Annotated in this window: 47 protein-coding genes and 1 pseudogene (1 of these 48 running past the window's edge); 26 read left to right on the plus strand and 22 right to left on the minus strand. The window is 69.8% G+C overall.

The window, feature by feature from the left end:
- Together V8Z80_RS14670 and V8Z80_RS14675 are read left to right on the plus strand one after the other, a co-directional pair.
- Positions 1 to 4,560, plus strand: a pseudogene (locus V8Z80_RS14670) (hypothetical protein); the annotation flags it as partial.
- A gap of 125 nt (positions 4,561 to 4,685) precedes the next feature.
- Complete coding sequence (locus V8Z80_RS14675; RefSeq protein ID WP_336062515.1) at positions 4,686 to 5,390, plus strand: nitroreductase; 705 nt, start codon at positions 4,686 to 4,688, stop codon at positions 5,388 to 5,390.
- A gap of 27 nt (positions 5,391 to 5,417) precedes the next feature.
- Here V8Z80_RS14675 and V8Z80_RS14680 read toward each other — a convergent pair whose 3' ends face one another.
- The 5 genes from V8Z80_RS14680 to V8Z80_RS14700 form a co-directional block, all read right to left on the minus strand.
- Entirely contained in the window at positions 5,418 to 6,317 is a 900-nt protein-coding gene (locus V8Z80_RS14680; RefSeq protein WP_336062516.1) for an Rpn family recombination-promoting nuclease/putative transposase, read from the minus strand.
- 168 nt (positions 6,318 to 6,485) lie between these two features.
- A complete protein-coding gene (locus V8Z80_RS14685) occupies positions 6,486 to 6,917 on the minus strand; it encodes a thioesterase family protein (RefSeq protein WP_155192856.1) in 432 nt (143 codons plus the stop codon).
- A 177-nt stretch (positions 6,918 to 7,094) separates the two neighbouring features.
- Positions 7,095 to 8,069 (minus strand): Bug family tripartite tricarboxylate transporter substrate binding protein, encoded by a 975-nt coding sequence (locus V8Z80_RS14690; protein ID WP_155192855.1) that lies wholly within the window; start codon positions 8,067 to 8,069, stop codon positions 7,095 to 7,097.
- 70 nt (positions 8,070 to 8,139) lie between these two features.
- Complete coding sequence (locus V8Z80_RS14695) at positions 8,140 to 9,318, minus strand: CaiB/BaiF CoA transferase family protein (RefSeq protein WP_336062517.1); 1,179 nt, start codon at positions 9,316 to 9,318, stop codon at positions 8,140 to 8,142.
- Between the two features lie 74 nt (positions 9,319 to 9,392).
- Positions 9,393 to 10,331, minus strand: coding sequence for a hydroxymethylglutaryl-CoA lyase (locus V8Z80_RS14700; RefSeq protein WP_336062518.1), 939 nt, complete (start codon positions 10,329 to 10,331; stop codon positions 9,393 to 9,395).
- A 169-nt stretch (positions 10,332 to 10,500) separates the two neighbouring features.
- Here V8Z80_RS14700 and V8Z80_RS14705 point away from each other — a divergent pair, with 169 nt between their 5' ends.
- The 3 genes from V8Z80_RS14705 (at position 10,501) to V8Z80_RS14715 (ending at position 13,381) form a co-directional block, all read left to right on the plus strand.
- Positions 10,501 to 11,259 (plus strand): IclR family transcriptional regulator, encoded by a 759-nt coding sequence (locus V8Z80_RS14705; RefSeq protein ID WP_155192849.1) that lies wholly within the window; start codon positions 10,501 to 10,503, stop codon positions 11,257 to 11,259.
- 162 nt (positions 11,260 to 11,421) lie between these two features.
- The gene (locus V8Z80_RS14710; protein WP_336062519.1) at positions 11,422 to 12,315 is read left to right on the plus strand and encodes a TauD/TfdA dioxygenase family protein; all 894 of its coding nucleotides are present in this window, start codon (positions 11,422 to 11,424) and stop codon (positions 12,313 to 12,315) included.
- Positions 12,316 to 12,400: 85 nt separating this feature from the next.
- Positions 12,401 to 13,381 (plus strand): Bug family tripartite tricarboxylate transporter substrate binding protein, encoded by a 981-nt coding sequence (locus V8Z80_RS14715; RefSeq protein ID WP_336062520.1) that lies wholly within the window; start codon positions 12,401 to 12,403, stop codon positions 13,379 to 13,381.
- Positions 13,382 to 13,403: 22 nt separating this feature from the next.
- Here the strand turns inward: V8Z80_RS14715 and V8Z80_RS14720 are convergent, their stop codons facing one another.
- From V8Z80_RS14720 to V8Z80_RS14730, 3 genes are read right to left on the minus strand one after another with little or no spacing between them, the layout of a single operon-like run.
- Positions 13,404 to 14,315, minus strand: a complete 912-nt coding sequence (locus V8Z80_RS14720) for a LysR family transcriptional regulator (protein WP_155192844.1) — start codon at positions 14,313 to 14,315, stop codon at positions 13,404 to 13,406.
- Between the two features lie 23 nt (positions 14,316 to 14,338).
- Positions 14,339 to 15,526 (minus strand): acyl-CoA dehydrogenase, encoded by a 1,188-nt coding sequence (locus V8Z80_RS14725; protein ID WP_155192842.1) that lies wholly within the window; start codon positions 15,524 to 15,526, stop codon positions 14,339 to 14,341.
- A gap of 34 nt (positions 15,527 to 15,560) precedes the next feature.
- Complete coding sequence (locus tag V8Z80_RS14730; protein WP_336062521.1) at positions 15,561 to 17,249, minus strand: thiamine pyrophosphate-binding protein; 1,689 nt, start codon at positions 17,247 to 17,249, stop codon at positions 15,561 to 15,563.
- A gap of 142 nt (positions 17,250 to 17,391) precedes the next feature.
- On the opposite strand from V8Z80_RS14730, the gene V8Z80_RS14735 reads away from it, so the two are divergent.
- Complete coding sequence (locus V8Z80_RS14735) at positions 17,392 to 18,294, plus strand: LysR substrate-binding domain-containing protein (protein WP_155192838.1); 903 nt, start codon at positions 17,392 to 17,394, stop codon at positions 18,292 to 18,294.
- 4 nt (positions 18,295 to 18,298) lie between these two features.
- Here V8Z80_RS14735 and purU read toward each other — a convergent pair whose 3' ends face one another.
- The 5 genes from purU to V8Z80_RS14760 all read right to left on the minus strand — a co-directional run bounded on the left by purU (position 18,299) and on the right by V8Z80_RS14760 (position 22,226).
- Positions 18,299 to 19,156 carry a formyltetrahydrofolate deformylase gene (gene purU, locus V8Z80_RS14740; RefSeq protein ID WP_336062522.1) on the minus strand — a complete coding sequence of 286 codons (858 nt, stop codon included), beginning with the start codon at positions 19,154 to 19,156 and terminating at the stop codon, positions 18,299 to 18,301.
- A 14-nt stretch (positions 19,157 to 19,170) separates the two neighbouring features.
- Positions 19,171 to 19,677, minus strand: a complete 507-nt coding sequence (locus V8Z80_RS14745) for a flavin reductase family protein (RefSeq protein ID WP_155192835.1) — start codon at positions 19,675 to 19,677, stop codon at positions 19,171 to 19,173.
- A gap of 42 nt (positions 19,678 to 19,719) precedes the next feature.
- Positions 19,720 to 20,352, minus strand: a complete 633-nt coding sequence (gene pdxH, locus V8Z80_RS14750; RefSeq protein WP_336062523.1) for a pyridoxamine 5'-phosphate oxidase — start codon at positions 20,350 to 20,352, stop codon at positions 19,720 to 19,722.
- A gap of 103 nt (positions 20,353 to 20,455) precedes the next feature.
- Positions 20,456 to 21,100 carry a gamma-glutamylcyclotransferase gene (locus tag V8Z80_RS14755; protein ID WP_336062524.1) on the minus strand — a complete coding sequence of 215 codons (645 nt, stop codon included), beginning with the start codon at positions 21,098 to 21,100 and terminating at the stop codon, positions 20,456 to 20,458.
- The gene (locus tag V8Z80_RS14760) at positions 21,093 to 22,226 is read right to left on the minus strand and encodes an MFS transporter (protein WP_155193004.1); all 1,134 of its coding nucleotides are present in this window, start codon (positions 22,224 to 22,226) and stop codon (positions 21,093 to 21,095) included. The genes V8Z80_RS14755 and V8Z80_RS14760 overlap by 8 nt, the downstream gene beginning before the upstream one ends.
- Before the next feature lie 219 nt (positions 22,227 to 22,445).
- Here V8Z80_RS14760 and V8Z80_RS14765 point away from each other — a divergent pair, with 219 nt between their 5' ends.
- On the plus strand, positions 22,446 to 24,101 hold the full coding sequence (locus tag V8Z80_RS14765) for a DUF342 domain-containing protein (RefSeq protein WP_336062526.1): 1,656 nt from the start codon (positions 22,446 to 22,448) through the stop codon (positions 24,099 to 24,101).
- A gap of 74 nt (positions 24,102 to 24,175) precedes the next feature.
- On the opposite strand, the gene V8Z80_RS14770 is transcribed toward V8Z80_RS14765, so the two are convergent.
- Positions 24,176 to 25,378, minus strand: coding sequence for an MFS transporter (locus V8Z80_RS14770; protein ID WP_442951984.1), 1,203 nt, complete (start codon positions 25,376 to 25,378; stop codon positions 24,176 to 24,178).
- 326 nt (positions 25,379 to 25,704) lie between these two features.
- Between V8Z80_RS14770 and V8Z80_RS14775 the strand changes: the two genes are divergently transcribed.
- Entirely contained in the window at positions 25,705 to 26,487 is a 783-nt protein-coding gene (locus V8Z80_RS14775) for a peptidoglycan DD-metalloendopeptidase family protein (RefSeq protein WP_442951985.1), read from the plus strand.
- Positions 26,488 to 26,518: 31 nt separating this feature from the next.
- Positions 26,519 to 27,451, plus strand: a complete 933-nt coding sequence (locus V8Z80_RS14780) for a tRNA threonylcarbamoyladenosine dehydratase (RefSeq protein WP_336062528.1) — start codon at positions 26,519 to 26,521, stop codon at positions 27,449 to 27,451.
- Between the two features lie 51 nt (positions 27,452 to 27,502).
- Here V8Z80_RS14780 and copM read toward each other — a convergent pair whose 3' ends face one another.
- The 4 genes from copM to uvrA form a co-directional block, all read right to left on the minus strand.
- Positions 27,503 to 27,910, minus strand: a complete 408-nt coding sequence (copM, locus tag V8Z80_RS14785) for a CopM family metallochaperone (RefSeq protein WP_336062529.1) — start codon at positions 27,908 to 27,910, stop codon at positions 27,503 to 27,505.
- Between the two features lie 89 nt (positions 27,911 to 27,999).
- On the minus strand, positions 28,000 to 28,689 hold the full coding sequence (locus V8Z80_RS14790; RefSeq protein ID WP_336062530.1) for an aminotransferase class IV: 690 nt from the start codon (positions 28,687 to 28,689) through the stop codon (positions 28,000 to 28,002).
- Entirely contained in the window at positions 28,662 to 29,810 is a 1,149-nt protein-coding gene (locus V8Z80_RS14795) for an aminodeoxychorismate synthase component I (RefSeq protein WP_336062531.1), read from the minus strand. Before V8Z80_RS14795 ends, V8Z80_RS14790 begins: the two co-directional genes overlap by 28 nt.
- 16 nt (positions 29,811 to 29,826) lie before the next feature.
- A complete protein-coding gene (gene uvrA, locus V8Z80_RS14800; protein WP_336062532.1) occupies positions 29,827 to 35,550 on the minus strand; it encodes an excinuclease ABC subunit UvrA in 5,724 nt (1,907 codons plus the stop codon).
- A 256-nt stretch (positions 35,551 to 35,806) separates the two neighbouring features.
- On the opposite strand from uvrA, the gene V8Z80_RS14805 reads away from it, so the two are divergent.
- The gene (locus V8Z80_RS14805; protein WP_336062533.1) at positions 35,807 to 35,935 is read left to right on the plus strand and encodes a hypothetical protein; all 129 of its coding nucleotides are present in this window, start codon (positions 35,807 to 35,809) and stop codon (positions 35,933 to 35,935) included.
- A 155-nt stretch (positions 35,936 to 36,090) separates the two neighbouring features.
- On the opposite strand, the gene V8Z80_RS14810 is transcribed toward V8Z80_RS14805, so the two are convergent.
- Entirely contained in the window at positions 36,091 to 36,957 is an 867-nt protein-coding gene (locus tag V8Z80_RS14810) for an aldo/keto reductase family oxidoreductase (RefSeq protein WP_336062534.1), read from the minus strand.
- A gap of 71 nt (positions 36,958 to 37,028) precedes the next feature.
- Between V8Z80_RS14810 and V8Z80_RS14815 the strand changes: the two genes are divergently transcribed.
- Entirely contained in the window at positions 37,029 to 37,715 is a 687-nt protein-coding gene (locus V8Z80_RS14815) for a TetR/AcrR family transcriptional regulator (protein ID WP_336062535.1), read from the plus strand.
- Positions 37,716 to 37,970: 255 nt separating this feature from the next.
- Complete coding sequence (locus V8Z80_RS14820) at positions 37,971 to 38,873, plus strand: alpha/beta fold hydrolase (RefSeq protein WP_336062536.1); 903 nt, start codon at positions 37,971 to 37,973, stop codon at positions 38,871 to 38,873.
- A 60-nt stretch (positions 38,874 to 38,933) separates the two neighbouring features.
- Here V8Z80_RS14820 and V8Z80_RS14825 read toward each other — a convergent pair whose 3' ends face one another.
- Together V8Z80_RS14825 and V8Z80_RS14830 are read right to left on the minus strand one after the other, a co-directional pair.
- A complete protein-coding gene (locus tag V8Z80_RS14825; protein ID WP_336062537.1) occupies positions 38,934 to 40,355 on the minus strand; it encodes an amidase in 1,422 nt (473 codons plus the stop codon).
- 34 nt (positions 40,356 to 40,389) lie between these two features.
- The gene (locus V8Z80_RS14830) at positions 40,390 to 41,616 is read right to left on the minus strand and encodes an amino acid ABC transporter substrate-binding protein (protein WP_336062571.1); all 1,227 of its coding nucleotides are present in this window, start codon (positions 41,614 to 41,616) and stop codon (positions 40,390 to 40,392) included.
- A 135-nt stretch (positions 41,617 to 41,751) separates the two neighbouring features.
- Between V8Z80_RS14830 and V8Z80_RS14835 the strand changes: the two genes are divergently transcribed.
- The 11 genes from V8Z80_RS14835 to V8Z80_RS14885 all read left to right on the plus strand — a co-directional run bounded on the left by V8Z80_RS14835 (position 41,752) and on the right by V8Z80_RS14885 (position 52,963).
- Positions 41,752 to 42,654, plus strand: a complete 903-nt coding sequence (locus V8Z80_RS14835; protein WP_155196542.1) for a LysR substrate-binding domain-containing protein — start codon at positions 41,752 to 41,754, stop codon at positions 42,652 to 42,654.
- A gap of 122 nt (positions 42,655 to 42,776) precedes the next feature.
- Entirely contained in the window at positions 42,777 to 43,766 is a 990-nt protein-coding gene (locus V8Z80_RS14840) for a branched-chain amino acid ABC transporter permease (RefSeq protein ID WP_155196541.1), read from the plus strand.
- Between the two features lie 10 nt (positions 43,767 to 43,776).
- Positions 43,777 to 44,658 carry a branched-chain amino acid ABC transporter permease gene (locus V8Z80_RS14845; RefSeq protein WP_336062538.1) on the plus strand — a complete coding sequence of 294 codons (882 nt, stop codon included), beginning with the start codon at positions 43,777 to 43,779 and terminating at the stop codon, positions 44,656 to 44,658.
- A 13-nt stretch (positions 44,659 to 44,671) separates the two neighbouring features.
- Complete coding sequence (locus V8Z80_RS14850) at positions 44,672 to 45,379, plus strand: ABC transporter ATP-binding protein (RefSeq protein WP_336062539.1); 708 nt, start codon at positions 44,672 to 44,674, stop codon at positions 45,377 to 45,379.
- Positions 45,380 to 45,383: 4 nt separating this feature from the next.
- Positions 45,384 to 46,121 carry a branched-chain amino acid ABC transporter ATP-binding protein gene (locus V8Z80_RS14855; RefSeq protein WP_336062540.1) on the plus strand — a complete coding sequence of 246 codons (738 nt, stop codon included), beginning with the start codon at positions 45,384 to 45,386 and terminating at the stop codon, positions 46,119 to 46,121.
- A gap of 103 nt (positions 46,122 to 46,224) precedes the next feature.
- Complete coding sequence (locus V8Z80_RS14860) at positions 46,225 to 47,148, plus strand: glycosyltransferase family 2 protein (RefSeq protein WP_336062541.1); 924 nt, start codon at positions 46,225 to 46,227, stop codon at positions 47,146 to 47,148.
- A gap of 119 nt (positions 47,149 to 47,267) precedes the next feature.
- Positions 47,268 to 48,839, plus strand: coding sequence for an ABC transporter substrate-binding protein (locus tag V8Z80_RS14865; protein ID WP_155196536.1), 1,572 nt, complete (start codon positions 47,268 to 47,270; stop codon positions 48,837 to 48,839).
- A gap of 147 nt (positions 48,840 to 48,986) precedes the next feature.
- A complete protein-coding gene (locus V8Z80_RS14870; RefSeq protein ID WP_155196535.1) occupies positions 48,987 to 49,967 on the plus strand; it encodes an ABC transporter permease in 981 nt (326 codons plus the stop codon).
- Entirely contained in the window at positions 49,967 to 50,881 is a 915-nt protein-coding gene (locus tag V8Z80_RS14875; protein ID WP_155196534.1) for an ABC transporter permease, read from the plus strand. Before V8Z80_RS14870 ends, V8Z80_RS14875 begins: the two co-directional genes overlap by 1 nt.
- Before the next feature lie 19 nt (positions 50,882 to 50,900).
- Complete coding sequence (locus V8Z80_RS14880; protein ID WP_155196533.1) at positions 50,901 to 51,878, plus strand: ABC transporter ATP-binding protein; 978 nt, start codon at positions 50,901 to 50,903, stop codon at positions 51,876 to 51,878.
- A complete protein-coding gene (locus V8Z80_RS14885) occupies positions 51,875 to 52,963 on the plus strand; it encodes an ABC transporter ATP-binding protein (protein WP_336062542.1) in 1,089 nt (362 codons plus the stop codon). The genes V8Z80_RS14880 and V8Z80_RS14885 overlap by 4 nt, the downstream gene beginning before the upstream one ends.
- A 58-nt stretch (positions 52,964 to 53,021) precedes the next feature.
- Here V8Z80_RS14885 and V8Z80_RS14890 read toward each other — a convergent pair whose 3' ends face one another.
- On the minus strand, positions 53,022 to 53,477 hold the full coding sequence (locus tag V8Z80_RS14890; RefSeq protein WP_336062543.1) for a hypothetical protein: 456 nt from the start codon (positions 53,475 to 53,477) through the stop codon (positions 53,022 to 53,024).
- A gap of 282 nt (positions 53,478 to 53,759) precedes the next feature.
- On the opposite strand from V8Z80_RS14890, the gene V8Z80_RS14895 reads away from it, so the two are divergent.
- From V8Z80_RS14895 to V8Z80_RS14905, 3 genes are all read left to right on the plus strand, one after another.
- Positions 53,760 to 54,671 carry a DMT family transporter gene (locus V8Z80_RS14895; protein ID WP_155196530.1) on the plus strand — a complete coding sequence of 304 codons (912 nt, stop codon included), beginning with the start codon at positions 53,760 to 53,762 and terminating at the stop codon, positions 54,669 to 54,671.
- A gap of 70 nt (positions 54,672 to 54,741) precedes the next feature.
- The gene (ettA, locus tag V8Z80_RS14900) at positions 54,742 to 56,412 is read left to right on the plus strand and encodes an energy-dependent translational throttle protein EttA (protein ID WP_155196529.1); all 1,671 of its coding nucleotides are present in this window, start codon (positions 54,742 to 54,744) and stop codon (positions 56,410 to 56,412) included.
- Positions 56,413 to 56,684: 272 nt separating this feature from the next.
- A protein-coding gene (locus tag V8Z80_RS14905) for a glycine zipper 2TM domain-containing protein (protein WP_155196528.1) crosses the window boundary here: on the plus strand, positions 56,685 to 56,759 show its 5' end (the start). The gene runs 153 nt beyond the window's last position; the window shows 75 of its 228 coding nt (coding positions 1–75); its start codon is at positions 56,685 to 56,687; its stop codon lies beyond the right edge, outside the window.

Genomic DNA, 56,759 nt, shown 5'->3' on the forward strand with positions numbered 1-56,759 from the left:
GAAGGCGGCGGGCTGTACGGCCCGCAAAGCGGCAACACCTATACGCCGACCTTCACCGAGGCGCTGGGCCAGGTGTCGGTCGAGCGCGGCGCGCGCATCGCCACGCATGCGCCCGGCTCGGTCACCGAGGGCGGGGGCTACGTGCTGCTGCTGGGCCAAGAGGCCCGCAACGCCGGCACGATCCACACCCCGCGCGGGCAGACGCTGCTGGCCGCGGGCGATGCCTTCGTGATCCGTAAGGGGCTGGTCACCGACGCCTCGCAAGGCGGCACCACGTACTCGACCACGCGCGGCAACGAAGTGGCCCCGCGCGCCGATGCGGCGCTGGACGTCTCGCGCATCGATGCGGCGATCTCGCGCGGACAGGCGTCCAACAGCGGCCTGATCCTGGCTGCCGAGGGCGACATCACGCTGACCGGGCGCGACGTGCGGCTGGGCGGGACCGATGCCTTGGCGCCGCAGTCCGACGGGCAGGCCTGGCCGGGCAGCGTGACGCTGGCCAGCACCAGCGTGAACGCGCGCGGGGCCATCCACCTGCTCAACAGCGTCAGCGACAGCCAGGGGCGCATCACGCTGGCGCCGGGCGCGGTCGCGGCCGTGGTGGCCGGGGAGTTGTCGCTGGACGAGGCCGGGCGGGTGAGTATCGGCCAGGACGGGGCCACGGCGCTGGACAGCCAGCGCCTGGCGCTGATCGAGGAGTCGGCGCGCCAGGACGTGCTGCGCGGGCAGGCGCCGGAGCTGGCGCCCGGGCAGGCTTTCGACAACCTGTGGCAGGGCCAGGACCGGCGCGACCAGTCGCGCATCGAGATCGTGACCGGCGGGGTGGTGGATTTCCAGGGCCATGCGGGAGACATCCCCGGCTCGCTGGCGCTGGCCACGGGCGGGCAGATCGCGGTGGCGGCCGGCCGCGACCCGGGCGCGGGCGTGGATCCGGCCAGCGGCGCGGGCCGGGTGCAGGTGCGCGAGGGCGCGCAGCTGGACGTCTCGGGCAGCGTGGGGGTGCGCCTTGCGATGGCCGAGAACGCCATCCGGGTGGACATCCAGGGCAACGAACTGCGCGATGCGCCGCGCAATCGCGACAGCGATCCGGAGAACGACCGCAGCCTGCTCAGCAGCCTGGGGGTGTGGGTGGACCGGCGCCTGCTGGTGGCCACCGAGGACGGGCTGCTGTATACGGCCAACGGCCTGCTGGAGGTCAGCGGCTGGCTGGCCAATACGCCCAGCGGCATCGGCCATTGGACGGCGCAAGGCGGCACGGTGAGCTTGCGCGGGGGCCAGGTGCTCACGCAGGAGGGTTCGGAGATCAACCTGGCCGGGGGCACGGTGGATGTGCTGGAAGGCTACATCAACCAGAGCTGGCTGCGCGGGGCCGACGGACGGCTGTACGAGGTGTCGCAGGCGCCGGCGGACGTGGTGTACACGGGGCTGTACCAGGGTTACGAGTCGGTGCATGCGCGCTGGGGCGAGAACGCCACGCGGCGCTTCTACAACCCGCTGGTGGCGCCGGCGCGGCGCTGGGAGACGGGCTATACGGTCGGGCGCGACGCGGGGCGGCTGGTGATCGATGCGCCCACGGCGGTGCTGCAGGGCGAGGTCGATGCGCAGGCGTACCAGGGTGCGCGCCAGTGGCAGCGTCCGGATGCGGCGCTGCGCGATGCGTATCTGCAAAGCCATTACGCGGTGGCGCGGCCCGGGGCGCTGGTGCTGGGGCGCCACGGCTACCAGACCAACGGGCGCATGGCCGGGCGCATCGGGGTGTACGAGACGGACCTGCACATCGGCCAGGTGGCGCCCATCGGCTTGGACCTGGACGCGCCCGATGCGCTGCACGCGGCGCCCGAGCGGGCCAATACGGTGTGGCTGGACACGGACTGGGTCAATGCGCAGGGCTTCGGCGTGCTGGACCTGGCGGTCGGCGGGACGGTGACGGTGGGCGGGGCGCCGGGGGCTGCGGTGCCGAGCGAGGCGCCGGGGGCCGAGGGCAGCGCCCCTGCCGCCCAGGGTCCGTCGGGTCCGGCCCTGCAGGTAGCTGATGGTGGCCAAATCCGGCTGACCGGCTCGGTGGTGGACATCCGCGGCGAGATCGTGGCGCGCGGCGGGCGCATTGCGGCGGGCAACCTGTTTACGCCCAGCGGCTCGCGGGACGAGACGGTGGCCGCGCCCGGGCAGGTGGTGCTCTCGCCATCCGAGGGCGAAGCGGCGGTGACGCTGCACGAAGGCGCAAGGCTGGACGTGCGCGGGCTGTGGGTGAACCTGCTGCAGGATCCGCAGGCCGCGGCCAGCCTGGCCTGGACCGATGGCGGCACGGTGGAGCTGGCCAGCTCGCAGCACGTGGCGATGGCCCCGGGCAGCGTGATCGATGCCTCGGGCGGCGCGGCGGTGCTGCGCGATGAAACGATCCGCGGCGGGGCGGGCGGCTCGGTGGCGTTGCTGGCCGTGGCGGCCCCCGGGTTTGTTACCGGCGCCGGCGTCCTGACGCTCGATGGCGAGGTGCGCGCCTATGGCGTACAAGGGTCGGGCAGCGGCACGCTGCGGCTGCAGACCGGCGAAGGCTGGTCCATCGGCGGCGAACTGATCGGCCCCGACGGCGAGCTGCCCGCGGGCGAGACGGCCCGCATCGACCTGGTGCTGACCGAGCCGCTGACGGTGGCCGCCGGCCAGCGGCTGCCTATGCCGACGGCCTATACCGAAATCCGGGCCGGCCAGGTGCTGGACACCACGATCCACTTCACCAACACGGGCGCCACGCTGTCGGTACCCGTCGGACCCGGCGGCTGGGACCTGAACGGCACCAACATGGATGTGTACGTGGGCAGCACGCGCTACCAGGGCAGCACGGGCAATAACCGCGTGGTGCCGGAAGGCGCGGTCATCACCCGCATCAACGCGGGCGCACTGCCCGCCGGCTACGAGGTGCCGGCCTCGCTGGCCTTCCTGCCCACGCCCGCCTATACGGTGGCCGCGGGCACCCCGGCGCTGACCGACACGGTGTACGAGGCCGGCACGGTCCTGCCGGCCGGTTCGGTGCATCACGCCGGATCCCTGGCGGTGTCGCCGGTGGCGCAGTTCGATGCGGACAAGTGGCTGCACGCGGGTTTCTCGCACTACGAGATCGCGGCGCGGCGCGGAGTGGCCGTGCTCGATGGCGCGCGGCTGCAGCCCGGCGTGCCGGTATACCGGCCGACGGCGCAGGCGCTGCAGACGGGCGGGCGCGAGGCGGGCCCAGCGCTGGAGCTGGTGCGCGAGCTGCCCTTGTTCATGGAGGATCCGGCCCGTGGCGTGCTGAGCCAACGCGCCGGCGCCAGCCTGACGCTGCTGGGCGGCTCGGCCGGCACGCAGGCCGGTGTGCGCAGCGATGGCGGCGTCCATCTGGGCCGCGATGCCGAAATCGTGGTCGATCCGGGCCAGCGCGTGACCTTGGGCGCGGGTGGGCAGGTCACCATCGAAGGCCGCATCGAGGCGCCGGGCGGACTTATCGAAGTGCTCAATCTGAAAGACAAGGCACGCGAGCTGGCCGACCGGCCGAACGGCCGGTCGGTGTGGATCGGCGGGCACGCCGAACTGGACGCGGCCGGGCGCGCCTACACCGCAATCGACGCGCAGGGCCTGCGCTACGGTACGGTGTTGGCCGGCGGGCAGATCGTGCTGGGCAGTCGCGACGGTCACTACGTGGCGAACTACAGCGGCGGCGACGAAGGCCTGGAGCGCGCCGCCGACGCCTACGTGGTGGTGCGCGACGGCGCGCTGCTTGACGTCTCGGGCGCGCAGGCGGTGCTGGACGCGCCGGCCTCGCGCCAGCAAGGCGCCGCCGTGCTGTGGGGCGCGGCGCGGCCGGCCGTCTCGGCGGTGCCGCACACGGTGGCCACCGACGGCGGCCGGATCGCCATGCGCTCGTACTACGGCATCTACAACGAAGGTACGATGCGCGCGCACGGGGGCGGGGCGAACGCTTCGGGCGGCGAGCTGTCCTTGAGCCTGGAAGGGCTGGTCCACGGCCTGCCCAACGGCAGCACGCCGCTTCCGGTGGAACTGGACATCGGCCGCGTGCTGTTCATCGGCCAGGACGAACTGGCCTGGCGCCTGGCCGGCGAGGCCGTGGCAGGCCAGGCGCACGACAGCCTGGCGCTGGGCCGCGCCAGCCTGAGCGCCGCGCAGCTGGCCGCGGGCGGCTTCGACAGCCTGTCGCTGATGGGCCGCAGCGCCATCGCCTTCGACGGCGACGTGGACCTGGCGCTGGGCCGCAGCCTGACGCTGCGCCGCGGCGTGCTGATGGCCGTCACGCCCGGCGCGCAGGTGCGCCTGTCCGCGCCCTACGTGCTGCTGGACGGGCAGGCTCCCGTGACCCTGCCGCTGAACCACCGCGCGGCCCAGCTGGGTTTGCCGGAACACTTCACCGACGGCGCGGTGACGGTCGAGGGCGGCCTGATCGACGTGCGCAACCGCATGCAGTTGTTGTTCGATCAGGCGACGCTGGACAGCCGCGGCGATCTGCGTTTTCTGGCGCCCACGGCCTTCGACGCGGCGCAGGCCACGCAGGTGCCTCGCGCCTTGGGCTTGTAAGCCCCTTTGGCGGGGCGGCGGGATGCCTGGCAAAGCCGCCAGGCGTGGGGCATGAGTGATGACGCGGGGCTGTGGGCCATGCCGGGCCGGTGCACAATAAGGCATCGACCCAGCAAGGAGCCTGCATGCCCCCGTCCTGCGATACCGCCGCCGCGCTTTCCCTGGAAGAGGCGTTGTCCACCCGCCGCTCGGTGCGCGCTTATCGCCCCGATCCGGTGCCGCGCGAGTTGATTGAACGTGTGTTCACAATGGCCGGGCGCGCGCCTTCGGGCAACAACGCCCAGCCCTGGCGCGGCGTCTACGTGCTGACCGGCCAGGCTCGCCAGTCGCTGTGCCGGGCGCTGACCCAGGCCTACGACGAGCCGGACCAGTCGCCGTACCAGGGCGAGTATGCCTACTATCCCAAGCAGTGGATCTCGCCGTACCTGGACCGGCGCCGCAAGGTGGGCTGGGATCTGTACACCTTGCTGGGCATCGCCCGCGGCGACAAGGCGGCCATGCACGCGCAGCACCGCCGCAACTACGAGTTCTTCGGCGCGCCGGTGGGATTGATCTTCACCATCGACCGCATCATGTCGCAGGGCAGCTGGCTGGACTACGGCATGTTCCTGCAATCGGTGATGCTGGCCGCTCGCGCGCTGGGGCTGGACACTTGTCCGCAGGCCGCTTTCGTGCCGTACCACGCGGTGATCGCGCGCGAGCTGAAGTTCGCGCCGGACGAAATGCTGGTCTGCGGCATGGCGCTGGGTTGGATGGATAACGAGGCCATCGAGAACACGCTGGTCAGCGAGCGCGAGCCGCTGGAGACCTACCTGCGCTTTTTGTCGTGACCGGCCTGGCCAGGCCCGCTCGTGGGCTCAGCCCAAGACTTCGTCCAGCGTGCGGGCCTGCAGCGATTTGAGCGCCCAGGCTTGCAACTGCGTGCTGCCGGCGGACCGAAGCGTGGTCTGCAAGGACGGGGGCAGGGGACCGAAGCGATGCGCCAGGAGCGCATGCAGCAAGGCGGCCTGGCCTTCTGCCTGGCCTTCCAGGCGAGCCAGGTCCAACGCATCCTGTTCGTCTATGAGCGCCTGCTGCCGGCGCTCGGCTGCCATGCGCAATTGTTCGTCCGAGCAAAGCGCGTCCAGATGCCTGAGCGCTTCCCGCACCGGCGGATGATGGATTCGGCTCATGGCGTCCTTGTCCAGGTTGTGAAGCAGGCACGCGACCCAGGCCGATAGGGCAGGCGGCAAGCCTTGCAGCCTTTCGGCCTTGCGTAGCTCGATTATATGGAGTTGCAGGCTTTGCGTGGCTTCCACCTCAGGATTCCTTGCGTCGCGCAAGGAGAAGAACCAATCGGCCTGTTCCGGACGCAGGCGGAACAGGTCCTGGCCCAGCAGGCTGATGCCGATGACTGGCTTTAGCAGCCGATAGTCTTCTCCCTTGCGCAATTGCCCGGCCAGGCTGCGGGATAGATAGAACACGTTTCTTTCGGGCCAGTGCAGGTATCGGCGCCACTGCATTTCCACAGCGTAGCGCCAGCCGTTCGCATCTTGTGCCAGGACGTCGAGTACGACCTGCTTGCCTTGCAGTTCGGATGGCAGGATGGTCGGATTGAGCACGCGCACCAGTTCGATCGGTGCGGCGTGATGCCTGACGGCATTGACGAGGTCCGACAGCAGATGGGGCGCGCGGCCGAACAGGGTCTTGAAGACCAAGTCGTTGGACAGCGCCAGCCCACGGTTGTGGTCCGGCCAATGTGGCAGGTTTCTCGGCATCGGGAGTCCGCGTAAGTTTCGCCGGGACCCACTTTATCGGTGCGACCGCGGCGCCGATCACGTGGCGCCACCGTTTGGCCATGGGGAAACCTACCGACGGCAGGCCCATCGCGCTCGGCCGGCAAGGCCGGCTCGTGCGGCCTGGTCTGCCTGCCGCCGCCTGCCGGCCTACTCCAGCGCCAGCCCCTGCCGTTGCGCCTTGGCCGCCACTTTCTCGCGAAAGCGCGCCGCGTCGATCAGCACGCGTTCGTGGCGGCCTTCGGCGATTTTCTCGGCGCCATCGTGGGCTTCAACCTCGAAGACGAGCTTGCGGCCTTCGACACCCACCAGCGTGCCGCGCACCGTCACGGTATCGCCCGCCACCGTGGCGGCCAGGTGGCTGAACGACACCAGCGTGCCCACGCTTTGCTGCGCCGGCCAGTCGGTATGCGGCCGGATGGCGTCCAGGCAGGCGCATTCCATGATGCCGGCCATGTAGCCGGTGGCCAGCACCGGCGGCAACGCGCGCGCTGCCTCGATGTCGTCGAACAGCACCGGCACCAGGGCCTTGCGAGGCACCTCGTAGCGGAACTCGAATTGCAATCCTGGCTGCAATGCCATGACTTCTCCTGTTTATGGATCTTTTGCCGCCGGGCCGTCCCAAGGCAAAAGCGGCCCCCTCGGGGGGCAGCAAGCCGCAGGCGCAGCGTGGGGGCTTCTTTTGCCGCCGGGCCGTCCCAAGGCAAAAGCGGCCCCCTCGGGGGGCAGCAAGCCGCAGGCGCAGCGTGGGGGCCCTTCCTATTCTGCCTTGGCGCCGGATGCCTTGACCACCGGCTTCCACTTCACGATGTCGTCCTGGATGGTCTGGCGAAACTGCGCCTGCGTCACCGGCTTGGCCTGGGCGCCCTGGGCCGCGATGGCGTCCTGGATCTCCTTCTGGCCCAGGATCCTGTTCAGTTCCGTGTTCAGGCGCTCCTGCACCGCCTGCGGCGTCTTGGCCGGGGCCACCAGTCCATACCAGACCCGCACGTCGAAGTCCTTGTAGCCGGATTCGGCCACGGTGGGCACGTCGGGCATGGCCGGGCTGCGCTCGGGCGAGGTGACCGCCAGCGGTCGCACCTTGCCGGCCTGGATCTGCGGGTTGGCCGAGGGAATCGAGGTGACCATCAGCGGCACCTGTCCGCCCAGCAGGTCGGCCATGGCCGGGCCCGAGCCGCGATAGGGCACGTGTTCGAGCTTGATGCCGGCCACCTGCTGGAACAGCTCGCCGGCCAGGTGGGTGATGGTGCCCGCGCCCGGCGAGGCGTAGTTCAGCGCGCCGGGCTGGCGCTTGGCCTCGTCGACCACGTCCTTGAGGGTCTTGAAGCGCGAGTCGGCGCGGGTGACGATCACCAGCGGCGTTTCGGCCACGATGCCGATGGGCGCGAAGTCGCGGGTGGCGTCGTAGGCGATCTCCTTGTAGACCTCGGGCGCGATGACCATGTTGTCGATCTGGCCCAGGGCGATCTCGTAGCCGTCCGGCGCGGCGCGCATCACCGAGCCCAGGCCCACCGTGCCGCCCGCGCCGGCGCGGTTCTCGGGCACCACGTTCCAGCCGGTGGACTCGCCCAGCCCTTTGGCCACGACCCGGCCCAGGAAGTCGGTGCCGCCGCCGGGCGGGAAGGGGATGACCAGGCGCAGCGGCTTGACCGGGTATTCCTGCGCCGCGGCGGGCGCGGCCAGGACGAGCGCGGCAGGCGCGAGCAGGCCAGCCAGCAGGTAACGCATTTTCATGAAGACTCCTCCGTTGTTGTTTTGGCTCCGCCGCCCGCCAGGCGGATCGGCGAAAGATTGGCCGGAACGCTTATATAACGCCTTCCTGGCGCAATTGTGCAAGCCTTGCCGCGCCGATGCCGATTTCCGAGAGCACGGCGTCGGTGTCGGCCCCCAGTTCGGGCGCCGGATGCCGCACGCGGCACGGCGCCTGCTCGAACTTGATCGGAAAGCCCAGCATGCGGACTTCGCCATGGCCCGGGTGGGGCACGTCGATGGCCATCTGCTGGTCGCGCACCTGCGGATCGTCGAACACCTGGCGCACGTCCAGCACCGGTCCGCAAGGCACGCCGTGGCGGTTGCAGCGCTCGATCCAGTAGTCGGTGCTTTGCGTTCGGGTGCGTGCCTGCACCACCTCGCGCAGCGCCAGCCGGTTGCGCATGCGCAGGGCGTTGGTGCGGTAGTCGGGGTGATCGGCCAGCTCGGGCATGTCCAGCGCCTGCAGCAGGCGCGCATACATCATGTCGTTGCTGGGCGCGATGGCCACCTGGCCGTCGGCCGTCTCGAACAGGCCGTAGGGGGCCACGATGCCGTGATCGTTGCCATGGCGCGGCGGCAGCTCGCCGCTGGCGAAATAGTTGGAAGCCTGGAAGCTGAGCAGGTTGATCATGCTCGAGAGCAGGCTGACGTTCAGCGACTCGCCCTGCCCGGTGCGCTCGCGCCGCAGCAGGGCGGCCACGATGCCCAGGGCGCCGTGCAGCCCGGCCACCAGGTCGCTGACCGGCGGGCCGGCGCGCAGCGGCGGGCCGTCGGCCTCGCCGTTCAGGCTCATGAAGCCGCTCATGGCCTGCGCCACGAAATCGAAGGCGGGGCGGTCGCGATAAGGCCCGGTGGCCCCGAAGCCGTTGATGGCGCAATGCACGATATCGGGCCGCAGCGCCCGCAGCGGCTCGGGACCCAGGCCCAGTTTTTCCATGATGCCGGGACGGAAGTTCTCGACCACCACGTCGCAGCTGCGCACCAGTTCCGCCAGGACCTGCTTGCCCTGGGGGCTGTACAGGTCCAGCGTGACCGAACGCTTGTTGCGGTTGTAGTTGGCGAAATACCAGCTCAAGCCGTCGCGCACCACGCCCTGGCGGCGCACCGGGTCGCCTTCGCCGGGCGATTCGATCTTGATGACCTCGGCGCCCATGTCGGCCAGCAGCACCGAGCAGAAGGGTCCCGAGATGATGCGGGTCAGGTCCAGGACGCGGATGCCCGATAGCGGCATGGCGCCGGACCGGCTCGCCGGACCGCCCTCGTGCCGCGCATTCGGGTATTCCCCCTGGGGGCTGCCTGGCGGGCTCATCCTTGCGCCGCGCAGACGCTGTCGAGCCGGTGCAGCGCGCTGCGCGGGCCGGCCTTCATCACCTGGCCGGGCAGGGGCCGGCCCATGATGTCTTCGAGCAAGCGGGCGGCCTGCACCAGCCGGTCCAGGTCGATGCCGGTCTGGATGCCCATCTCGTGCAGCAGGTTGAGCAGGTCCTCGGTGCAGATGTTGCCGGTCGCGCCCGGCGCGAAGGGGCAGCCGCCGATGCCGCCCAGCGAGGCTTCGTAGGTGGAGATGCCCAGCCGCAGTCCGGCCATCACGTTGACCAGACCGATGCCGCGCGTGTTGTGAAAGTGCAGCGAGATGGGCAGGTTGCCAAAGCGCTGCTGCAGCCGCGCCACGGTGCGTTCGACCAGCGGCGGCGTGGCCATGCCGGTGGTGTCGCCCAGCGTAATGCCGTCAAAGCCGTGCTCGGCATAGCGCGCCACGATGCGCTCGAGCAGGTCCGGGTCCACGTCGCCCTCGAAGGGGCAGCCGAAGGCCACGGCCACCGCGCCCTTGCGCTTGACCTGCTGCCCGCGCGTGAGCGCCGCGATCTCGTCGATGTCCTGCAGCGAGCGCTCGACCGGGCGGTTCAGGTTCTTGCCGTTGTGGCTTTCGGAGGCCGACACGAACACCACGATCTCGTCGGCGCCGGCCTGCAGGGCCCGCTCCACGCCCTTGGCGTTGGGCGCAAGTACCGACAGCACCAGGCCCGGCACGCGGCGCGCGCCGGCCAGGACCTGGGCCGCGTCGGCCATCTGCGGCACCGCGCGCGGCGATACGAAGGACGTGGCCTCGATGTGGCGCACGCCCGCGTCGATCAGCCGGTTGAGCAGCGCGATCTTGGCGTCGGTGGGCACGAAGGCCGCTTCGCTTTGCAAGCCATCGCGCAATCCGACGTCGATCACGTCCACCCGGGTGGGCCATTGCATGGGTTGTCTCCTCCTGGTCTCTCACCTCGCCCGCAATCATGACCCCGCCGGGACGGGGGGACAATTCGCCATTTTTCGGCCAGCCATCGCCAAATGCGATGGCTGGCGCCGGCCGGTTGCCGTTTGGTTTATCGTAGGACGCTGGGCATGCCGATTCGACCAAGAAAAAATGCCGGAACAGCCGATCAAGACGTCCAAGCGGGTCTTCGAAATCCTGGAAGCCTTCGAGGAGGTCCGTCGGCCCATGGCGCTCAAGGAGTTCACCCAGCGCTTCGGCTATCCCGCCTCCAGCGCCTCGGCGCTGCTCAAGAGCCTGGTGGCCCTGGGCTATCTCGAATACGACCGTTTCTCGCGCACCTACCTGCCCACCATGCGCATGGCCACGCTGGGCAACTGGGTGCAGCAGGCGCTGTTCGGCGAAGGCGAGGTGCTGCGGCTGATGAAGCAGCTGTCCGACGAGTTCGGCGAAACCGTGACCGTGGGCGCGCAAAGCGACCTGTTCGTGCAGTACATGTACCTGATCCCGTCGGTGCTGCCGATCTGGTACGCCGTGCCCATCGGCATGACGCGTCCCATCGCGCGTTCGGCCAGCGGCTGGATGATGCTGGGCGCGCGCAGCGACGCCGAGATCGAGGCCCTGGTGCGGCGCATCAACTTCCACGAACGCGACCCCGGCAGGAAGATCGTGCTGGCCGAATTGATGGCCCATATCGAACAGGGGCGCCGGCAGGGCTACCTGTTCTCCAGGCACACGCTGGAGCCGGGCGCGGGCAACATCGCGGTGCTGCTGCCGGACCGGCGTTTCGGCCGGGCTTTTTCCCTGGGCATCCACGGGCCGGTCGAGCGGCTCGAACGCAAGGCCGAGCGGATCATCGCCGCCCTGCGCACGGGCATCGCGCAACTGGCGCACGCGCGCGCGTCAGTCTAGCGCCGGGCGTGCCGGCCTGCCTTGGCGCGGGCTTTTTTTCATCCATGTGTAAATGCATGGCCCGCCGCGCCTGCATGCCTTGCGTGCGCAGCCCCGGTGATAGACTCGATTCCGACAAGAAGACACGGGTCCGCGCAGGCCCGATAGCCACCAGGAGACACCATGCAGATCGTTCCCTTGCACGAGGATTTCGGCGCCGAGATACAAGGCCTGGACCTGCTCGATGCGGTGTCGGACGCGGCGGCCTTTGCGCAGGTGCGCGCCGCGTTCGAGGTGCATTCCGTGCTGGTATGGCGCAACCAGCCCGTCACCGACGACCTGCAGGCCACCTTCTCGCGCGCCTTCGGGCCGCTGGAACTGACCAAGGTCGGCTCGGCCGGCCACGGCACCTTCTATTCGCGCCTGAACAACATGGATGCGCAGGGCAAGGTGGTGCCGCCCAGCGACAAGGCCGTGCTGGTGGCGCGCGCCAACCAGCTCTGGCATACCGACAGTTCGTTCAAGGCCATTCCGGCGCTGGCGTCGGTGCTCTCGGCCCGGGTCATTCCCGAGAACGGCGGCGAGACCGAGTTCACCTCCACGCGCGCGGCCTGGGATCGCCTGGATCCGCGCCAGCAGGAGGGCTTGCGCGACGCCATCGCCATCCACAGCTATGCCACGTCGCGCGACCGCATCGACCCGAACATGATGAGCGCGGCCGAGCGCGCGGCGCTGCCGCCGGTGCGCCGTCGCCTGACCTGGCGCAATCCCGTCAACGGGCGCCGGGCGCTTTACATCGCCTCGCACGCCGGCGCCATCGAGGGCATGGGCGAGCAGGATGCGGCCGAACTGCTGGCCCAGCTGATCGAACAGGCCACCGCCCCGCAGTACACCTACGTGCACAGCTGGCGTCCGGGCGACGTGGTGATGTGGGACAACCGCGCCACCATGCACCGCGGCCGTCCGTGGGCCGGCGGGCAGCCGCGCGCCATCGTGCGCACCACCATCTCGGCCACCGAGGCCGACGGACTGGCCGACGTGCTGCCGCAGCGGCGGCCGGTTTCGGCCGCGGCCTGAGCCGCGCGGGCCGCCCGCCTGCCGGGCGGCGCCAGGCGAGCCGCCGCGCCGGCCGCCGCACAACAATAACCAGGGAGACACCACCATGCGTTTCATGCAGATCGCAGCACGAGTGCTGTGCGCCGCCGGCGCGGCCGCAGCCATCGGTCCGGCGCACGCGGCCGACGATTACCCTTCCAAGCCGGTGCGCATCGTCGTGCCCTATCCGGCCGGCGGCTCGACCGACACCATCACGCGCCTGCTCGGCCAGGCGCTGGCGCAACGCTGGGGCCAGCCCGTGGTGGTGGAAAACCGCGGCGGCGCCTCGGGCATGATAGGGACCGACGAGGTCGCGCGCGCCAAGCCCGACGGCTATACGCTGCTGATGAACGGCAGCGGCCCGCATACGGTCAATGTCAGCCTGTTCGAGAACATCTCCTACGACCCCGTCAAGGACTTCGAGCCCATCATCCAGACCACGACGCTGCCGCTGCTGATGGTGGTGCCGGCCAGCTCGCCGCACCGGGACGTGCAGGCCTTCGTCGGCTGGGCCAAGGCCAACGCCGGCAAGGTCAACTACTGTTCCATCGGCCCGGGTTCGCCTTCGCACCTGGCGGCCGAGCTGTTCAAGTCCTCGGCCGGGGTGGAGATGACCCACGTGCCCTACAAGGGCAGCGGCCCGGCGCTGGTCGATACGATAGGCGGCGTATGCCATGTGCTGTTCGACAGCGCCCTGTCGGCCGGCCCGCACGTCAAGTCGGGCAAGCTGCGGGCCCTGGCCATCGGCACCGAGCAGCGCGCGGCATCCTGGCCCGATACGCCGACGGTGGCCGAAAGCGGCGTGCCGGGCTTTAGCGCCTATAGCTGGACGGCGCTGTTCGCGCCGGCCGGCACGCCCGAGGCGGTCTTGCGCAAGATACAGAAGGACGCCGCCGAGGTGCTGGCCAGCCCCGAGATCACCGAGCGGCTCCAGGCGCAGGGCGCGCTGCCCGGCGGCGGTTCGTCGGCCCAGCTGGCCGCCTTCGTGGACAGCGAAATCGCCAAGTGGGCCAAGGTCATCAAGGATGGCAACATCACGGTGAACTGAAGCGGCGCGGCGGCGGCAGGCCTTAGTGCTGCGGCGGCCGCTGCGCGGCCTGCGCCGAGGCCAGCAGGTGTTCGAGCAGCAGCTTGGCGGCGCTCGAGAGCGGTCCCTCGGCGCGCACGCAGACCGACAGGCGCCGGCGCGCCCAGGGGTCCGACAGCCTTACCACCTTCACGCCGTCGCGGCGGTACAGGTCCAGCGAACGCAGCGGCAGCACGCCGATGCCCAGGCCGGCGCGCACCAGCGAGACCAGCGCATCGTAGGAGGTGGCGTGAAAGCGCACGCGCCACTCCAGGTTGGCCGCGTTGGCCTGGCGATGCAGCAGGAAACTGGCGGCGCTGCCGCGGTGCATGCCGACGTGCTCGTAGGCCAGCGTCTGCAGGAAGCCGACCGTGCGGCGCCGCGCCAGCGGATGGCCGGCCGGCACCAGCAGGGCCATCTCGTCCTCGTGATAGGGATGCACGGCCAGGCCCTCGCGCTCGTCGGACAGCGCAAAAATGCCGATGTCGGCCTCGCTTTCGGCCACCGCCCGCGTGACCACGCTGCTGACCCGCTCCTCCAGGTCCAGCCGCACGCCGGGGTGGCGGGCCAGGAAGGTCTTGAGTTCGTCCGGCAGGAACTGCGTGATGGAGGAAAGATTGGCGAACAGCCGCACGTGGCCGCGCACGCCATAGGCATAGTCCTGCATCTGGGCCGACAGGTCGGCCGCCTGGCGCAGCATCACGCGCGCGCCGCGCGCCAGCGACTGGCCGGCGGCGGTAGGCTCCACCCCGCGCGCATGGCGCGACAGCAAAGGCACGCCGGCGGCGCGCTCGAGCTCGGCGATGCGCTTGCTCAGCGCCGAGGCGGCGATGTGCTCGCGTTGCGCCGCCGCGGCGATGCTGCCGGTCTCGAGCACCGCCACGAACAGCTGCAGGGTGGTCAGGTCAAGGCGCATGGCGGCCGGGCGGCCCGCGGGCTTTAGCTGAAGGCCTGGATGCCCGTTTGCGCGCGGCCCAGGATCAGGGCGTGCACGTCGTGGGTGCCTTCGTAGGTGTTGACCACTTCCAGGTTGACCAGGTGGCGGGCCACGCCGAATTCATCCGAGATGCCGTTGCCGCCCATCATGTCGCGCGCCATGCGCGCGATGTCCAGCGCCTTGCCGCAGGAATTGCGCTTGAGCAGCGAGGTGATCTCCACGGCGGCGATGTCCTGGTCCTTCATGCGGCCCAGCCGCAGGCAGCCCTGCAGGCCCAGCGCGATCTCGGTCTGCATGTCGGCCAGCTTCTTCTGGATCAGCTGGTTGGCGGCCAGCGGCCGGCCGAACTGCTTGCGGTCCAGCACGTACTGGCGCGCACGTGTCCAGCAGTCCTCGGCCGCGCCCAGCGCGCCCCAGGCAATGCCGTAGCGGGCCGAGTTCAGGCACGTGAACGGGCCCTTCAGGCCCGCCACGCCGGGCAGCATCTGCTCGTCGGACACCTCGACCTCGTCCATCACGATCTCGCCGGTGATGGAGGCGCGCAGGCCCACCTTGCCGTGCACCGCCGGGGCCGACAGGCCGCGCATGCCCTTTTCCAGCACGAAGCCGCGGATCTTGCCGTCGTCCTCGCCGCCGCGCACCTTGGCCCACACCACGAACACGTCGGCGATGGGCGAGTTGGTGATCCACATCTTGGTGCCGGAAAGGCGATAGCCGCCGTCCACCTTGGCCGCGCGCGTCTCCATGCTGCCCGGATCCGAGCCGTGGTTGGGCTCGGTCAGGCCGAAACAGCCGATCCACTCGCCGCGGGCAAGCTTGGGCAGGTACTTGCGCTTTTGCGCTTCGCTGCCGAAGGCGTTGATGGGCACCATCACCAGCGAGGACTGCACGCTCATCATCGAGCGGTAGCCCGAATCGACGCGTTCGACCTCGCGCGCGATCAGGCCGTAGCTGACGTAGTTCAGGCCCGCGCCGCCGTATTCGGCGGGGATGGTGGCGCCCAGCAGGCCCAGCTCGCCCATCTCGGCGAAGATCGCCGGGTCGGTGTGCTCGTTGCGGAAGGCCTCCAGCACGCGGGGCAGCAGCTTGTCCTGCGCGTAGGCGGCGGCCGCGTCGCGCACCATGCGCTCTTCGTCGTCGAGCTGGCTGTCCAGCAGGAAAGGGTCTTGCCAGTTGAAGGAAACGGCCATTGGTAAGGCTCCAATGCAAATGCGTGAGAAGGGTCTAGGTCTTTTGCGCGGCCTGGCGCAATTGGGTCAGCGTGGCGGTGGGCGTGATCGCCTCGGGATCGAGCAGGCAGTGCAGGATGGCCGGCTTGCCGCTGGCCACCGCGCGCTCGAAGGCCGGGCCGAACTGCCCGGTGGTCTCGACCCGCTCGCCGTGGCCGCCGAAGGCGCGCGCATAGGCGGCGAAGTCGGGATTGCGCAGCTGGGTCGCCGAGACGCGCGCCGGATAATGCTTTTCCTGGTGCATGCGGATGGTGCCGTACATGCCGTTATCGATCACCACCACCACGATGGGCAGCTCGTATTGCACCGCGGTGGCGAACTCCTGGCCATGCATCAGGAAGCAGCCGTCGCCCGCAAAGCACACCACCATGCGTTCGGGCAGCACCCGCTTGGCGCTTACCGCGGCCGGCAGGCCATAGCCCATCGAGCCCGAGGTGGGCGCCAGCTGGCTGCCGTAGCAGCGGTTGCGGTGAAAGCGGTGCAGCCAGGTGGCATAGTTGCCCGCGCCGTTGGTCAGGATGGCGTCGTCGGGCAGGGTGCGTTCGAGCCAGTCCATGATCTGGCCCATCTGCAGCGCGCCGGGCGTGCGCACGGCCGCGCCGTCGCTCCAGGCCAGGTAGGACTGGTGCAGGGTTTCGATGTCGGATTCGCGCTGCGGGTCCAGGTCCGGGCAGACGGCATCCAGCGCCGCGGCGAAGGCCGTGGGCGAGGCATGGATGGCCAGTGCCGGCCGGTACACCCGGCCCAGTTCGCTGCTGTCCGGATGCACGTGCACCAGCGGCTGGCGCGGCACCGGGATGTCGAACAGGGTGTAGCCCTGGCTGGGGCTCTCGGACATCCGTCCGCCCACCAGCAGCACCAGGTCGCTGTGGCGGATGCGCTCGAGCAGCGCCGGGTTGGCGCCCAGGCCCACGTCGCCCGCATAGCAGGGATGGCGGGCGGGAAACAGCATCTGGCGGCGGAACGACACCGCCACCGGCAGGCGGGTGCGTTCGGCGAAGGCGGCGAACTGCTCGACGGCCTGCGCGCTCCAGCGGCTGCCGCCCAGGATGGCGATGGGGCGGCGCGCCTGCGCCAGGCGCTGCGACAGCGCCTGCAGCTGCGCCGCGCCGGGCTCGGTTTCGACGACCTCGTAGCGCGGCGCGTCGGCCGCCTCGGCCATGTCGGTCAGCATGTTCTCGGGCAGGGCGATCACCACCGGGCCGGGGCGCCCCGAGGTGGCGACGTAGAAGGCCCGCGACACCAGCTCGGGCAGCCGGCCGGCATCGTCGATCTCGGTCACCCATTTGGCCTGGGTGCCGAACACGGCGCGATAGTCCATCTCCTGGAAGGCCTCGCGCTCGCGCATGCCGGTCTCGATCTGGCCGACGAACAGGATCATCGGCGTGGAGTCCTGGCTGGCGATGTGCACGCCGGCCATCGCGTTCGAGGCGCCGGGCCCGCGCGTGACCATGCAGATGCCGGGCGCGCCGGTCAGCTTGCCGTGGGCCTCGGCCATCATGGCCGCGCCGCCCTCCTGGCGGCATACCGTGACGGCGATGTCGGAATCGACCAGGGCATCGAGCACGGCCAGGTAGCTCTCGCCGGGCACGCAGAACACGTGGTCCACGCCGTGTATGGCCAGCTGGTCGACCAGGATGCGCCCGCCGGAGCGGGCAGGGGCTGTCTCTTTGGATGTAGGCATAGTGGCCGCTAGGTTAATGTGCGCTGGGCGCACAAGGCAATTGATAAAATTGCACAATCTATTGATCGGATTGCACGTCGTCCACGAACTTGCGCGCCCGGCTGCCTTTTCCCGAACAGGCCGCGCGCGCGACCAGGCACCCATGACCCACACCGTACCATCCCTGGCGGCCTTGCAGGCCTTCGAAGCCTCGGCGCGCCTGGGCAGCTTTTCGCGGGCCGCCGAGGAACTGGCCCTGACCCACAGCGCGGTCTACCGCCAGGTGGCCGGCCTGGAGGCGCGCCTGGGCGTGGCCCTGTTCACGCGCGTCCGCCGCCGCATCGTGCCCACCGCGGCGGGCCTGGAATACGCGGGGCGCATCCGCCACCACCTGGAGCAGATCGAGCGCGATACCGCCTCGCTGGTGAGCCAGGCCGCCATGGGCCGCAACCTGGAAGTGGCGGTGTTCCCCACGCTGGCCACCACCTGGCTGGTTCCCAAGCTGACGGACTTCCAGCGCCTGCACCCGGACATCACGGTCAGCCTGTCGCTGCGCACCCAGCCTTTCCAGTTCAAGGATCATCCTTTCGATGCCGCCATCTACCAGGGCGAGCACCTGTGGGCCGGCACCCAGGGCTGCCGGCTGTTTCCCGAGAAGGAGCTGGTCCCGGTCTGCGCGCCCGCCGCGCTGGCCGCGGGCCGGGCGCCCAGCGGCCTGCCCGCCGGCATGGTCCATTTGCACCTGAGCACGCGGCCGGACGCCTGGCGCGACTGGTATGCGGCGCACGGCCACGACGGCGCCGCCGCGGCCGCCGCCGGGCCGCGCTACGAGCTGTTCACGATGGTGCTGGCGGCCGCCGCGGCGGGCCTGGGGGTGGGGCTGGTGCCGCGTTTCCTGGCCGAGGGCCCGCTGGCGCGCGGCGAGCTGTGCATCCCGGTCGAGCAGCCGCTGCCGGTGCCGCATGCCTATTTCTTCGCCTATCCCCTGCAGCGCCCGAAGTCCGAGGCCCTGGGGCATTTCGAAAGCTGGCTCAGCGCCGTCGCGCGGCAGGCCGTGCCGCGCTGACGCTTCAGCGGAACACCACCGTGCGGTTGCCGTTGAGCAGGATGCGGTGCTCGACGTGGCTGCGCACCGCGCGCGCCAGCACCAGCGACTCGACGTCGCTGCCCACCTGCACCAGGTCCTGCGCCTCGAAGGTGTGATCCACCCGCTCGATGTCCTGTTCGATGATCGGGCCTTCGTCCAGGTCGGGCGTGACGTAGTGCGCGGTCGCGCCGATGATCTTGACCCCGCGCGTGTGTGCCTGGTGATAGGGCCGCGCGCCCTTGAAGCTGGGCAGGAAGCTGTGGTGGATGTTGATGGCCCGGCCTTGCAGCTGCCGGCACAGGTTCTCGGACAGGATCTGCATGTAGCGCGCCAGCACCACCAGGTCGATGCGTTCGGCCTGGACCAGTTCGAGCAGCCGCTGTTCCTGCTGCGCCTTGTTCTCCGGCGTGACCGGCAGGTGATGGAAGGCGATGCCGTAGGAGCGCGCCAGGGGCTCGAAGTCGGGATGGTTGGAAACGATCGCCGCCACGTCGGCGCGCAGCTGGCCGCTGTGGGTGCGGAACAGCAGGTCGTTCAGGCAGTGGCCCTGCTTGCTGACCATGATGAGCAGGCGGGCGCGGCGGCGCGCATCGTGGATCTCCCATTGCATGCCGTATTCCTGCGCCAGCGGCGCGAAGCGCTCGCGCAGCGTCTCGCCGTCCATGCCCGGCGGCAGGTCGAAATGCACGCGCAGGAAGAAACGGCCGGTCTGCTCGTCGCCGAATTGCTGGGCATCCAGGATGTTGCCGTTCAATTCGAACAGCAGGCCGCTTACGCGGTACACGATGCCGGTGCGGTCGGGGCAGGAGAGCGTCAGGATGAAATCGTTGTGTTGCGGCATGAAGGGTGCGGGTTTCAGGGTTGCGGCGCGGGGGTCAGGTCGAAGCCGCCCGCATGGTAGACCAGGGGCATGGCCGGCGTGTGGGCGCAATGCTCCACCTGTCCGACCAGGATGATGTGATCGCCCTCGGCATAGCGGCTGCGGTTGCGGCACTCGAACCAGGCCGCGCAGGGCGCATCGAGCATGGGCGCGCCGCCGGGCGCGCGCGTCAGCGCCACGTCCCGGAAACGCTCGGGCGTGATGCCGCGCGCAAAGCGCGAGGCCAGCGCCAGCTGGCTGGCCGAGAGCACGTGGATGACGTAGCGCTCGCATTGCTCGAAGGCGGCCAGCGAGGACGAGCCGCGCGACAGGCTCCAGAGCACCAGCGGCGGGTCCAGCGAGACGGAATTGAAGGAGCTGACCGTCAGCCCCACCGGCTGGCCGGCGGCATCCTCGGCGGTCACGATGGTGACGCCGGTGGCAAAGCGCCCCAGCGCGGTGCGGAAGTGGACGGAATCGAAGGAAGGAGGGCTTGCGCGCATGCTGCTTGGTGTGAGGCGGCGTCGGCTGGCGGACGCCGCGGATCAGGGCGAGAGGCGCTCGATGCGCCAGGTGTCGTCCTGGGCCAGGCGATAGACCAGCCGGTCGTGCAGGCGCGAGGGCCGGCCTTGCCAGAATTCGATGGTGTGCGGCGCGACGCGATAGCCGCCCCAATGGGGCGGGCGGACTGGCGATTCGCCCAGTTCCTGGGCATAGCGGGCGGCGGCCGCCTCCAGGGCCTCGCGCGTCACGGGCCGGCTTTGCGCCGAGGCCCAGGCGCCGATGCGCGAGCCCAGCGGCCGGCTCTGGTAGTAGGCATCCGATTCGGCCGGCTCGACTTTCTCCACCGGCCCTTCGATGCGCACCTGGCGCTCTAGCGGCTGCCAGAAGAACAGCAGGCTGGCCCAGGGTTGTCCGGCCAGTTCCCGGCCCTTGCGCGAATCGTAGTTGGTGTAGAAGACAAAGCCGCGCGCATCGAAACCCTTGAGCAGGACGATGCGGGCCGAGGGCCGCCCTTGCGCGTCGGCGGTGGCCAGCGTCATGGCGTTGGGCTCGGGCACCTGGGCGGCGAGCGCCTCGTCGAACCAGCGGGAAAACTGCTCTAGGGGCGTGGCGGCGGCCAGGTGCTCGAGCAGCTGGTGCTTGGCGTAGTTCTGGCGCAGATCGGCGATGGACATGATCGTAGCGGCAAAGGGCGCGCCGCCGGCAGCGGCGCCGCAAAGAAAGCGGGGCCCGCGGCGCCCGCCAAAGCGTGCAGTGTACCGCGCCCTTGCGGGGCCATCAGCCTTCGGGCAGCTGGCGCAGGTCTTCGCGCAGGGCCCGCACCAGGTGCTGCAGCCGCCTGTCGCGGATGCCCGCGATCTGCAGCGCGCGGGCGGTCTCCAGCACGTAGTCGGTGCACGGCCCGTAGCCGCCGGCCGCGCGGCGGATGATGGCAAGCTGCTCGTCCAGCGGCAGTTCGCCCACGTAGCCCGGTCCATCGCGGTTCATCACGAAGACCAGGGCGCGCACCGCGTCCCGGTCGGTGGCGCAGTTCAGCCAGCGCGGCAGGTACGAGCCGGTGGTCATCTCGCGCACCCACAGCTTGGGCAGGATCTTGTCCACCGCCTCGGTTGGCAGCCGGTAGACCACGCCGCGGCAGGAGCCGCCGCGGTCCAGCCCGAACACCAGGCCGGGGCAGTCGGGCGTGCCGCGATGCTCGCGCGACCACAGGCACAGCGCGCGGTGGTAGCCATGCAGCGTAGCCAGGCGGCGTTCGGCGAACTCGAAGTCGGGCCGCCAGATCAGCGAGCCGTAGCCGAACACCCAGACCGGATCGCCGGCCGGGATCTGCGCGATGGCCGCCTGCAGCGAGGCTTGCCGCTGCGCGTCGGTCCAAAGGGGAATCTCGGGGTGGGGGCGGACGGTGGCGGCGGGCTTATTCACGGTGATCGGGGCGGGGCGCGAAGGCGAGCTTCCTGGTGCGCCAGGCGCTCGAGAGCAGGATGAGGGAATAGGCCCAGAACAGCGGCGCCAGGCCGACGGCCGCGCCCAGCGCGCCAAAGGCCATGGGCACCGACATCTGGGTGGTATTGATCAGCGCCATCCGGATGCCGGCGGCCTCGGCGGCGCGGCCCGGGGGCGAATGCTGGTGCAGCAGGGCGAGCAGGCTGGGCTGGCACGAGCCCAGCGCCAGGCCGAGCAGGAACGACATCGCCATCAGCATGGCGACCGTATCGAAAAGCGGGTAGAGCAGGAAGCTGGCCGAGGCCATGAACATGGCCACGGTTACCAGCTTCCAGGGCGCCAGATAGCGCTGGATGACCGGCAGCAGCAGGCGCACCACGAAGGTCGCCGCCGCAAAGCAGGACAGCACCACGCCGATGGTGGTGGCCGACAGGCCGATGGACACGCCAAAAATGGGCACGATGAACAGGTGCGTGTCCCAGGCGCCCGAGAGCGTCATGTTGGCCAGCAGCACCCGGCGCAGCGGGGCGATCGCCACCAGGTCGCGTACGCGGGGCGGCGCAAGCGTGGGCGATCCCGGCAGCGGCGGGGGCGGCCGGGCCAGGCGCCGGCGCAGCAGGTGCACGCCCCACAGCGAAAGCAGCGGCGGCAGCGCCAGCAGCCCGAAGGCGTAGCGGTAGCCCAGGTGATCGATGGCCAGGCCGGTGAGCAATGGGCCGCCGAAGCCCGATACGGCCTGCATCAGCGAGAGCAGCGAGAAATTGCGCAGGCGCTGCCCCGCTTCGGCATTGCCCAGGTGGTTCTGGGTGGCGACCTGGCACATCATGAAGCCGGTGCCGACCAGGACGGCGGCCAGCAGCAGGGCCGGGCGGCTGTTCCAGGCACAGGGCAGGGCGCAGCCCGCGAAGGTCATGGCCGCGCCCACCTTCATGGGCCGGCGCACGCCGATCGCGTCGATCAGCCGGCCGGCGCGCACCGACAGCAGCATGGGCAGCACGGCGAACAGGGCCATCGCCATGCCCACCATGAAAGTGGACAGTCCCAGGGCAATGGCTGTCAGCGCCACGGCGATGCGCCCGCCGGTCAGCGCCATGTGGTTGCCCATGTTCATGGTGCAAAGCGCAAGCGCCTCTCCCTGCGGGAGCAGGGATGGAAAGCGGCGATGGTGGGGGGTGGGCTTGGACACGGCGCTGGGTAATCCCTTATTTTGGGCCGGGTTTTCCGTCTTGTCGAGGCAGCGGTGCCCGCCGCGATGGCAAACCTTGAATTTGTTGGATATTATTTGCAACAAATTTACAAGCCCTCGCGGCAGGGAGTGGATCCGGTGAACAAGGAAAATGGCTTGGCGCTGGCCCTGGACAGCGCCACGGGCCTGATTCGGGCCAGCTATACGGCCGTCCAGGGCGAGCAAGGGGAACAGCCGCCGCTGCCGGGGCTGGACGAGGTGCTGGCGGCCTGCGCCGAGCAGGGCTGGCCGGCCGAGGCCATCGACGAGACGGCTGTGCGGGATTTCCTGTCGGCCTGCCGCGGCGGCCAGGCCGCCGAAGGCATGCGTATCGGCGAAATCCGCGACGGCCGGTTCGACCTGGAGATCTCGGCCGACGCCATGAGCGCCTACCTGAGCATCGAGCCGCCACAGGGCGGCGCGCCGGTCGGCATCGAACAGGTGCGCCAGCGGCTGACCGAGCTGGAAATCTACTATGGCGTGGACGAACAGGCGCTGCACGAGGCGGTGGCCGCGCGCCAGTGCACCGCCGTGCTGGTCGCCTCGGGCGATCCCCCGCAGCCGGGCGCCGCGACCCGCTTCGAAAGCCTGCTGCCCAGCCTGCGCCAGCGCCAGCGCGCCGGCGAGGCCGAATCCGGGCGGGTCGACTATCGCGACCTGGGCAATCTGCTGGTGGTGACCGCGGGCACGCCGCTGATGCGGCGCATCCCCGCGCAGCAGGGCCGCGAGGGCCGCAACCTGCACGGCGATCCGCTGCCGCCCGCGGCCGTGCCCGACCTGCCGTTCCGGCCCGGCCTGAGCGGCGTGGAGATTTCCGAGGACGATCCCTGCGTGCTGCTGGCCGCCCGCGCCGGCGTGCCGCGCGAACTCGGGCAGGGCGTGTGCGTCGACCCCGTGCTGGAAGTCGAGTCGGTCGACCTGGCCACCGGCAACGTGGATTTCGACGGCACGCTCAAGGTGCGCGGCGACATCAAGGCGGGCATGTCGGTGAAGGTGGCCGGCGATATCGTCGTCAATGGCACCATCGAGGCCGCCCATATCGTGGCCGGCGGCAACATCACGGTGCGCGGCGGCGTCATCGGCGGCGGCGAGACGCTGGTGCTGGATACCGGGCCGGAACAGGGCGCCAACACCCGCGCGGCCTACTTGCGCTGCGAGGGCAATCTCGAGGCGCGCTTCCTGGACAATGCGGTGGTCAGCGCCGGCGGCGCCGTGCGCGTGCAAGGCGAGATCCGCCAGAGCGACATCGCCGCCGGCGACAGCATCGTGGCCGGCGGCGAAGGCAACGAGCAAGGCGCCATCCTGGGCGGGCGGTGCCGCGCGCTGCGCAAGATCAGCGCCGCCACGGTGGGCTCGCTCTCCAATCTGCCCACCGCCATCCAGGTGGGCGTCAATCCCCATGCGGCCGCGCGCCGTGCCGAGATCGCCCGCGAACGCGCGGCGGTGCGCGAAGAGCGCGCCAAGCTGGAAAAGCTGCTGGCCTTCTTCAAGGCCAATCCCGAGAAAGGCGCCAACGGCGTGGCCGACCGCGTGCGCGTTACCTATGCCGCCACCGAGGGCCGCCTGCAGGAGCTGGACGCGCGCGACGAGGCGCTCACGGCCGAGATCAGCCAGATGCGCAGCGCCGTCATCCAGGCCACGCGCCGGTTTTGCGGCGGCGTCCAGCTGCAGGTCGGGTCGCGGTCGCTGGGGCTGATCGAGAACCATCCCGGCGGGCAGGCCAGGCTGGAAGAGGACGCGGTGGTGATCCGGTAAGCTGCCCGGCCGCCAAGCCGCCGGGCCGCCGGGCCGGCCGCGCCGGCCGTCAAGCCGGCGTCCCGCGGCCTGGCCTAGGACGGCTTCCCGGCAGCCGCCCCGGCGCGCCGGCCGCGCGGCACCCACCGCCAGAACACCCCGGCCGCCACCAGGCCCAGCGCGCCGATCACCATGGCGCCCGCGGCCAGCGAGGCCAGCGCGCTGACCGCCGACAGCAGCAGCGGCCCGCCGCTGGTGCCGACGTCGGACATCAGCCGCCAGATCCCCAGGAACTGGGTGCGCTGGTGCGCCGGCGCCGAATCGGCGCCCAGCGTCATCACGATGCCCGAGCCGATGCCGTTGCCGAAACCCAGCACCAGCGACACCAGCACGAAGGCGCCCATGCTGGACGTAAACGGAATGCCGATCAGCGACAGGCCCATGAGCAGCGTGCAGGGCACGGCTACCCAGATGCGGCCGCGCTGGTCCATCACCTTGCCCGCCGGATAGAACACCGCCATGTCGATGGCCGCCACCAGGCCGTAGATCAGCGAGGTGGTGGCCGCGTCGATGCCCAGGTGCTCGGCCCATAGCGGCACCACCACCTGGCGGGACGAACGCAGGACGCCGACCAGCAGCACGCCCACGCCCAGGGTCATGAAGGTGCGGACGTTCTCGCGCGCCACCTTGCGCATCTGCGGCCGCGGCACGTCCTTGGCCGATTCCTTGCCGCTGGACAGGTCGGGCCAGCGCAGCACCACCCAGGCCGAGGCGGCCATGGCCGCGATGGCGATCCAGTAGGCGCCGGCCAGGCCCATCAGGTGGATCAGGCCGGCGCCGGCGAAGGGGCCGACGAACACGCCGACCCGCGTCATGCCGCCCAGCGTGGACAGCGCCCGCGCGCGCAGCGACAGGGGCACGGCTTCGACCAGGTACACCTGCCGCGCCAGCATGAATACCGAGCTGGCCACGCCCACGATCAGCATGCCCAGGGCCAGCATCCAGACCTGCGTGGCCAGCACCGCCAGCAGCAGGCCGGCCATGCTGACCACGGCCGCGCCGGCGATGGCCTTGCGTTCGCCGTAGCGGGCGGTCAGCATCGCCGCGGGGATGTTGCTCAGCAGCGAGCCGCCGCCGATCAGCGCCGCCACCACGCCGGCCATGGCCACGGAGGCGCCCAGGTCGCGCGCCGACAGCGCGACCACGGGCAGGATGGCCCCCTTGCTCAGCCCGTCGAGCAGCGAGGGGCCGAAGGCGGGGATGGCGATTTTTTTCCAGCTGAAGGATGCGTCGGTCATGGGCAAGGCGCCCGGCGGGCGCCTGGAGATGCGGGATGGGACGAGTTCGCGCAGGCGTGCAAGCCCGGTGGACGGGCCGGCCGCGCGGGCGAGGGCAAGTCGGAAATTCTACGTCGGGATGGGAAACGGGAAGCTGAACGCGCCCTGAACCGGCCGGCCCCCCCGGGGGGCAGCAAGCCGTAAGGCGCAGCGTGGGGGCTTTTTTGCCGCCGGGCCGCCCCAAGGCAAAAAGCGGCCCCCCCGGGGGGCAGCAAGCCGTAAGGCGCAGCGTGGGGGCTTTTTTGCTACCCTTGGGGTCGATCCCAGCTACGCCAGGTTGCCGTTCCGTGCCGTTTCCATCGTCCAGCGCCGCGCTCAGCACTTCATCCCCGGCCCGCGCCGCCGCGACAGTCCCGCGTTTCTTTCCGCTTTTCCTGCCGCGGGCCGGCCGCGGGCTGGCCCTCGCGCTGGCGCTGGCCGTGCTGGCCGCCTGCGGCTCCACGCCCAAGGTCGAGCCCGGCCAATACCGCGTGGTCCGCGGCGATACCCTGACCAAGATCGCCCGCCAGCATGGCCAGAGCGTCAGCGCGTTGATGCGCATGAACAACCTGAGCGACCCCAATCGCATCGAGGTCGGGCAGGTGCTGCGCGTGCGGCCGGCGGCCACCGCGGGTGCGGCCGGCACGGCCCCGCCCGCGCCCGCCGCTTCGGCCGGCACGAGCGCGGCGGTCGCCGGCAGGCGCGTGGGGCCGGCGCCGGCCCGTTCGATTTCCATGGTGTGGCCCGCCGAAGGCCGGCTGGTGCGCGGCTTCAACGGGACGAGTTCGCGCGGCCTGGTGATCGCCAACAGCGCCGGCACCCCCGTCAGGGCGGCGGCCGCCGGTACCGTCGCCTATGTCGGCAATGGCCTGCGCGGCTACGGCAACATGGTCATCGTGCGCCACGACTCGGCCTACCTGTCGGTCTACGCGCACAACCGCAGCATCAGCGTCAAGGAAGGCCAGCGCGTGACCAGCGGCCAGACCATCGCCCAGATGGGCGACAGCGATGCGCCCGCCGTGCAGCTGTATTTCGAGGTGCGCTACGACGGCAAGTCGGTCGATCCGATCCGCTTCCTGCCCAAGCGCTAGAAGACCGGCCGGGCATGGGAAAATACCCGCCATGTCCGATTCCACGCTTCCGTTCCCGGCTGTTCCGGCCCGCCCCGCGGCCGGCAGCCCCTTGGCCGATGCGCCCGCCGCCGATGCCCCGGCAGCCGATGCCCCGGCAGCCGATGCCTGCTCCGCGCAGGCCTGCTCCGCCGACCTCGAACGCCGCTTCGGCGGCCTGGCGCGTCTGTACGGGCCAGGCGCGCCCGAGCGCCTGCGTGCTGCCCGCATCGCCGTGGTGGGCCTGGGCGGCGTGGGCTCCTGGACGGCCGAGGCGCTCGCACGCTGCGGCGTGGGCCGCCTGGCGCTGATAGACCTGGACCACATCGCCGAGTCCAACATCAACCGCCAGGTGCATGCCTTGTCGGCCACCCTGGGCCAGGCCAAGGTGCAGGCCATGGCCGAACGCATCGCCGGCATCCATCCGGCTTGCCGGGTGGCCTGCGTGGACGACTTCCTGACGCCGGGCAATGCGGCGCAACTGCTGGACCCGTCGCTGGACATGGTGATCGACTGCACCGACCAGGCGGCCGCCAAGGTCGCCATGATCCTGCTGGCGCGCCAGCGCCGCCAGCCGCTGGTGGTGTGCGGCGGCGCCGGCGGCAAGACCGATGCGCTGGCCCTGCGTGCCGGCGACCTGTCCGAGAGCACCCACGATGCCTTGCTGGCGCGGCTGCGCAACATCCTGCGCAAGCAGCACGGCTACCCCAAGCCGGCTGCGGCCAAGGCCGGCAAGCCCGGCCGCGTGCCCCGCATGGGCGTGCGCGTGCTGTGGGTCGAGCAGCCGGCCATCCTGCCCAGCGTGTGGACGGCCGGGATCCAGGCCGACGATGCCGCGCCGCAGGGCCTGTCCTGCGCCGGCTACGGTTCGGTGGTGACGGTAACGGCCGCCATGGGCCTGGCCGCGGCCAACATGGCCTTGCGGCAGGTGCTGGCGCAGGATTAGGGCCGGCTGCCGCCAAGCTCCGCCCTGTGGGGAGCGGGCAGCAGGCTCTCGTCAGTCCAGTCCCCGGGCCTTGAGCCAGTCGCGCATCTGGGCGATCTCGGCTTGCTGCGCCCGGATCACGTCCTCGGCAAGCCGGCGGATCCCCGGGTCCTTGCCGTGGGCCAGGACGATGCGCGCCATGTCGACGGCGCCTTCGTGGTGCGGAATCATGGCGCGTACGAAATCGACGTCGGCATCTCCCGTGTACGCCACCGCCATGTCCCGGTGCATTCTTGCATTGGCCGCCTCGAAGGCCCGGGTGGATGGCGATGCCTGGGCCGCCTGGCCGGACGGGACGCCGCCGTCATGGTTGCCGTGATCCCCGTGTCCGCCGTGCGCATCCTGGGCGGCGCCGGCTGCGCCTGCGCCCAGCAGCAACAGGGCCATGGCCGGCCCGGCCATCCATTTTCCTACGTGCATGTCGTTCTCCTTGTTTGCATGGGCCGCGCAAGCCCGGGCACAGCCGCGCCCCGCTTGCGCGCGGCGCGACCCCGCCGCGCCGGACACGACTATGCACCTTCCCATGCTGGCAAGGTCAAGCCCGGGGTTACGTCGAACCAGCCGCGCAGCCCGTTGGACAGCCGCAGCCCCCGGGCCCGCGCCAGGTCGGCGCGCGTCAGCACGGCTTCGCGCACCAGCCCGGCAGCCAGCAGCGCCTCGCGCTGCACGCCCGGCAGCAGGCCGCTGGATACGGGCGGCGTGAGCCACGCGCCGTCGCGCAGCAGGTGCACGTTGCTGCGCGAGCCTTCGCACAGCTCGCCGCGCTCGTTCAGGAACAGCACGTCGAAGTGATCGGGATGGGCCGCCAGCCAGGCGGCGGCGGCCTGGTACCAGGGCCGGTGGGTGGTCTTGTGGCGCAGCAGCGGCTCTTGCGAGGACAGCGGCAGGGGCGCCAGGGCAAGCTTCGGGCCGGCCGGCAAGGCGGGCAGGGGGCCTGTCTCCAGCGTGCAGGCGCCCCGCTCATCGCACAGCAGCCGCAGCCGGTGCGCCTGGCCCCGGGGCAGCCGCGCGGCGTGCCCCAGCAGCCTGTCGCGCAGATCCGCCTGCGGCGGCGCGTAGCCCAGCGCCCGCGCCGAACGCGCCAGCCGCGCCAGATGTCCATCCAGCAGCGGCAAGGCGCCGTCGGCCTGCACCCGCATCGTCTCGATCAGGCGCGCGCCGGCCGGGGGCGTCAACGCGTCAGCACGCGGGACTTCCATTCGCATTCCTCCCATTCGAGCGCGGGGTCCGAATCGGCCACGATGCCGCCGCCGGCATGGTAGGTGCCGCTGTCCGGCGTGGACAGGACCAGCGTGCGGATCGCCACGTTCAGCGAAAAATCGCCATCCGGCGCCAGCCAGCCTATGCTGCCGCAATATAGTCCGCGCGGCTGCGGCTCGAGCTCGCGGATGCGGCGCATGGCCGCGATCTTGGGCGCGCCCGTGACCGAGCCGCAAGGAAACAGGGCGCGCAGGATCTCGCCCAGCCCGGCGCCGGGCGCCTCGGCCTCGATGGTGGAGGTCAGCGTCCAGACGCTGGCGTAGCGTTCCAGCTCGAACAGGCCGCGCACCCGCACCGACCCGGGCCGCGCCACCCGTCCCAGGTCGTTGCGCAGCAGGTCCACGATCATGAGGTTCTCGGCCCGGTTCTTTTCGCTGGCCTGCAATGCCCGGGCCGAGGCGGCGTCCTGTTCCGGGTCGGCGTGGCGCGGCGCCGTGCCTTTCATGGGGCGCGTGCGCAGCAGGCTGCCTTGGCGCGCCAGGAACAGCTCGGGCGAGAAAGACAGCACCGTGCGGCCGGCGTCCTCGATGTAGGCCGCATGGGCCGAGGGGTGCCGGCTGGCCAGTTGGGCGTACAGCTCGGGCGCCGGGCCCTGCACCGTGACGTCCAGCGGCATGGTGTAGTTGACCTGGTAGAGCTCGCCGGCGGCGATCCATTCGGCGATGCGGCGCACGTTGGCGCGATAGGTGTCGGGCGCCACGCGGGCCCGCACCGAAGCCACCTGCGGCGGCGGATACAGGTCGGGCGCGGGCCAGGGCGTCTCTTCGGTGTGGCGGCGGTAGACCAGGGCGGTCAGGCGCGGCTTGCCGTCGGACGGGAGGCTGGCGGGGGGCGCCGCGCCGGCCGGCGTGCCGCCGGGCAGCAGCACGCCCGGCTCCAGCCATTCTCCCAGCTCGTAGTCCAGCAGCAGCGCCACCCAATGGCCGGCGCGCCGTGCGGCGTCGATGCGCGCCAGCGCCGCGTCCACCTCGCTGGCGGCGCAGGCGGTGATGCGCTCGTGCAGGTCGTGCAGGACGATGGCGCGCCCGGCCTCGCGGTCCTCGAAACGGCACAGGCTCATCGCGGCAGGCCTCCCATCAGGCCCCCTCAAGAAAGGGCTTGAGCACCGCGCCGGTATGCGACTGCGCATGCAGGGCCGCCACCTCTTCGGGCGTGCCTTGGGCCACCAGCCTGCCGCCGCCCGTGCCGCCTTCGGGCCCCAGGTCCAGCAGCCAGTCGGCTTCGGCGATCACGTCCAGGTTGTGCTCGATCACCACTACCGTATTGCCCGCCTCGACCAGCCGGTGCAGCACATGGATGAGTTTCTCGACGTCGGCCATGGACAGGCCCACCGTAGGCTCGTCCAGCACGTACAGCGTGTGCGGCGCGCGCGAGGCCCGGCCCGTGGTGATGATCCCTTCGGCCAGGCGCGCCTTGGCCAGTTCGGTGACCAGCTTGATGCGCTGCGCCTCGCCGCCCGACAGCGTGGGAGAGGGCTGGCCCAGCGTCAGGTAGCCCAGGCCCACGTCCTGCATCAGCTGCAGGGGCCGTTGCACCTTGGGGTGCGCCGCGAAATAGCCGATGGCGTCGTCCACCTCCATGGCCAGCACCTCGCCGGCATGCTTGCCGCGCATCTGCACGCTCAGCGTGTCGTGGTTGAAGCGTGCGCCGTTGCAGGCGTCGCAAGGCACCTTCACGTCGGGCAGGAAGTTCATTTCGATGGTGCGCATGCCTTGGCCCTCGCATACCGGGCAGCGGCCGTCGCCGGTATTGAAGGAAAAGCGCGCCGCGGTCCAGCCGCGCATGCGCGCCTCGCGCGTGTCGGCGAACTGCTTGCGCACTTCGTCCCAGAAGCCCACGTAGGTGGCCGGGCAGGAGCGCGGCGTCTTGCCAATGGGCGTCTGGTCGACCTCCAGCACGCGGTCCAGGACTTCCCAGCCGGTGATGGCCTCGCAGCCGCGCCAGGCCGGCGCATTGCCCTGGCCCACCGCGGCCAGCAGGTTCTCCAGCATCACTTCGCGCGCCAGCGTGGACTTGCCCGAGCCCGACACGCCGGTGACCACCGACAGCCTGCCGATGGGAAAGCGCGCATCGACCTTGCGCAGGTTGTGCAATTGCGCGCCCTGTACGCGCAGGAAGGCGGTGTCCGGCCCGATGGGCCGGCGCGGCTGCAGCGGATGCCTGAGCGGCTGCGCCAGGTAGCGGCCGGTGACCGATGCCTTGGACGCCATCAGCGCGGGCAGCGGTCCTTGCGCCACCACCTGGCCGCCGCGCACGCCGGCGCCCGGGCCGATGTCGATGATGTGCGAGGCGCGCCGGATGGTGTCGTCGTCATGCTCGACCACCACCAGCGTGTTGCCGTTGCCTTCGAGCTTGCCCAGCGCATCGAGCAGGATGCGGTTGTCGCGCGGATGCAGGCCGATGGTGGGCTCGTCCAGCACGTAGCACACGCCCTGCATGTTCGAGCCCAGCTGCGCGGCCAGCCGGATGCGCTGCGCCTCGCCGCCCGAGAGCGTGGGCGCGGCGCGGTCCAGCGCCAGGTAGTTCAGCCCCACCTCGCGCATGAAGCCCAGGCGGCTGCGGATCTCGGCCAGGATGTCGCGCGCGATCTCGGCCTCGCGCCCGCGCATCACCAGGCCGGTGAAGAAGCCGTGGGCCTCGTCCACCGACATGGCGGCCAGGTCGGCGATGGAGCGGTCGCGCCAGCGCACGGCCAGCGATACACGGTTCAGCCGCTTGCCGTGGCAGGCCGGGCACACGCGCGCCTGGCCGGGCTGTGCGTCGGCCCAGCCGGCTTCCTCGCCGCTTTGCTCGGCGTCGAAGCCGGGCATCACCAGGCCGGTGCCGTAGCAGGTCGGGCACCAGCCATGCTTGGAGTTGTAGGAGAACATGCGCGGATCGAGTTCCGGGAAACTCGCGCCGCTGACCGGGCAGGTGCGCTTGGTGGAAAAGTGCAGTTGCTCCAGCGAAGGGGACAGCGTTTCGCGCAGCGCCCCCAGCGGCCACACCACCGACATCGCGCCCTGGCCCAGCTCCAGTGCGCGCCGGACCGCGTCGCGCAGCGGCGTCTCGTCGGCGGGGTCCACCCGCAGGTCGGCCACCGGCAGCTCGATGGTGTGCTCCTTGTAGCGGTCCAGCCGCGGCCAGGGCGAGACCGGCGTGAAGACGCCATCGACCCGCAGGTGCGTATAGCCCTTGCTGCCGGCCCACTTGGCCAGGTCGGTGTAGTAGCCCTTGCGCGCGGTGACCAGCGGGGCCAGCAGGCCGATGTGCTGGCCCGCATGCTCGCGCAGGATGCGCGCCACGATCTGATCGGGCGTCTGCGACTGCACCGGCACGTTGTGGTCGGGCGAATACTGCACGCCCAGCTTCACGTAGAGCAGCCGCAGGAAGTGGTGGATCTCGGTCATGGTGGCGACCGTGGATTTCAGCCCGCCGCGGCTGGTGCGCTGCGCGATGGCCACCGTGGGCGGGATGCCGAAGATGGCGTCCACGTCGGGCTTGCCGGCCGGCTGCACGATGGCGCGGGCATAGGCGTTGAGCGATTCGAGGTAGCGCCGCTGGCCTTCGTTGAAAAGGATGTCGAAGGCCAGCGTGGACTTGCCCGAGCCCGAGACGCCGGTGATGACGGTGAACTTTTCGCGCGGGATTTCCACGCTGATGTTCTTCAGGTTGTGCTCGCGCGCATTGCGGATCTCGATGGCGTGCGCCAGCGCCGCGCGCCTTGCCGTATGGGCCAGCGCCAGCTCGGTTTCGGTGGCGTAGGCGGTCTCGGGCTCGCGCAGCGCGGGCGCCTGCTGCGGCTGCGCCGGCAGGATGTCGGTGTCGTAGTCGCGCAGCGCCGCGCCGGTAAACGAACGCGGATTGGCCATCAGATCCTGGGGCGTGCCCACGCCCACGACCTCGCCGCCGGCATCGCCGCCGTCCGGCCCCAGGTCGATCAGCCAGTCGGCCGCGCGGATCACGTCCAGGTTGTGCTCGATCACCAGCAGGGTGTGGCCGGCGGCCAGCAGCTTGCGGAAGGCGCGCATCAGCCGCGCCACGTCGTCGAAATGCAGGCCGGTGGTCGGCTCGTCGAACAGGAATAGCGTGCCTTTTTTGGCCAGCCTGGCCCCCGCCGCGCCGCTGCGCACGGCCTCGGCCAGGTGGCCGGCCAGCTTGAGCCGCTGCGCCTCGCCGCCCGACAGGGTGGGCACCGGCTGGCCCAGCTGCACGTATTCCAGCCCCACGTCGGCCAACGGGGCCAGGCCGGTCTGCACGTCGCGCAGGCCCTTGAAGAAATCCATGGCCTCGCTGACCGTCATGGCCAGCACCTCGTCCACCGAGGCGCTGCGGCCCAGGTGCTCGACGCGCACCTCGCGGATCTCGGGGCGGAAGCGCTTGCCGTCGCAGTCGGGGCAGCGCAGGTAGACGTCGGACAGGAACTGCATCTCGACGTGTTCGAAGCCGGTGCCGCCGCAGGTCGGGCAGCGCCCGTCGCCGCTGTTGAAGCTGAAGGTGCCGGCCGTGTAGCCGCGCTCGCGCGAGAGCGGCGCCTGGGCGAACAGCTTGCGGATGGCCTCGAAGGCGCCCACGTAGCTGGCCGGATTCGAGCGCGCGGTCTTGCCCACCGGGGCCTGATCCACCATGACCACGTCGGCGATGCGCTCGGCGCCCAGCACCCGGTCGTGCTCGCCCGGCGCGTCGGTGGGCTTGCCCTGCAGCTTGCGCAGCGCCGGATAGAGCACGTCCTGCACCAGCGTGGACTTGCCCGAGCCCGATACGCCGGTCAGGCACACCAGCCGGCCCAGCGGGATCTCGACCGAGACGTTCTTGAGATTGTGCGCGCGCGCGCCTTCCAGGACCAGCCGCGGCGTGCTGGCCGCCACCGGCTGCGGCCGGGGCGCCTCGACACGCTTGCGCGCGCCCAGGTAGTCGCCGGTCAGGGTGGGCGCGCCGCGCATCTGCGCGGGCGTGCCGTCGAACACGATCCGCCCGCCGCGCTCGCCCGGCCCCGGGCCGATGTCGATGATGCGGTCGGCCGCCACCATGACCTGCGGATCGTGCTCGACCACCACCAGCGTGTTGCCCGCGTCGCGCAGGCGGTGCATGACCTCGACGATGCGGTGCATGTCGCGCGGATGCAGGCCGATGGAGGGTTCGTCCAGCACGAACAGCGTATTGACCAGCGAGGTGCCCAGGGCCGTGGTCAGGTTGATGCGCTGGACTTCGCCGCCGGACAGCGTGCGGCTTTGCCGGTCCAGCGTCAGGTAGCCCAGGCCCACGTCGCACAGGAACTTCAGGCGCGCCCGCACTTCGGTCATGAGCAGGTCGGCGGCCGCGTCCAGCACGCCCTCGAACTTCAGGGTCTCGAAGAACTGCTGCACCCGCTCGATGGGCAGCAGCATCAGGTCGTGCAGGGTCAGCCCGGGCAACCCGTACAGCTGATCTTCGCTCCAGCCGGCGTGCACCGGCTTGAAGCGGCGGTAGCGGCCATCCTCGCGCGGCAGGGCCTGATCGGCCTCGCGCGCCTCGCCCACGCGCCACAGCAGCGCGTCGGGCTTGAGGCGCGAGCCCTTGCAGGCCGGGCAGGGCGTATAGCTGCGGTACTTGGACAGCAGCACCCGCACGTGCATCTTGTAGGCCCGGGACTCCAGCCAGTCGAAAAAGCGCTGCACCCCGTACCACTGGGTCTTCCAGGCCTGGTTGCCGCCTTTCCAGGCGGGGTCGCCGTACAGCACCCATTCGCGCTCTTCGGGGCGCAGGTCTTTCCAGGGCACGCCCAGGCGCACGCCGGCGCCCGGGGCGTACTTCTGCAGGTCGTCCTGGCATTCCTTGTAGCTGGCCGTCTGCCAAGGCTTGATCGCGCCCTCGCGCAGTGTCTTGGTTTCGTCCGGCACCACCAGGCCGAAGTCGATGCCGATCACCCGGCCGAAGCCGCGGCAGCTTTCGCAGGCGCCCAGCGGCGAGTTGAACGAGAAGGTGCTGGGCAGCGGGTCCGAGTATTCGATGTTGCAGTCGGCGCAATGCAGACGGTTGCTGTAGCGCCAGCATTGCGCTTCGTTGCCCTGGTCGTCCAGCGCGCGCACGGCGATATGGCCGCCGCCCATCTTCAGGGCCGCATCCAGGGCTTCCATGATGCGGCCGGCCTCGGCGGAGCCGTGGCGGAAACGGTCCTGCACCACGTTCAGCACGCGCGTGCCGGGCGTGCCGGCGGGTGCGGCCTTGGCCTTGCCCTTGCCCTTGGCAGGCCCGCCCGGCGCGGCCTTGCCCGGCGCCGTGCCGGCCTCCTCGCTGTGCACCCGGGTGTAGCCCTGGCCTTCGAGAAAGCCGCGCACTTCCTCCTCGGTGAAGTTGGCCGGCACGTTCACGGCAAAGGTGACCACCAGCCGCGGGTCGCCGGCGGCCGCCGCGCGCCGGGCGATGGAGGCGGCGATGGTGTCGGGCGTGTCGCGCTGCACCCGCTGCCCGCAGCCGCGGCAGTACAGCCGTCCCGCCCGGGCGAACAGCAGCTTCAGGTGGTCGTTCAGCTCGGTCATGGTGCCGACCGTGCTGCGCGAGCTGCGCACCGGGTTGGTCTGGTCGATGGCGATGGCCGGCAGGATGCCCTCGATCCTGTCGACCTGCGGCTTGTCCATGCGGTCCAGGAACTGGCGCGCATAGGGCGAGAAGGTCTCGACGTAGCGGCGTTGCCCCTCGGCATAGAGCGTGTCGAAGGCCAGCGAGCTCTTGCCCGAGCCGGAGACCCCGGTAATGACGATCAGCTGGTTGGTGTCGAGGGTGAGATCGAGGTGCTTGAGGTTGTTCTGGCGCGCGCCAGTGATGCGGATCTGCGAGGTCATGGGCTATCGTAGCGTGGGGCGGGGACGGCCGCCACAAGACGGGCCGGGCTCGCGATTGCTGGATCGATATCCAGTATATCGTTTTCCCGCAAGGGGCCGCCGTGTTCGCCGGCCGCGGCGCGGATTTGGGGTTTGCAGCCCGCGCACGCTACAATAGCGGGTTATCCAAAAATCCCTATCCGTCTTCGCCGCCCCGGCGCGAGGCGGTCCGCAAACCTGGCCCGGGAATTTCCCGGCTCATACAAAGGAGTCCGACATGGCTGAACGTAAGCGCGTGCGCCGCAACACCCTGGAGCGCCGCTGCCTGGGCAAGGCATTCAAGCGCCTTTTCGCGAACTCGCCCAAGGGCGTGTTCAAGATGCTGGAAAAGATCAAGCGCATGTAAGGCGCGGCTGCCGCCCGGCTTGCCGGGCGGGCCGCCTCGATGCGGCTTTCGCACCAGGCCCCAAGGCAGGCTCGCGCCGGCCTTGGGGTTTTTTCATGGCGGGTTCGATGGCTTCTTGCCTGCCCGTCCCGGCAGGCAGGCTGCGCCCGCGCCCGCTAGGCGGCCAGGCCGTCCAGCGCCGGCAGCACGTCGTCCGGCAGTTCGAGCCCGGCGGCCGCGACGTTTTCCCGCAGATGCGCAATGGAAGAGGTGCCGGGAATCAGCAGGATGTTGGGGGAGCGGCGCAGCAGCCACGCCAGCGCCACCTGCATCGGCGTGGCGCCGAGCCGCTGGGCCGCCGCCGACAAGGCCGACGATTGCAGCGGCGTGAAGCCGCCCAGCGGGAAGAACGGCACGTAGGCGATGCCGTCCCGGGCCAGCGCGTCGATCAAGGGATCGTCCTGGCGGTGCACGATGTTGTACAGGTTCTGCACGCAGACGATAGGCACCATGCTGCGGGCTTCGGCCACCTGCGCGGCCGTGACGTTGCTCAGGCCGATATGCCGCACGAGCCCTTGCCGCTGCAGTTCGGCCAGGACGGCCAGGGGCTGCTCGATGGAGCCTTCGGCCGGGCCGTGCGCCTGGAACATGATCCGCAGGTTGACCACGTCCAGGACGTCCAGCCCCAGGTTGCGCAGGTTGTCGTGCACAGCCTGGGTCAGCGCCTCGGCCGAAAAGGCGGGCAGCCAGGAGGCGTCCTCGCCGCGGCGGGCGCCGATCTTGGTGACGATGGTCAAGTCGTCCCGATAGGGGTGCAATGCCTCGCGGATGATCTGGTTGGTCACATGCGGGCCGTAGAAATCGCTGGTGTCGATATGGTCGATGCCCAGCTCGACGGCTTCGCGCAGCACCGCCAGCGCCGCGCCGCGGTCCCTGGGCGGGCCGAATACCCCGGGGCCGGCCAGCTGCATGGCGCCATAGCCCATTCGTTTCACGGCGCGCGCGCCCAGGGGGAACGTGCCGGTCTTGTCGATGCTTTGCATGTCTTTGCCTTGTTTGCGGGTTGAGTGCGGACAGTATATGAAGCATTATTCAGTTTTTGAATTCGCATTCCATGAGCACTCCGACGGCGGCCCTGAAGCCGCGAAAATCCCCGCGCCAGGCCCGTTCCGCAGCCACGGTGGAGGCCCTGCACACCGCAGCCGTTCAGGTTCTGACCCGCGAAGGCCTGGGCCGCTGCACGACGACCCGCGTCGCGGCGCGGGCCGGCATGTCGGTCGGCAGCCTCTACCAGTACTACCCGAACCGCGACGCCTTGCTTGCGGCGGTGCTGGCCCGGCACCTGGACGGCGTGGCCGGCGCGGTGGCCGAAGTGTGCCAGCAGAGCCGGGGCAGGCCGGCAGCCGAGATGGCCCGGGCCCTGGTCGCCTCCTTTCTCGACGCGAAGCTGCGCGACCCGCAGGAATCGAAGGCGCTCTACGCCGTGGCCGCGGAACGCGGCGGCGCCGAACTGGCCGCGCAGGCCGGCGCGCGCATGACCGGGGCGATCGCGGCGATGCTCGCGAGCGCGCCGGATGCGCGCTTCGCCGATCCCGCGGTGACGGCCGGCATCGCCTTCCGCGCCTTGGCCGGGCCGGTGCGGGCCGTGCTCGAAGGCACGGCGCCGCCCGGCTTCCAAGCCTGCCTGCAAGAGCAGCTTGCGCTGCTGCTGGGCGCGTATTTCACGGCCGGCCAAGGCCCCGCGCACACGCGGCCTGCCCGCGCGGCGGCAAAAAGGCCCCCACGCTGCGCCTTCGGCTGAACTGACTGCCCCCCCGGGGGGCCGTTTTTGCCTTGGGGCGGCCCGGCGGCAAAAAATGCCCCCACGCTGCGCCTTACGGCTTGCTGCCCCCCCGGGGGGGGCCGTTTTTGCCTTGGGGCGGCCCGGCGGCAAAAAAAGGCGGCAGGGAAGGTCTTTGATAACTGCGGGGACCTAAAGAATTAATCCCTCGGAAATCAATGGCCCGAGCCTGGTCAATACAATGGCGGGAAGCCGGCCAAGAGGAGACCACGCATCATGCAGAACGGCCCTTGCCTGTATCCAGGCTTCGAGACCCACGACATCCAGACCGGGCCCGGCGTGCGCATCCGCGTGCGCACCGGCGGCCAGGGGGCGCCGCTGCTGCTGCTGCATGGCCACCCGCAGACCCACGCCATGTGGCACAAGGTTGCGCCGGCGCTGGCCGGGCGCTTCGCGCTCGTGCTCGCGGACCTGCGCGGGTATGGCGATTCGTCCAGGCCGCCTGGCGACGCCGACCACGGCAACTACAGCAAGCGCGTCATGGCGCGCGACATGCTGCAGGTAATGCAGGCGCTCGGGCATGCCAGCTTCCATGTCCTGGCCCACGACCGCGGCGCCCGGGTCGCGCACCGCCTGGCGCTCGACCATCCACAGGCCGTCCGCCGGTTGGCGCTGCTGGATATCGCGCCGACGCTGGCCATGTACGAGCAGACCGGCGAGGCGTTCGCGCGCGCCTACTGGCACTGGTTCTTCCTCATCCAGCCCGCGCCGCTGCCGGAGCGCCTAATCGAGGCGGATCCGGCCGCCTACGTGCGCGACGTGATGGGCCGCCGCAGCGCGGGCCTGGCGCCGTTCGCGCCCGCCGCGCTTGCCGAATACGAGCGCGCGCTCGCGCTGCCCGGGACGGCGCACGGCATATGCGAGGACTATCGGGCCTCGGCCGGCATCGACCTCGATCACGACCGCGCCGACCGGGCAGGCGGCGTGCGGCTGCGCATGCCGCTGCTGGCCCTGTGGGGGCGCGACGGCGTGGTGCAGCGCTGCTTCGATCCGCTTTCGGAATGGCGCCGGGTCGCCGAGGACGTGCGCGGCGGCCCGCTGCCTTGCGGCCATTACATCGCGGAAGAGGCGCCCGAGGCGCTGCTGGCCGAGGTTCTCGCCTTTTTCCCGCGGGACTGAGCGGGCCCGGGTTCCGGGGCACCTGCGCCCCGGTCTCCGGGGGCAGGCGCGGGCGGGACGCTAGGCGCCGTCCAGTGCCAGCACAGGGTGCCGCAGATGCCAGTCGGTGGCCGACTGCAGCGCTTGGCCGATGCGCACCAGGCCGCTTTCGTCGCCCGGCTTGCCATAGAGCTGCACGCCCAGCGGCAGGCCCGCCTCGTCGAAGCCGGCCGGCAGCGCCAGGGCGCAGGCGCCCAGGAAATTCGCCGGCCGCGTATAGAGCGACAGGGCCGTGGAGGATTCGTCCAGGCCTTCGAGCGGGACCGCGGTGATCGGCAGGCCCGGCACCAGCAGCGCGTCGATGTCCTGCATCCATGCCTGCCACTGCGCGCAGGCGGCGCGGTGCGCGGCCTGCAGGCGCAGGTAGTCGCGCGCGGCCAGCGCCGCGCCGCCGAGCATGCGCTGGCGGACCGCCTCGCCCATCGGCGCGCCGCGGTCCTGGACCACCGCTTCGTACAGCGCATAGCCCTCGCAGGCGATGATCTGCCCCACCTGGTCGGTCATCTCGCGAAAGTCGAAGGGAAACTCCGGTTCGCAAAGCGTCGCGCCCAAGGCCTGCAGATGGGCGACGGTTTCCTGGTAGGCGCGCGCGAAGGCGGGCTGCAAGGCATAGGGATGGCGCGCGGCCGGCATGGTGGCCACCAGCACGCCGGCCAGCGGCAAGGCCGAGGGCACGGGCGCGGCCGGCGCGATGGCCGGCTGCGGCCGGTGCAGGGTGCGCGGGTCCAGCGGATCGGGCCCGGCCATCACGCCGGCCAGCAGCGCCGCATCCCAGGCCGAACGCGCCATGGGTCCCAGCGTGTCCAGCGTATGGCACAGGTCCACGCAGCCGGCCAGGCTGATGCGCCCGGCGCTGACCTTCAGGCCCGTGATGCCGTTGAGCATGGAGGGCGTGCGGATCGAGCCGCCGGTGTCCGAACCGATGGCCGCCGCGGCTAGGCCCGCGGCCACGGCCACGCCCGAGCCGCTGGACGAGCCGCCCGGCACGCGGTGCACGGCGCGGTCCCAAGGGTTCTTGGGCGTGCCCAGCAGCGGGTTCACGCCCCAGGCGCCGAAGGCGTATTCCACCATCTGGGTGCTGCCCAGCACCACCGCGCCGGCCTGCATCAGGCGCTGCAAGGCGGTGGCGGTGCTGCCGGCCGTCCGCCCGGCCAGGGTCCGGGAGCCCGCCGCCATCGGCTGGCCGGCCAGGCCGCACAGGTCCTTGACCGCGATGGGGATGCCGTCGAGCGGCCCGAGCGCCAGCCCCTGGCGCCGGCGCGCGTCGGCGCAGCGCGCCTGTGCCAGCGCCAGTTCGGGGTGGACCTGGGCGTAGGCCCTGAGCTCGCCATCGTGGCGCTCGATGCGCGCCAGGTAGGCGCGCGTCAGTTCCTCGGCGCCCAGCTGGCCTTGCGCGAGCAGCCCCGAAAGCTGTTCGATGGGAAGGAATACGACGTCGTCCATGCGGTTTCTCGTTGCGCGCATCGGCCATGCGGCCTTAGCGCTGGTTCCAGGCCGGGATGGGGTAGATGGGCTTGCCGGTGGCCACGTCGGCGGGATACAGGGGCACCATGCCCTTGCCGGGCTGCAGCTGCACCACCGGGAACGGCATCTGCAGCTGCTTGCCCTGTTCGTTGATTTCATAGGGCCCGGCCATCACTGTCAACTTGCCCGACAGATCCAGCGCGGCCTGCTTCATCCTGGCCGGATCGGTGGACTGGGCCTTCTTGATGATCTCCTCCGCCACCACGCCCGCGCCATAGGCCAGCGCGGTCTGGAAGTCGGGCGCGAATTCGGCTTTGGGGAACAGCCTGTCGTAGGCCTGGGCGAACTGCTCGCGGTTCATGCCGGCGTTGACCTGCCAGTTGATCGCCGGGTCGTAGTTGGTGTTGCTGAAGATGTAGTCGCCGTCCTTGCCGATGGCCTGGAACTGCGGCGTCGAGGCGTAGAACATGAACGTGAACGGGAAGTTGATGTTCAGCTGCTTCATCTGGCGGGCCATGCTGATCAGGTCGCCTTCGTACGAGGTGGGAAAGAACACGTCCGCCCCGGATGCGCGGACCTTCTGCAGCAAGGTGCTGAAGTCCTTCTGCCCCTTGGGGTAGCGCTCGTACAGCACCACTTCCATCCCGTTCTTCTTGGCCTGGTCGTTGCCGCCGGCCGCCAGCGCGGTGGGGAAGGGCTCGTCCGAATAGATGATGGCCACCTTCTTGCCGCCCAGCTGGCTGGCGTATTCCATCGGCAGGCGCAGCTGCAGCGAGGCGGGCATCTGGGTGCCCGAGACCACGTACTTGAAGCCCTGTTCGTAGAGCGGATCGCTGGAGGCCGACCACACCATCAGGAACTTGCCCAGCCGTTCGGTGACGGTGGCCGCCGCCGCGGTCAGGGTGGAGCCGAAGGGCGCGAACACCATGTCCACCTTCTCGTTGGTGATCAGGCCTTCGTAGACCCGGGTGACCATCTGCTTGTCGCTGCGGTCGTCGCGCTTGACCAGTTCGACCCGGCGCTTCTGTCCGTCGATCTCGATGCCGCCGCGCTGGTTGACCTCGTCGACCCAGACTTCGATGCCGCGCACGCCCGACTGGGAAGCCAGCGCGAAGGTGCCGGTGGACGAGACCGTCATGCCGATGCGCAGCGGCGGCGCCTCGGCCTGCGCCAGGGCTGGGGCAGCCGCCGTGGCGCCCAGCGCGATGGCTGCCAGTCGTAAAGCCAGTTTCCGGAAAATCGGGCGTTGCTCAAGCATGGTTGTCTCCCCGTTCGGATGGGTGGTTGGTATCGGCGGGCGGCGCGTGCCACTACTATTACGGCGCGGTACGGGTCCGCTGGCGAGTAGGATATACCAAAAAATTATAGGTTGCGTATGACGCGAAAACTGAATTTCAAGCAGATCGAGATGCTCTGGACCGTGGTGACTGCCGGCTCGATCAGCGCCGCGGCCAAGCAGCTGGACGTGACGCAGCCGGCCATCAGCCGCATGCTGGCGCAGACCGAGGCCCACGTGGGCGTCGAGCTGTTCGAGCGGGTGCGCGGGCGGCTGCGGCCGACCAAGGCGCTGAACGACCTGCTGCCCGAGATCGAGCGCGCGCAAAAGGCCTTGCAGCGCGTCAACGACATGACCCGCGCCATCGCCGATTCGCGCGGCGGCGTGCTGAAGGTGGCTTCCAATCCCAGCCTGAGCACGCATGTGATGCCGCGCGCGCTGGCCGCCTTCCGCGCCCGCCATCCCGAAACCTTCCTGCGGTTCCAGACCGAGACCACGATCCAGGAGATCGCCGAAAAGCTGCTCAGCGGCGAGGTCGACGCGGCGGTGCTGACCATCCCGGCCGAGCATCCCTTTCTTTCCAGCCAGGCCATCTGCGCCGGCCGGCTGGTGGCCGTGATCCCGGCCGACCAGCCGCTCGCGCGCCAGCGCGCCGTGTCGCTGCGGGCGCTGGCCGCGCTGCCGCAGATCGTCGTGGGCGAGCGCCTGCATTTCGGCATGCTGGCGGCCAATGCCTTCGCCCGCGCGGGCCTGTCGCCGCGCGTGTTCGCCGACGTGCCCACTTCCCACCTGGCCTGCGCCATGGCCAATACCGGCGTGGGCTACGCCATCGTCGACGAGTTCTCCGTGATGGAGAACATCTGGCCCAATCTGTGCGTGGTGCCGCTGGAGGAAGAGCTCTCCTTGCGCATGCTGCTGGTGCATGCCGTCGATCGGCCGCTGTCCGAGGTGGCCAAGCGTTTCGCCCAGGTGCTGCGCGGCCTGTACCGGACGGCGGACTGAGCGGCTGGTGCCTGCTTTTAAGGGTTTTTACTAGGAATAGTTAACTTGAATTTATAGGTCTGGCGGGCGCATACTGGCCGCTCTCAAAACAAGCGATCGTCCACGATCCCGGAGTGAGGCAGATGCAAAGCCACGCCAGCGACGCGGCCTACGCCAGCCAGCGTCAGCAAGACCAAAGCGTCGACCGCCTGCGGATCCGGCTGGCCGCGGGGCTGTTTGCCGCGCTGGTGGCCGTGCTGGCCCTGGTGCCGCTGGTCTCGGACAACGCCACCTTCGCGTTCTACCTGATGCTGTGGATCGCCATGGCCACGGGCATGAACATCTGCGTGGGCTTTACCGGCTACCTGCCTTTCGGCTATGTGGTGTTCTATGGCATCGGCGCCTATGCCACCGGCATCTGCTATCGCGTGCTGGGACTGCCCATCCTGCCGTCCCTGCTGGCCGCCGGCCTGGCGGGCATGCTGATCGCGCTGCTGATGGCGCCCACGCTGCGGCTCAAGGGCGTGTATTTCGGCATTGTCAGCCTGGGGCTGGCCACCATCGTCAGGCTGTTCATCGCCAACCTGCCCGATGCCTACACCGGCGGCAGCATGGGCCTGATCCTGGCCAGCGCCAACAATCCCACGCACAGCTTCTACGCCATGCTGGCGGTCATGGCCTTCGCCCTGGCCGCCGTGCTGTGGCTGTCGCGCTCGCGGCTGGGCCGGCAGCTGCGCGCCATCAAGGACGACGCGGGCGCGGCCGCCTGCGTGGGCATCAACGTGCCGCGCGTGCGGCTCAAGGCCTGGCTGCTGGCCGCGCTCATCCCGGCGCTGGCCGGCGGCGTCGAGGCCTGGTACACCAACGTGGTCGATCCCGAGTACGCCTTCCACGTGCTGGTCACCGCCAAGAGCATCATCTACGGCATGGCCGGGGGCTTTGGCACCATCCTCGGCCCCGTGGTGGGCACCATCGCGCTGTTCGGCATAGACCATGTCATCTGGGAGCGCTTCCCGCTGCTCAACCTGCTGCTGCTGGGACTGGTCATCATCGGGCTGATGCTGTTCCTGCCGCGCGGCGTGGTCGGCAGCCTGCTCAAGCACAAACCGCAGCTGCGCCGCTACATCGCCTGAGGAGACCGCCATGACTGCACTGCTGATCCAGGGCCTGGTCAACGGCCTGATCCTGGGCGCCATCTACGGCCTGATCGGCCTGGGATTGAACATCATCTACGGCGTGCTGCGCGTGGTGAATTTCGCGCATGGCGAATTCCTCGTGCTGGGGGCCTATTTCGCCTGGGTGATGCTGCAGTTCTTCGGCATCGATCCCTTCCTGGCGCTGCCGCTGGCCTTTGCCGCCTTCTTCGCGGTGGGCTGCCTGCTGTACTACCTGCTGGTGCCCAGGCTGGCGCGCTCGGACGACCCCGAAACCAGCTCGCTGCTGCTGATGTTCGGCGTCTCCATCTCGCTGGGCGCGGGCATGCTGCTGCTGTTCGAGGCCGACGCGCGCAGCCTGGACGTTTCCTTCGAGCCGGTGTTTCTCACCTTCGGCGAGGTCATCCTGCCCACCATCCGGCTGATCGCGCTGGGCGTGGCGCTGCTGCTGGTGGCGGCGCTGACGGGTTTTCTGTACCGCACCCAGCTGGGCAAGGCGCTGCGAGCCATCATCATGAACCGCGATGCGGTCAGCATCGTGGGCATCAATGCGCAGCGGCTGTCCGCCGTGGCCTTCGGGCTGGGCATCGGGCTGGCCGCGGCCACCGGCGTCATCGTCGGCATGGTCTTTCCGTCCTTCAGCCCCTTCATGGGCAACGACTACACGCTGATCGGCTTCGTGGTGATCGTGCTGGGCGGGCTGGGACACCCCATCGGCGCCCTGGTCGGCGCGCTGCTCTACGGCGTGACCGAGCAGGTGGCGGTGGTCTACATGAACCCGTCCATGGCCACGGCGCTGGGTTTCTCCCTGATGATCGCCATGATTTTCATCCGTCCGTCGGGCCTGATGGGCCAGCGCCAACTGAGCTGATAGGGGAGGGGCGATGCTGGCGGTACGCAATCTGAAAAAGCGCTTCGGCGGCCTGCAGGCGCTGCGGGGCATAGACCTGGACGTGCCCGAGCGCGCCATCCTGGGCGTGATCGGCATGAACGGCTCGGGCAAGACCACGCTGCTGAACTGCATCAATGGCATCTACCGCGCCGACTCGGGCAGCATCGCGCTGCAGGGCCAGCCGCTGATCGGGCGCGCGGTGCACCAGATCGCCGCGCTGGGCATCGGCCGCACTTTCCAGGTGCCGCGGGTGTTCCAGCGCATGACGCTGATGGAGAACATGGACGTGGCCCAGGCCAGCGCCGCGGCCAGCCAGGTCGAGCGCGACGACATGTCGGCCTATTGGCTGGACAAGGTGGGGCTGCTGCGGCTGCGGCACAACTACGCGGAAGAACTGTCCGGCGGCCAGCAGAAGCTGGTGGAGCTGGCCCGCATCATGGTGGCGCGGCCCCGCCTGATCCTGCTGGACGAGCCCTTTGCGGGCGTCAATCCCGAGCTGGCCCGCAAGCTCATCGCACTGATCGCCGAGATACCCGTCGAGCACGGCTGCTCGGTGGTGCTGGTCTCGCACGACCTGACTTCGATCTACCAGCTTTCGCACCACATCATCGTGATGAACGAGGGCGCCATCCTCACGCAGGGCGACGCCCAGGCCGTGCGGTCCGATCCGGCGGTCATCGAAGCCTACCTGGGAGCCTAGCCGCATGGACGCCGTCCTGAGCCTGAACGAGGCGACCGTGGCCTATCACGGCGACATCACCATCCTGAACCGCGTCAGCATCGCCGCGCGCAAGGGGTGCATCACCGGCATCATCGGCCCCAACGGCGCGGGCAAGTCCACGGTGCTCAAGACGCTGTTCGGCTTTCTGCCGCTGCGCCACGGCAGCATCGTGCTCGGCGGCCAGGACATCAGCCGCGAGCCGGCCAGCCGGCGCGCCGGGCGGGGCATGGCCTACGTGCCGCAAAGCCGCAGCCTGTTCGCCGACCTGTCGGTCGAGGACAACCTGCTGCTGGGCTGCTGGCCGTTCCGCAAGGACCGCGCGCGCGTGCGCCGGCGCATCGACGCGGTCTACAGCCGCTTTCCCATCCTGGCCGAAAAGCGCCGCGACCCGGTCTCGAGCATGAGCGGCGGGCAGCAGCGTTTCGTGGAATTCGGCCGGGCCCTGCTGATCGAGCCTTCGGTGATCCTGCTCGACGAGCCCACGGCCATGCTCGCGCCCCGGATATCCAAGGAGATCTATGCCCTGGTGCGCGGCCTGGCCGACGAGGGCATGACGGTGGTGCTGGTGGACCAGAACGTGCGCCGCTGCGCCGAGATCGCCGATCACCTGTACATACTCGAACTGGGGCGCAACAAGGCCGAGGGAGACCGCCAGGCCTTCGAGCAGGGCGCCGGCCTGCGCGACATGGTCGCCACCTGGATGGACTACCGCATCGACTGAGCGCAGCCGCGCTGCATCCTGAAACAGCTGCGACGCGCGCGCAACGCCGCTGGGAGGCGGCCAGGCTTATACTCGTGCGGCCTCCATCCGCAAGGGCAGCGCCATGGCCGATCATGCGCACGTCTTTACCGTCTTTACCGCCACCTACAACCGCGCCCACACGCTGCGGCGGGTGTACGACAGCCTTTTTGCGCAGACCTTCCGCGATTTCGAATGGGTGGTGGTGGACGACGGCTCCACCGACGATACCGAGGCGCTGGTCCAGGCCTGGGCGGCCCAGGCGCCGTTCCCGGTCCGCTTCTTCCGCCAGGCGCACCGCCACAAGAAGGCCGCCTTCAACCTGGGCGTGCGGCAGGCCCGCGCAGAGCTGTTCCTGGCCCTGGACAGCGACGACAGCATGCCGCCGGACGCGCTGGCCATCCTGCACCAGGCCTGGCTGGACATCCCCGCCGAACGGCGGGGCCAATACGCCTCGGTCACCGGCCTGTGCGCCCGGCCCGACGGCACCATCGTGGGCGACCGCTATCCGCGGGACGTGATGGACAGCACGCCGGTCGAGGCGTATTTCGGCATGGACGTGCGCGGCGAGAAATTCGGCTTTACCCGCACCGAGCTGTTGGCGCGCTTTCCCTTTCCCGAGCACATCGAAGGCTTCGTGCCCGAAAGCGTGGTGTGGTGGGCCATTGCGCGGGCGGGCTACCGCTCGCGCTTCATCAACCGCGTGGTGCGCCATTACGAGGACTCGGCCGACTCCATCTCGCGCGCCCCGGTGCGCGACACCGCGCCCGGGCTGTACCTGCTTGCTCACGAGATGCTGTCGCACCACTTGCGCTATTTCGTGCGCCGCCCCACGACCTTCCTGCTGGCGGCCGCGCGCCACGTGCGCTTCGGCCTGCACCTGGGCCGCGAAGGCCGCCGGGCCGCCTGCCCGCAAGGCTTGCGCAAGCCGGGCGCCATCCTGCTGTGCACCGTCATGGCGCCGCTGGGCGGGTTCCTGTACCTGCGCGATCGCTATCGCGGGGCATGACGACCCCGTCCCCGAAAGCCTCGTGTAAGCCTCGTGCCCATTGATTGACGCCATTGTGACAGTTGCGGCACTATCGCCGTCACGCCGCATTCAGCTGGCTGTCATACAGGAGTTTCTCCATGCGTCGCACCTTTATTGCAGCCGCTATCGCGGCCACGATGGCCCTCCCCACGGTGGGCCACGCCAAGACCCTACGCTGGGCCAGCCAAGGCGACATCCTTACCCTGGATCCGCACGCGCAAAACGAAGGGCTCAACATCGCCGCCTCCAGCTACGTGTACGAGCCGCTGGTGCAATACAACCCCGACTTCGAGATCTCGCCGGGCCTGGCGACAGCCTGGGAGCAGGTCGAGCCCACCGTGTGGCGCTTCACGCTGCGCCAAGGGGTCAAGTTCCACGACGGCTCGGATTTCGATGCGCAGGACGTGGTGTTCTCCATCAAGCGCGCCATGGCGCCCACTTCGCACTTCAAGGCCTACGTCAACGGCATCGAGGACGTGCGGGCGGTCGATGCCCATACCGTCGAGATCATCACCGGCGGACCGAACCCGGTGCTGCTGCGCCAGCTGACCAACGTGTTCATCATGGACCAGGGCTGGGCCGAGAAGCACAACGCCGCCGCCCCGCAGGACTTCTCCAAGAACGAGGAAACCTACGCGGCGCGCAATGCCAACGGCACCGGGCCCTACCAGCTCAAGAGCCGCGAAGTGGACGTGCGCACCGTGTTCGTCGAGAACCCCGGCTGGTGGAACAAGGCCGACAAGAAGGGCAACGTGACCGAGGTCATCTACACCCCGATCCGCCAGGCCGCCACCCGCACCGCCGCGCTGCTTTCGGGCGAGATCGACTTCGTGCTCGATCCTCCCGCCCAGGACCTGCAGCGCCTGCAGCAGCAGGTCAAGGTGGTCGAGGGCAACGAATACCGCACCATCTACCTGGGGCTGGACCAGGGCAGCAAGGAGCTGAAGTACTCCACCATCAAGGGCAAGAACCCCTTTGCCGACGTGCGCGTGCGCGAAGCGCTGTACCGCGCCATCGACGTCGAGGCGATCAAGAAGGCGGTGATGCGCGGCCTGTCGGCGCCCACCGGCACCATGATCGCCCCGCAGGTCCAGGGCTGGACCAAGGAGCTGGCCCAGCGCGTGCCCTACGATCCGGAGCGCGCCCGCGAACTGCTCAAGGAAGCCGGCTACGCCGAGGGCCTGAACTTCACGCTGGACTGCCCCAACAACCGCTACATCAACGACGAGGCCATCTGCCAGGCGGTCGTGGCGATGTGGGCGCGCGTGGGCGTGCAGGCCCGCCTGAACGCCATGCCGCGCGCCACCTATTTCCCCAAGGTGCAGTCCTTCGACACCAGCGCCTACCTGTTCGGCTGGGGCGTGCCCACCTTCGATGCGCTGTACACGCTGCAAAGCCTGATCCGCAGCAAGAACGAAGGCGCCGACGGCTCGTTCAACTTCGGCTACTACCAGAACGACGAGGTCGACAAGCTGATCGACCAGGTCAAGGTGGAAACCGACGAAGCCAAGCGCAATGCGGCCATCCATCGGGCCCTGCAGATCCATGCGCAGGAGTTCGGCCATATCCCGCTGCACGACCAGGTGATTCCCTGGGCGATGAAGAAAAACGTCAACGTCATCCACCGCGCCGACAACCGCCTGTCGGTCGAGTGGGTCACGATCGACTGATCCCGTCGCTACCTGACGCCGGCGCGCGCCCGTCCACGAGGCAGGCGCGCGCCTCGTTTTCAGAAGCGCTGCAACGCGCCCGGGCCATTCGCCCGGGCATGGACACGGGGCCACCTGCCCACGGTCCCCGTGCATAGGTAGAGACACATGCTTGCTTTCATCATCCGACGCCTGGCGCAGGCCGTCGCCGTCATGCTGACGGTGGCCCTGCTGGCGTTCATGCTTTTTCGCTACGTCGGCGATCCGGTCACCATCATGCTGGGCCAGGACGCCACCGAACAGGACCGCATCGAGCTTCGGCAGTCGCTGGGCCTGGACCAGCCGGCGCCGGTGCAGTTCGTGCGCTTCGTGCAGAACGCGGTGCAAGGCGACTTCGGCCTGTCGCTGCGGCAGGCGCAGCCTGTTTCCTCGCTGCTTGCCGAAAGGCTGCCCGCCACGGTCGAGCTGTCCCTGGCCGCCGCCGCGCTGGCCCTGGTCGTGGGCGTACCGTTGGGGGTGTATACGGCGCTGCGGCGGCGGGGCTGGCTGGCCCAATCGCTGCTGGCCCTGTCGCTGCTGGGCGTTTCCCTGCCCACTTTCCTGATCGGCATCCTGCTGATCCTGGTGTTTTCGGTGCAGCTGGGCTGGCTGCCCAGCTATGGGCGCGGCGAGACCGTGCGCATCGGCGGCTGGACCACCGGGCTGCTGACCGCCAGCGGCTGGAAGCACCTGATCCTGCCGGCCATCACGCTGTCGCTGTTCCAGCTCACCCTCATCATGCGGCTGGTGCGCTCCGAGATGCTCGAGGTGCTGCGCACCGACTACATCAAGTTCGCCCACGCCCGGGGCCTGAGCAAGCGCGCCATCCACTTCGGCCACGCGCTCAAGAACACCCTGGTGCCGGTCATCACCATCACGGGGCTGCAGCTGGGCGGCATCATCGCCTTCGCCATCGTCACCGAGACGGTGTTCCAGTGGCCGGGCATGGGGCTGCTGTTCATCCAGGCCGTGCAGTTCGCCGACGTGCCGGTCATGGCGGCGTACCTGTGCCTGATCGCCCTGGTGTTCGTGGTCATCAACCTCGTGGTCGACCTGCTGTATTTCGCGGTGGACCCCAGGCTGCGGCTGGGCCGCGCGGGAGGCCACTGATGAAAGCCGTGCTCATACGCTGGTGGGACAGCGACCTGATGTGGTCCTGGCGCCATACGCCGGTGGCCGTGGCCGCCACCGTGATGTTCGTCCTGATGATGGTCGGGGCCTTCGGCGCGGGCTGGGTGGCGCCGCACAATCCCTTCGACCTGGCCACGGTCAACCTGATCGACGCCTTGCTGCCGCCGGCCTGGCTGGAGGGCGGCACGCCCGACTACCTGCTGGGCACCGACAGCCAGGGCCGCGACCTTTACTCGGCGCTGCTCTACGGCACGCGCGTGTCGCTGCTGATCGGCCTGGCCTCGGTGGCGCTGTCCATGCTGATCGGCATCGGCCTGGGCCTGCTGTCGGGGTATGCCGGCGGCCGGGTGGACGCCTTCATCATGCGCGTGGCCGACGTGCAGCTGTCCTTTCCCGCCATCCTGATCGCGCTCCTGATCGACGGCGTGGCGCGGGCGGTGGTGTCGGCCGGCGACCATGACGTGATCGCCTTCCCCGTGCTGGTGGGCGCCATCGCGCTGGCCGGCTGGCCGCAATACGCGCGCACGGTGCGCGGCTCGACCCTGGTCGAGAAGAACCGCGAGTACGTGCAGGCCGCGCGCGTCATCGGCATTTCCTCGGGGGCGATCATGTTCCGCCACGTGCTGCCCAACGTCATGGGACCGGTGCTGGTGCTGGCCACGGTGCACCTGGCGACCGCCATCATTACCGAGGCCACCTTGTCCTTCCTGGGGGTGGGCGTGCCGCCGACCTCGCCCTCGCTGGGCACGCTGATCCGCGTCGGCAACGATTTCCTGTTCTCCGGAGAATGGTGGATCACCATATTCCCCGGCCTGGCGCTGGTGCTGCTGGTGCTGTCGGTCAACCTGCTGGGCGATTGGCTGCGCGACGCCCTGAACCCCAGGCTGAGCTAGCCCACAGAAGGAGCGACCCATGAGTCCCTTGCTTGAGGTCCGCAATCTGCGGGTCGAATTTCCCACGCGCCGGGGCGTGCTGCGCGCCCTGGACGACGTGTCCTTTTCCATTTCCGCCGGCGAGGTGCTGGGCGTGGTGGGCGAATCCGGGGCGGGCAAGTCCCTGACCGGCGCATCCATCATTGGCCTGCTCGAGCCGCCCGGACGCATCGGCGCCGGCCAGATCCTGCTCGAAGGCAAGCGCATCGACAACCTGCCGCCCGAGGCCATGCGCCGCGTGCGCGGCCGGCAGATCGGCGCGATCTTCCAGGATCCGCTGACCTCGCTCAATCCGTTGTACACGGTGGGCCGGCAGCTGACCGAAACCATCGTCACGCACCTGCCCATGAGCTGGTCGCAGGCGCGCACGCGCGCCATCGAGCTGCTGGCGTCCACCGGCATCCCCGCCGCGCGCGAGCGCATCGACCACTATCCGCACCAGTTCTCCGGCGGCATGCGCCAACGCGTGGTGATCGCCCTGGCGCTGGCGGCCGAGCCGCGGCTCATCGTGGCCGACGAACCGACCACCGCGCTGGACGTATCCATCCAGGCGCAGATCATCGACCTGCTCAAGAAGCTGTGCCGCGAGCAGGGCACGGCGGTGATGCTGATCACGCACGACATGGGGGTGATCGCCGAGACGGCAGACCGCGTGGCGGTGATGTACGCCGGCCGGGTGGCCGAGATCGGGCCGGTGGCCCAGGTCATCCACGCGCCCGCGCATCCCTACACGCGCGGCCTGATGGGCTCCATTCCGACGCTGGACGGGCATGCCGAGCGGCTGGTGCAGATCGACGGCAGCATGCCGCGCCTGACCGCCATACCGCCGGGCTGCGCCTTCAATCCGCGCTGTCCGGCGCGCATGGACCGCTGCGTGCGCGAGCGCCCCGAGCTGCTGCCGGCCGGCGCCTCGCACGCGGCCTGTTGGCTGCACGACCAGCACCGGGAGGCAGCATGAACGCGCCGGACCTTTCCACGCGCGCAGACCGGAGCGCGCCGCACGAAGGCAGTCCGGGGGCCGGGCAATCCCAAGCCCTGGTCCGGGTGGACGATGCCGCGCGCTGGTTCGATGTCTCGCCGCCCTGGCTCGAGCGCGTCCTGGGCCGCAAGCCGCGCGTGATGCTGCGCGCCGTCGACGGCGTGTCGTTCACCATCCGCAAGGGCGAGACCCTGGCGCTGGTGGGCGAGTCCGGCTGCGGCAAGTCCACCATGGCGCGCCTGCTGGTGGGCCTGTACGGCCTGACGCGCGGCGCCATCCGCTTCGACGGCCAGCCGCTTGCGCAGATGAGCGGCCCGGCCGGGCGCGCCTTGCGGCGGCGCCTGCAGATGATCTTCCAGGATCCCTATGCCAGCCTGAATCCGCGCTGGCGGGTGGGCCGCATCATCGCCGAGCCGCTGCGGGCGCACACCGACATGACGCCGGCCCAGCAGCGCGAGCGGGTGGACGAGCTGCTGCGCCAGGTGGGCCTGGACCCGGCCGACCGCAACCGCTATCCGCACCAGTTCTCGGGCGGGCAGCGCCAGCGCATCTCCATCGCGCGGGCCCTGGCCGCCAAGCCCGAGTTCCTGGTGTGCGACGAGCCGACCTCGGCGCTGGACGTTTCGGTGCAGGCGCAGGTGCTGAACCTGATGAAGGACCTGCAGCGCGAGCTCGGACTGACCTACCTGTTCATCTCGCACAACCTGGCGGTGGTGCATCACGTGGCCGACCGGGTAGGGGTGATGTACCTGGGGCGCCTGGTCGAGATCGCGCCGCGCGACGAGCTGTTCGCCCGGCCGCGCCACCCCTACACGCGCATGCTGCTCTCGGCCATCCCGGACATGAGCGGCACGGGCCGGCGGCGCATTCCGGTGGCCGGCGAAGTGCCCAATCCGCTCAATCCGCCCCCGGGCTGTACCTTCCATCCCCGTTGTCCGCATGCGCGCGAGCTTTGCAAGCGCGAGGCGCCCGCCAACCTGCCGGACGGGCCGGCCGAGGTGGCGTGCCACGGCGTGGCGCAAGGCTGGGAGGATGTGGTGGGGCCGGCGCAGCCGGCGCGCTGAGCCGGTACCGGCGCCATGCGCCGCAGACAGGCCGCGGCGCATGGCGCCGGCCGGGAGGCTAGCGGGCGCGCCGCTCCGGGACGAAGCTGGGCTCGTCGTCGTCCTCGGCTTCGTCCTGCTCGCCGGCGGGCTCGTCATCGGCGATCACGAACGGCAGCAGTTCCACCAGATGGTCGGACCAGCCGCATTCCTCGCCTTCGTGATCGAGCTTGGTGTAGCGCCGCCCCTCTTCGGGGCACAGCTGTATGCCCCACAGGAAGCGGCAGTCGTAGACGTCCTCGGGGGCGGGCGTCAGGCCGCCCTTGTTGCCCACCCAGCGCGCGTCGGGCCCGCCCATCTGGATGCGGACATCTTCGTCGGCCGGCGAGCCTTGGTCGGACAGCGGCACGGCAAAGGCCACCCACTCGTGGCCGTTTTCCGCCGTATCCACTTCGGCCAGTATCGGCTGGCCAAGATAGGCAGTGAGCGCGTCCGCCGTTTTACCTAGCATGACGAGTTCGTCTTCGGTGAACACGCACGGGGCTTCCGCTGGGTCGGAGGGTAGAGGCATGGTCGGTCCTGTTGTGCTTCGGGACGGGTGGCATTCGCGCCATACGCAGGGCTCATGCCGCCGGCCGCATCTGGCCGGATGATGATGCCACCGGCTTGCAAGGCAGGTTCTGCTTCCCCTTGGTGCAAGCATAGCTTGACAGCGTACCGGTGCAAAGTCCGCCGGCCCGCCGGGGCTTGCCGGCGCGGGCGCCGACAGGCGCGTTAAGATGCTGGCCTGCGTTCCACATCCGGGTCCTTTCGCACCATGCCTGCCGCGCCTGCCGTACGACCTCAGTATTTCCTGCTGCCGCTGGGCTCGGTCCTCATGTGGTCCGGTAACATGGTCGTCACGAAAATGTCGGCCAGCGTCATTTCACCTGTGACTATCGGTTTCTACCGCTGGCTGATCGCCGGCCTGGCGCTCACGCCCTTCCTGGCCTACGGCGTATGGCGCGAGCGGCACCGCATCCGCCCCCACCTGGGCAAGCTGGCGGTGCTCGGCGCGCTGGGCATGGCGGTCTACCAGGGGCTGATGTACTTCGCGGCCGCCCATACGTCGGCCACCAACATGGCGTTCATCACCTCGCTGGTGCCGCTGCTGACCATCGCCGTGAGCGCCGCGCTGATGCAGGAAAGCCCGCCGCGCCTGGCGGTGCTCGGCGGGCTGCTGTCGCTGGCGGGCATCTCGGTGCTGGTCAGCCACGGCCGGCCCGCCATGCTGCTGGAGGCCGGGGTGAACCGCGGCGACGTATTGATCTTCCTGGCCGCGCTGGGCTATGCCGTCTATGGCGTGCTGGTGCGCAAGTGGGCCATCCCGCTTTCGGCCTGGCATTCGCTGTACGTGCAGATCGGCTTCGGCCTGCTGGTGCAGCTGCCGGCCTTCCTGTACCTGCCGGCCACGCCGCTGGACGCCGCCAACCTGCCGCTGGTGCTCTATGCGGCCCTGCTGCCCTCGATCTTCGCGCCGTATCTGTGGCTGCGCGCCATCGACGTGCTCGGCGCGTCGCGCGCCAGCATCTTCGTGAACCTGACGCCGGTATTTACCATCGTCATCGCGGCGCTGCTGCTGGCCGAGCCGGTCGAGTCCTATCACCTGGCCGGCGGCGCCATCGTGCTGACCGGCGTCATGCTGGCGCAATGGCGGCCCGGCGCGCGGCGGCCCGCGCGCGGGGCGTAGCCCCGGCGCCCAAGCGGGGGCTGGGTACAATGCCCGTTTGGCCCAAACTCGCCTCGTCGATTCCGTAAAAATGGCTCAATACGTCTATACCATGCACCGGGTGGGCAAGATCGTCCCGCCCAAGCGCGAGATCCTGCGCAACATCTCCCTGTCGTTCTTTCCCGGCGCCAAGATCGGCGTGCTGGGCCTGAACGGCTCGGGCAAGTCCACCCTGCTCAAGATCATGGCCGGCCTCGATCGCGAGATCGAGGGCGAGGCAGTGCCCATGCCGGGCATCAAGATCGGCTACCTGCCGCAGGAGCCGCAGCTCGATCCCGAGCACACCGTGCGCCAGTCGGTGGAAGAAGGCCTGGGCGAAGTGGTGGCCGCGCGCAAGCGCCTGGAAGAGGTCTACGCCGAATACGCCGAGCCCGACGCCGATTTCGACAAGCTGGCGGCCGAGCAGGCCGAACTGGAAGCCATCATCGCGGCGGCCGCCTCCAGCGGCGCCGACGACCTGGAAACCCAGATGGAGGTGGCCGCCGATGCGCTGCGCCTGCCGCCCTGGGACGCCAGGGTGGGCAACCTGTCCGGCGGCGAGAAGCGCCGCGTGGCGCTGTGCCGCCTGCTGCTGTCCAAGCCCGACATGCTGCTGCTGGACGAGCCCACCAACCACCTGGACGCCGAAAGCGTCGAATGGCTCGAGCAGTTCCTGCACAAGTTCCCCGGCACCGTGGTGGCCGTGACCCACGACCGCTACTTCCTGGACAACGCCGCCGAATGGATCCTCGAACTGGACCGCGGCCACGGCATTCCCTGGAAGGGCAACTACAGCTCGTGGCTGGCCCAGAAGGAAGAGCGCCTCAAGCAGGAAGAGGCCAGCGAGTCGGCCCGCCAGAAGACCATCAAGAAAGAGCTCGAGTGGGTGCGCCAGAATCCCAAGGGCCGCCAGGCCAAGGCCAAGGCGCGCCTGGCCCGCTTCGAAGAGCTCTCGTCCTACGAATACCAGAAGCGCAACGAGACCTCCGAGATCTTCATTCCGGTGGGCGAGCGCCTGGGCAACGAGGTCATCGAGTTCGAGAACGTCAGCAAGGCCTATGGCGAGCGCCTGCTGATCGACAACCTCAGCTTCAAGGTGCCGCCCGGCGCCATCGTGGGCATCATCGGCCCCAACGGCGCGGGCAAATCCACGCTGTTTCGCATGGTCGCCGGGCGCGAGCAGCCCGATTCGGGCCAGGTCAAGCTCGGCAAGACGGTCAACCTGGCCTACGTGGACCAGTCGCGTGATTCGCTGGAAGACGGCAAGACGGTGTTCGACGCGGTGGCCGACGGCGCCGACATCCTGACGGTGGGCAAGTTCGAGATGCCGGCGCGCGCCTACCTGGGCCGCTTCAATTTCAAGGGCGGCGACCAGAACAAGCGCGTGGGGCAGCTTTCGGGCGGCGAGCGCGGGCGCCTGCACCTGGCCAAGACGCTGATCAAGGGCGGCAACGTGCTGCTGCTGGACGAGCCCTCCAACGACCTGGACGTGGAAACCCTGCGCGCCCTGGAAGATGCCTTGCTCGAGTTTCCGGGCTGCGTCATGGTGATCAGCCACGACCGCTGGTTCCTGGACCGCATCGCCACCCACATCCTGGCGTTCGAGGGCGATTCGCAAGTGGTGTTCTTCGACGGCAACTACCAGGAATACGAGGCCGACAAGAAGGCCCGCCTGGGCGCCGACGCGCAACCCAGGCGGCTGCGCTACAAGGCGCTGAAGTAGGCCGGGCAGGGCCTGCCGCCCTGTGCGGCGGGCCGCCGCGTTGCCGCTCGCCCGCCCGGCTCGCCGGCCCTGGCGAAACCGTGCGTAACCGGCGCCGCGCGGCGCCTGTGTTCATAACTTGTTGCGCATGCCAGAATTGCGGCGTGGGCAGACCGGCGGATGTTACAGGGCGAAAGTCTTGAAACACATGCTGGGCAAACCTCACAGCAAATCCGGGATCGTTCTGACAAAGTAAGGGTCATACGAATAACCCTTTTTATAAGGAGCAAGCCATGAACGTTCGTACCGCTTCCAAAGCGATCGCCATTGGAGTGCTTGCCGTTGCAGCATCCGGTTGCTCGAGCTGG

Source organism: Orrella sp. JC864 (assembly GCF_037026685.1).
Taxonomy (GTDB): Bacteria; Pseudomonadota; Gammaproteobacteria; order Burkholderiales; family Burkholderiaceae_B; genus Orrella.

Bases quoted from the DNA above. Each gene is read 5' to 3' on its own strand.
- V8Z80_RS14840 (WP_155196541.1), top strand. From the start codon at position 42,777: ATGCAAAGCCACGCCAGCGACGCGGCCTACGCCAGCCAGCGTCAGCAA.
- V8Z80_RS14805 (WP_336062533.1), top strand. From the start codon at position 35,807: ATGGCTGAACGTAAGCGCGTGCGCCGCAACACCCTGGAGCGCCGCTGC.
- V8Z80_RS14855 (WP_336062540.1), top strand. From the start codon at position 45,384: ATGGACGCCGTCCTGAGCCTGAACGAGGCGACCGTGGCCTATCACGGC.
- V8Z80_RS14690 (WP_155192855.1), bottom strand. From the start codon at position 8,069: ATGAAAATGCGTTACCTGCTGGCTGGCCTGCTCGCGCCTGCCGCGCTC.
- uvrA (WP_336062532.1), bottom strand. From the start codon at position 35,550: ATGACCTCGCAGATCCGCATCACTGGCGCGCGCCAGAACAACCTCAAG.
- V8Z80_RS14725 (WP_155192842.1), bottom strand. From the start codon at position 15,526: ATGGCCGTTTCCTTCAACTGGCAAGACCCTTTCCTGCTGGACAGCCAG.
- V8Z80_RS14720 (WP_155192844.1), bottom strand. From the start codon at position 14,315: ATGCGCCTTGACCTGACCACCCTGCAGCTGTTCGTGGCGGTGCTCGAG.
- V8Z80_RS14710 (WP_336062519.1), top strand. From the start codon at position 11,422: ATGCAGATCGTTCCCTTGCACGAGGATTTCGGCGCCGAGATACAAGGC.
- V8Z80_RS14885 (WP_336062542.1), top strand. From the start codon at position 51,875: ATGAACGCGCCGGACCTTTCCACGCGCGCAGACCGGAGCGCGCCGCAC.
- V8Z80_RS14770 (WP_442951984.1), bottom strand. From the start codon at position 25,378: ATGACCGACGCATCCTTCAGCTGGAAAAAAATCGCCATCCCCGCCTTC.
- V8Z80_RS14835 (WP_155196542.1), top strand. From the start codon at position 41,752: ATGACGCGAAAACTGAATTTCAAGCAGATCGAGATGCTCTGGACCGTG.
- V8Z80_RS14860 (WP_336062541.1), top strand. From the start codon at position 46,225: ATGGCCGATCATGCGCACGTCTTTACCGTCTTTACCGCCACCTACAAC.
- V8Z80_RS14675 (WP_336062515.1), top strand. From the start codon at position 4,686: ATGCCCCCGTCCTGCGATACCGCCGCCGCGCTTTCCCTGGAAGAGGCG.
- copM (WP_336062529.1), bottom strand. From the start codon at position 27,910: ATGCACGTAGGAAAATGGATGGCCGGGCCGGCCATGGCCCTGTTGCTG.
- V8Z80_RS14875 (WP_155196534.1), top strand. From the start codon at position 49,967: ATGAAAGCCGTGCTCATACGCTGGTGGGACAGCGACCTGATGTGGTCC.
- V8Z80_RS14795 (WP_336062531.1), bottom strand. From the start codon at position 29,810: ATGAGCCTGTGCCGTTTCGAGGACCGCGAGGCCGGGCGCGCCATCGTC.
- V8Z80_RS14820 (WP_336062536.1), top strand. From the start codon at position 37,971: ATGCAGAACGGCCCTTGCCTGTATCCAGGCTTCGAGACCCACGACATC.
- V8Z80_RS14705 (WP_155192849.1), top strand. From the start codon at position 10,501: ATGCCGGAACAGCCGATCAAGACGTCCAAGCGGGTCTTCGAAATCCTG.
- V8Z80_RS14680 (WP_336062516.1), bottom strand. From the start codon at position 6,317: ATGCCGAGAAACCTGCCACATTGGCCGGACCACAACCGTGGGCTGGCG.
- V8Z80_RS14685 (WP_155192856.1), bottom strand. From the start codon at position 6,917: ATGGCATTGCAGCCAGGATTGCAATTCGAGTTCCGCTACGAGGTGCCT.
- V8Z80_RS14715 (WP_336062520.1), top strand. From the start codon at position 12,401: ATGCGTTTCATGCAGATCGCAGCACGAGTGCTGTGCGCCGCCGGCGCG.
- V8Z80_RS14695 (WP_336062517.1), bottom strand. From the start codon at position 9,318: ATGCCGCTATCGGGCATCCGCGTCCTGGACCTGACCCGCATCATCTCG.
- V8Z80_RS14870 (WP_155196535.1), top strand. From the start codon at position 48,987: ATGCTTGCTTTCATCATCCGACGCCTGGCGCAGGCCGTCGCCGTCATG.
- V8Z80_RS14815 (WP_336062535.1), top strand. From the start codon at position 37,029: ATGAGCACTCCGACGGCGGCCCTGAAGCCGCGAAAATCCCCGCGCCAG.
- V8Z80_RS14780 (WP_336062528.1), top strand. From the start codon at position 26,519: ATGTCCGATTCCACGCTTCCGTTCCCGGCTGTTCCGGCCCGCCCCGCG.
- V8Z80_RS14745 (WP_155192835.1), bottom strand. From the start codon at position 19,677: ATGCGCGCAAGCCCTCCTTCCTTCGATTCCGTCCACTTCCGCACCGCG.
- V8Z80_RS14810 (WP_336062534.1), bottom strand. From the start codon at position 36,957: ATGCAAAGCATCGACAAGACCGGCACGTTCCCCCTGGGCGCGCGCGCC.
- V8Z80_RS14850 (WP_336062539.1), top strand. From the start codon at position 44,672: ATGCTGGCGGTACGCAATCTGAAAAAGCGCTTCGGCGGCCTGCAGGCG.
- V8Z80_RS14700 (WP_336062518.1), bottom strand. From the start codon at position 10,331: ATGCAATGGCCCACCCGGGTGGACGTGATCGACGTCGGATTGCGCGAT.
- ettA (WP_155196529.1), top strand. From the start codon at position 54,742: ATGGCTCAATACGTCTATACCATGCACCGGGTGGGCAAGATCGTCCCG.
- V8Z80_RS14735 (WP_155192838.1), top strand. From the start codon at position 17,392: ATGACCCACACCGTACCATCCCTGGCGGCCTTGCAGGCCTTCGAAGCC.
- V8Z80_RS14845 (WP_336062538.1), top strand. From the start codon at position 43,777: ATGACTGCACTGCTGATCCAGGGCCTGGTCAACGGCCTGATCCTGGGC.
- purU (WP_336062522.1), bottom strand. From the start codon at position 19,156: ATGCCGCAACACAACGATTTCATCCTGACGCTCTCCTGCCCCGACCGC.
- V8Z80_RS14825 (WP_336062537.1), bottom strand. From the start codon at position 40,355: ATGGACGACGTCGTATTCCTTCCCATCGAACAGCTTTCGGGGCTGCTC.
- V8Z80_RS14790 (WP_336062530.1), bottom strand. From the start codon at position 28,689: ATGGAAGTCCCGCGTGCTGACGCGTTGACGCCCCCGGCCGGCGCGCGC.
- V8Z80_RS14865 (WP_155196536.1), top strand. From the start codon at position 47,268: ATGCGTCGCACCTTTATTGCAGCCGCTATCGCGGCCACGATGGCCCTC.
- V8Z80_RS14880 (WP_155196533.1), top strand. From the start codon at position 50,901: ATGAGTCCCTTGCTTGAGGTCCGCAATCTGCGGGTCGAATTTCCCACG.
- V8Z80_RS14895 (WP_155196530.1), top strand. From the start codon at position 53,760: ATGCCTGCCGCGCCTGCCGTACGACCTCAGTATTTCCTGCTGCCGCTG.
- V8Z80_RS14760 (WP_155193004.1), bottom strand. From the start codon at position 22,226: ATGGGCAACCACATGGCGCTGACCGGCGGGCGCATCGCCGTGGCGCTG.
- pdxH (WP_336062523.1), bottom strand. From the start codon at position 20,352: ATGTCCATCGCCGATCTGCGCCAGAACTACGCCAAGCACCAGCTGCTC.
- V8Z80_RS14730 (WP_336062521.1), bottom strand. From the start codon at position 17,249: ATGCCTACATCCAAAGAGACAGCCCCTGCCCGCTCCGGCGGGCGCATC.